At 44.8% G+C, this 57,671-nt stretch carries 59 protein-coding genes and 1 pseudogene (1 of these 60 running past the window's edge); 35 read left to right on the forward strand and 25 right to left on the reverse strand.

Translation table 11 applies throughout. The annotated features are described in order from the left end of the window. Positions 1–116 precede the first annotated feature (116 nt). From QT996_RS17725 to QT996_RS17740, 4 genes are all read left to right on the forward strand, one after another. On the forward strand, positions 117–278 hold the full coding sequence (locus QT996_RS17725) for a hypothetical protein (RefSeq protein ID WP_333048026.1): 162 nt from the start codon (positions 117–119) through the stop codon (positions 276–278). 147 nt (positions 279–425) lie between these two features. Continuing rightward, positions 426–1,715: an aminopeptidase P N-terminal domain-containing protein gene (locus QT996_RS17730; protein ID WP_333048027.1), complete on the forward strand. Its 1,290-nt coding sequence runs from the start codon at positions 426–428 to the stop codon at positions 1,713–1,715. Between the two features lie 111 nt (positions 1,716–1,826). Next, the gene (locus tag QT996_RS17735) at positions 1,827–4,754 is read left to right on the forward strand and encodes a PAS domain S-box protein (protein ID WP_333048028.1); all 2,928 of its coding nucleotides are present in this window, start codon (positions 1,827–1,829) and stop codon (positions 4,752–4,754) included. A gap of 6 nt (positions 4,755–4,760) precedes the next feature. Then, entirely contained in the window at positions 4,761–5,978 is a 1,218-nt protein-coding gene (locus QT996_RS17740) for an ATP-binding protein (protein WP_333048029.1), read from the forward strand. 148 nt (positions 5,979–6,126) lie between these two features. On the opposite strand, the gene QT996_RS17745 is transcribed toward QT996_RS17740, so the two are convergent. The 4 genes from QT996_RS17745 to QT996_RS17760 all read right to left on the reverse strand — a co-directional run bounded on the left by QT996_RS17745 (position 6,127) and on the right by QT996_RS17760 (position 11,487). Beyond that, entirely contained in the window at positions 6,127–6,711 is a 585-nt protein-coding gene (locus tag QT996_RS17745) for an HAD family hydrolase (protein WP_333048030.1), read from the reverse strand. A 96-nt stretch (positions 6,712–6,807) separates the two neighbouring features. Then, positions 6,808–7,932, reverse strand: coding sequence for an ATP-binding protein (locus QT996_RS17750; RefSeq protein ID WP_333048032.1), 1,125 nt, complete (start codon positions 7,930–7,932; stop codon positions 6,808–6,810). Next, entirely contained in the window at positions 7,929–10,208 is a 2,280-nt protein-coding gene (locus QT996_RS17755; RefSeq protein WP_333048033.1) for a WD40 repeat domain-containing protein, read from the reverse strand. Before QT996_RS17755 ends, QT996_RS17750 begins: the two co-directional genes overlap by 4 nt. Beyond that, positions 10,192–11,487: an NACHT domain-containing protein gene (locus tag QT996_RS17760; RefSeq protein ID WP_333048034.1), complete on the reverse strand. Its 1,296-nt coding sequence runs from the start codon at positions 11,485–11,487 to the stop codon at positions 10,192–10,194. The genes QT996_RS17755 and QT996_RS17760 overlap by 17 nt, the downstream gene beginning before the upstream one ends. Before the next feature lie 493 nt (positions 11,488–11,980). Between QT996_RS17760 and QT996_RS17765 the strand changes: the two genes are divergently transcribed. Then, positions 11,981–12,190 carry a hypothetical protein gene (locus QT996_RS17765; protein WP_333048035.1) on the forward strand — a complete coding sequence of 70 codons (210 nt, stop codon included), beginning with the start codon at positions 11,981–11,983 and terminating at the stop codon, positions 12,188–12,190. 175 nt (positions 12,191–12,365) lie between these two features. Here QT996_RS17765 and QT996_RS17770 read toward each other — a convergent pair whose 3' ends face one another. Then, positions 12,366–13,328 carry a glycosyltransferase family 9 protein gene (locus QT996_RS17770; RefSeq protein WP_333048090.1) on the reverse strand — a complete coding sequence of 321 codons (963 nt, stop codon included), beginning with the start codon at positions 13,326–13,328 and terminating at the stop codon, positions 12,366–12,368. Positions 13,329–13,500: 172 nt separating this feature from the next. On the opposite strand from QT996_RS17770, the gene ispD reads away from it, so the two are divergent. From ispD to QT996_RS17785, 3 genes are all read left to right on the forward strand, one after another. Beyond that, entirely contained in the window at positions 13,501–14,193 is a 693-nt protein-coding gene (gene ispD / locus QT996_RS17775) for a 2-C-methyl-D-erythritol 4-phosphate cytidylyltransferase (protein ID WP_333048036.1), read from the forward strand. Between the two features lie 165 nt (positions 14,194–14,358). Beyond that, the gene (locus QT996_RS17780; protein ID WP_333048037.1) at positions 14,359–15,021 is read left to right on the forward strand and encodes a Uma2 family endonuclease; all 663 of its coding nucleotides are present in this window, start codon (positions 14,359–14,361) and stop codon (positions 15,019–15,021) included. Further along, positions 15,018–15,356 (forward strand): hypothetical protein, encoded by a 339-nt coding sequence (locus tag QT996_RS17785; protein WP_333048038.1) that lies wholly within the window; start codon positions 15,018–15,020, stop codon positions 15,354–15,356. The genes QT996_RS17780 and QT996_RS17785 overlap by 4 nt, the downstream gene beginning before the upstream one ends. Positions 15,357–15,502: 146 nt before the next feature. Here the strand turns inward: QT996_RS17785 and QT996_RS17790 are convergent, their stop codons facing one another. Next, positions 15,503–16,435, reverse strand: a complete 933-nt coding sequence (locus tag QT996_RS17790; RefSeq protein WP_333048039.1) for a LysR family transcriptional regulator — start codon at positions 16,433–16,435, stop codon at positions 15,503–15,505. A gap of 66 nt (positions 16,436–16,501) precedes the next feature. Next, positions 16,502–16,681 carry a hypothetical protein gene (locus tag QT996_RS17795; RefSeq protein WP_333048040.1) on the reverse strand — a complete coding sequence of 60 codons (180 nt, stop codon included), beginning with the start codon at positions 16,679–16,681 and terminating at the stop codon, positions 16,502–16,504. A 51-nt stretch (positions 16,682–16,732) separates the two neighbouring features. Here QT996_RS17795 and QT996_RS17800 point away from each other — a divergent pair, with 51 nt between their 5' ends. From QT996_RS17800 to QT996_RS17825, 6 genes are all read left to right on the forward strand, one after another. After that, positions 16,733–16,990 (forward strand): hypothetical protein, encoded by a 258-nt coding sequence (locus QT996_RS17800; protein ID WP_333048041.1) that lies wholly within the window; start codon positions 16,733–16,735, stop codon positions 16,988–16,990. Positions 16,991–17,081: 91 nt separating this feature from the next. After that, positions 17,082–17,366 carry a hypothetical protein gene (locus QT996_RS17805; protein ID WP_333048042.1) on the forward strand — a complete coding sequence of 95 codons (285 nt, stop codon included), beginning with the start codon at positions 17,082–17,084 and terminating at the stop codon, positions 17,364–17,366. An 81-nt stretch (positions 17,367–17,447) separates the two neighbouring features. Continuing rightward, positions 17,448–18,512, forward strand: a complete 1,065-nt coding sequence (locus QT996_RS17810; protein ID WP_333048043.1) for a tetratricopeptide repeat protein — start codon at positions 17,448–17,450, stop codon at positions 18,510–18,512. A gap of 178 nt (positions 18,513–18,690) precedes the next feature. Continuing rightward, positions 18,691–18,966 carry a hypothetical protein gene (locus tag QT996_RS17815; RefSeq protein WP_333048044.1) on the forward strand — a complete coding sequence of 92 codons (276 nt, stop codon included), beginning with the start codon at positions 18,691–18,693 and terminating at the stop codon, positions 18,964–18,966. After that, on the forward strand, positions 18,963–19,328 hold the full coding sequence (locus QT996_RS17820; RefSeq protein ID WP_333048045.1) for a clan AA aspartic protease: 366 nt from the start codon (positions 18,963–18,965) through the stop codon (positions 19,326–19,328). Before QT996_RS17815 ends, QT996_RS17820 begins: the two co-directional genes overlap by 4 nt. 127 nt (positions 19,329–19,455) lie before the next feature. After that, a complete protein-coding gene (locus QT996_RS17825; protein WP_333048046.1) occupies positions 19,456–19,866 on the forward strand; it encodes an N-acetyltransferase in 411 nt (136 codons plus the stop codon). Between the two features lie 97 nt (positions 19,867–19,963). Here QT996_RS17825 and QT996_RS17830 read toward each other — a convergent pair whose 3' ends face one another. Continuing rightward, entirely contained in the window at positions 19,964–20,785 is an 822-nt protein-coding gene (locus QT996_RS17830) for an ATP-binding cassette domain-containing protein (protein ID WP_333048047.1), read from the reverse strand. 541 nt (positions 20,786–21,326) lie between these two features. On the opposite strand from QT996_RS17830, the gene ssuE reads away from it, so the two are divergent. From ssuE to QT996_RS17850, 4 genes are all read left to right on the forward strand, one after another. Beyond that, complete coding sequence (gene ssuE, locus QT996_RS17835) at positions 21,327–21,884, forward strand: NADPH-dependent FMN reductase (protein WP_333048048.1); 558 nt, start codon at positions 21,327–21,329, stop codon at positions 21,882–21,884. Positions 21,885–21,917: 33 nt separating this feature from the next. After that, the gene (locus tag QT996_RS17840) at positions 21,918–22,949 is read left to right on the forward strand and encodes a sulfonate ABC transporter substrate-binding protein (RefSeq protein WP_333048049.1); all 1,032 of its coding nucleotides are present in this window, start codon (positions 21,918–21,920) and stop codon (positions 22,947–22,949) included. Positions 22,950–23,076: 127 nt separating this feature from the next. After that, positions 23,077–23,235, forward strand: a complete 159-nt coding sequence (locus QT996_RS17845) for a tyrosine-type recombinase/integrase (protein WP_333048050.1) — start codon at positions 23,077–23,079, stop codon at positions 23,233–23,235. A 66-nt stretch (positions 23,236–23,301) separates the two neighbouring features. Next, positions 23,302–23,529 (forward strand): EF-hand domain-containing protein, encoded by a 228-nt coding sequence (locus QT996_RS17850; protein WP_172190219.1) that lies wholly within the window; start codon positions 23,302–23,304, stop codon positions 23,527–23,529. 280 nt (positions 23,530–23,809) lie between these two features. Here the strand turns inward: QT996_RS17850 and QT996_RS17855 are convergent, their stop codons facing one another. Both QT996_RS17855 and QT996_RS17860 read right to left on the reverse strand, forming a co-directional pair. After that, positions 23,810–24,814, reverse strand: coding sequence for a 2-oxoglutarate and iron-dependent oxygenase domain-containing protein (locus QT996_RS17855; protein WP_333048051.1), 1,005 nt, complete (start codon positions 24,812–24,814; stop codon positions 23,810–23,812). A gap of 36 nt (positions 24,815–24,850) precedes the next feature. Continuing rightward, complete coding sequence (locus QT996_RS17860; protein ID WP_333048052.1) at positions 24,851–25,243, reverse strand: carboxymuconolactone decarboxylase family protein; 393 nt, start codon at positions 25,241–25,243, stop codon at positions 24,851–24,853. 293 nt (positions 25,244–25,536) lie between these two features. Between QT996_RS17860 and QT996_RS17865 the strand changes: the two genes are divergently transcribed. The 5 genes from QT996_RS17865 to QT996_RS17885 all read left to right on the forward strand — a co-directional run bounded on the left by QT996_RS17865 (position 25,537) and on the right by QT996_RS17885 (position 30,838). Beyond that, a complete protein-coding gene (locus QT996_RS17865) occupies positions 25,537–26,583 on the forward strand; it encodes an aliphatic sulfonate ABC transporter substrate-binding protein (RefSeq protein WP_333048053.1) in 1,047 nt (348 codons plus the stop codon). Positions 26,584–26,846: 263 nt separating this feature from the next. Beyond that, on the forward strand, positions 26,847–27,674 hold the full coding sequence (locus tag QT996_RS17870) for an ABC transporter permease (RefSeq protein WP_333048054.1): 828 nt from the start codon (positions 26,847–26,849) through the stop codon (positions 27,672–27,674). Positions 27,675–27,725: 51 nt separating this feature from the next. Further along, positions 27,726–28,478, forward strand: coding sequence for an ABC transporter ATP-binding protein (locus QT996_RS17875; protein ID WP_333048055.1), 753 nt, complete (start codon positions 27,726–27,728; stop codon positions 28,476–28,478). A gap of 266 nt (positions 28,479–28,744) precedes the next feature. After that, positions 28,745–29,566, forward strand: coding sequence for a class I SAM-dependent methyltransferase (locus QT996_RS17880; RefSeq protein WP_333048056.1), 822 nt, complete (start codon positions 28,745–28,747; stop codon positions 29,564–29,566). 63 nt (positions 29,567–29,629) lie between these two features. Next, positions 29,630–30,838: an acyl-CoA dehydrogenase family protein gene (locus tag QT996_RS17885; RefSeq protein WP_333048057.1), complete on the forward strand. Its 1,209-nt coding sequence runs from the start codon at positions 29,630–29,632 to the stop codon at positions 30,836–30,838. An 87-nt stretch (positions 30,839–30,925) separates the two neighbouring features. Here QT996_RS17885 and QT996_RS17890 read toward each other — a convergent pair whose 3' ends face one another. Then, positions 30,926–31,594 carry a cadmium resistance transporter gene (locus QT996_RS17890; RefSeq protein ID WP_333048058.1) on the reverse strand — a complete coding sequence of 223 codons (669 nt, stop codon included), beginning with the start codon at positions 31,592–31,594 and terminating at the stop codon, positions 30,926–30,928. Between the two features lie 218 nt (positions 31,595–31,812). Here QT996_RS17890 and QT996_RS17895 point away from each other — a divergent pair, with 218 nt between their 5' ends. Next, positions 31,813–33,099, forward strand: a complete 1,287-nt coding sequence (locus QT996_RS17895) for an aliphatic sulfonate ABC transporter substrate-binding protein (protein ID WP_333048059.1) — start codon at positions 31,813–31,815, stop codon at positions 33,097–33,099. A 121-nt stretch (positions 33,100–33,220) separates the two neighbouring features. Here QT996_RS17895 and ssuC read toward each other — a convergent pair whose 3' ends face one another. From ssuC to QT996_RS17940, 9 genes are all read right to left on the reverse strand, one after another. After that, a complete protein-coding gene (gene ssuC, locus QT996_RS17900) occupies positions 33,221–34,006 on the reverse strand; it encodes an aliphatic sulfonate ABC transporter permease SsuC (RefSeq protein WP_333048060.1) in 786 nt (261 codons plus the stop codon). Beyond that, a complete protein-coding gene (gene ssuD / locus QT996_RS17905) occupies positions 34,003–35,184 on the reverse strand; it encodes an FMNH2-dependent alkanesulfonate monooxygenase (RefSeq protein WP_333048061.1) in 1,182 nt (393 codons plus the stop codon). The genes ssuC and ssuD overlap by 4 nt, the downstream gene beginning before the upstream one ends. A 22-nt stretch (positions 35,185–35,206) precedes the next feature. After that, positions 35,207–36,289, reverse strand: coding sequence for a sulfonate ABC transporter substrate-binding protein (locus QT996_RS17910; protein ID WP_333048062.1), 1,083 nt, complete (start codon positions 36,287–36,289; stop codon positions 35,207–35,209). A gap of 194 nt (positions 36,290–36,483) precedes the next feature. Next, complete coding sequence (locus QT996_RS17915) at positions 36,484–37,596, reverse strand: Mrp/NBP35 family ATP-binding protein (protein WP_333048064.1); 1,113 nt, start codon at positions 37,594–37,596, stop codon at positions 36,484–36,486. After that, a complete protein-coding gene (locus QT996_RS17920; RefSeq protein ID WP_333048065.1) occupies positions 37,589–38,563 on the reverse strand; it encodes a HEAT repeat domain-containing protein in 975 nt (324 codons plus the stop codon). Before QT996_RS17920 ends, QT996_RS17915 begins: the two co-directional genes overlap by 8 nt. Positions 38,564–38,595: 32 nt before the next feature. Continuing rightward, positions 38,596–38,823 (reverse strand): 4Fe-4S dicluster domain-containing protein, encoded by a 228-nt coding sequence (locus QT996_RS17925; RefSeq protein WP_332959817.1) that lies wholly within the window; start codon positions 38,821–38,823, stop codon positions 38,596–38,598. Positions 38,824–39,159: 336 nt separating this feature from the next. Then, entirely contained in the window at positions 39,160–40,863 is a 1,704-nt protein-coding gene (locus tag QT996_RS17930) for a fumarate reductase/succinate dehydrogenase flavoprotein subunit (RefSeq protein WP_333048066.1), read from the reverse strand. Positions 40,864–40,887: 24 nt separating this feature from the next. Beyond that, a complete protein-coding gene (locus QT996_RS17935; protein ID WP_333048067.1) occupies positions 40,888–41,952 on the reverse strand; it encodes a sulfonate ABC transporter substrate-binding protein in 1,065 nt (354 codons plus the stop codon). Positions 41,953–42,227: 275 nt separating this feature from the next. Further along, positions 42,228–43,805: an adenylate/guanylate cyclase domain-containing protein gene (locus QT996_RS17940; protein WP_333048068.1), complete on the reverse strand. Its 1,578-nt coding sequence runs from the start codon at positions 43,803–43,805 to the stop codon at positions 42,228–42,230. A gap of 88 nt (positions 43,806–43,893) precedes the next feature. On the opposite strand from QT996_RS17940, the gene QT996_RS17945 reads away from it, so the two are divergent. The 9 genes from QT996_RS17945 to QT996_RS17985 all read left to right on the forward strand — a co-directional run bounded on the left by QT996_RS17945 (position 43,894) and on the right by QT996_RS17985 (position 50,267). Next, positions 43,894–44,154, forward strand: a complete 261-nt coding sequence (locus QT996_RS17945) for a hypothetical protein (protein ID WP_333048069.1) — start codon at positions 43,894–43,896, stop codon at positions 44,152–44,154. Positions 44,155–44,374: 220 nt separating this feature from the next. After that, positions 44,375–45,205, forward strand: coding sequence for a prepilin peptidase (locus QT996_RS17950; protein WP_333048071.1), 831 nt, complete (start codon positions 44,375–44,377; stop codon positions 45,203–45,205). A 61-nt stretch (positions 45,206–45,266) separates the two neighbouring features. Beyond that, a complete protein-coding gene (locus QT996_RS17955) occupies positions 45,267–45,482 on the forward strand; it encodes a hypothetical protein (protein ID WP_333048073.1) in 216 nt (71 codons plus the stop codon). A 153-nt stretch (positions 45,483–45,635) separates the two neighbouring features. Beyond that, on the forward strand, positions 45,636–46,586 hold the full coding sequence (gene accD / locus QT996_RS17960; RefSeq protein ID WP_333048074.1) for an acetyl-CoA carboxylase, carboxyltransferase subunit beta: 951 nt from the start codon (positions 45,636–45,638) through the stop codon (positions 46,584–46,586). Positions 46,587–46,904: 318 nt separating this feature from the next. After that, positions 46,905–47,096 (forward strand): hypothetical protein, encoded by a 192-nt coding sequence (locus QT996_RS17965; protein ID WP_006633443.1) that lies wholly within the window; start codon positions 46,905–46,907, stop codon positions 47,094–47,096. A 145-nt stretch (positions 47,097–47,241) separates the two neighbouring features. Then, entirely contained in the window at positions 47,242–47,730 is a 489-nt protein-coding gene (gene psbV / locus QT996_RS17970) for a photosystem II cytochrome c-550 (protein ID WP_242719283.1), read from the forward strand. 154 nt (positions 47,731–47,884) lie between these two features. After that, positions 47,885–48,385, forward strand: coding sequence for a photosystem II cytochrome PsbV2 (gene psbV2 / locus QT996_RS17975; RefSeq protein ID WP_190733403.1), 501 nt, complete (start codon positions 47,885–47,887; stop codon positions 48,383–48,385). A 125-nt stretch (positions 48,386–48,510) separates the two neighbouring features. Continuing rightward, positions 48,511–48,849 (forward strand): cytochrome c6 PetJ, encoded by a 339-nt coding sequence (gene petJ / locus QT996_RS17980; protein ID WP_333048076.1) that lies wholly within the window; start codon positions 48,511–48,513, stop codon positions 48,847–48,849. Positions 48,850–49,262: 413 nt separating this feature from the next. Next, a complete protein-coding gene (locus tag QT996_RS17985; RefSeq protein WP_333048077.1) occupies positions 49,263–50,267 on the forward strand; it encodes a CHAD domain-containing protein in 1,005 nt (334 codons plus the stop codon). Positions 50,268–50,407: 140 nt separating this feature from the next. Here QT996_RS17985 and QT996_RS17990 read toward each other — a convergent pair whose 3' ends face one another. The 3 genes from QT996_RS17990 to QT996_RS18000 all read right to left on the reverse strand — a co-directional run bounded on the left by QT996_RS17990 (position 50,408) and on the right by QT996_RS18000 (position 53,754). After that, positions 50,408–50,905 carry a 2TM domain-containing protein gene (locus QT996_RS17990; RefSeq protein ID WP_333048078.1) on the reverse strand — a complete coding sequence of 166 codons (498 nt, stop codon included), beginning with the start codon at positions 50,903–50,905 and terminating at the stop codon, positions 50,408–50,410. Positions 50,906–51,163: 258 nt separating this feature from the next. Continuing rightward, positions 51,164–52,000, reverse strand: a complete 837-nt coding sequence (crtA, locus tag QT996_RS17995) for a cyanoexosortase A (RefSeq protein WP_333048079.1) — start codon at positions 51,998–52,000, stop codon at positions 51,164–51,166. A gap of 1,025 nt (positions 52,001–53,025) precedes the next feature. After that, positions 53,026–53,754, reverse strand: a complete 729-nt coding sequence (locus QT996_RS18000; RefSeq protein ID WP_333048080.1) for a PEP-CTERM sorting domain-containing protein — start codon at positions 53,752–53,754, stop codon at positions 53,026–53,028. Between the two features lie 1,463 nt (positions 53,755–55,217). Here QT996_RS18000 and QT996_RS28680 point away from each other — a divergent pair. Further along, positions 55,218–55,418: pseudogene (locus QT996_RS28680) on the forward strand (DUF255 domain-containing protein); the annotation flags it as partial. On the opposite strand, the gene QT996_RS18005 reads toward QT996_RS28680, so the two are convergent. Together QT996_RS18005 and QT996_RS18010 are read right to left on the reverse strand one after the other, a co-directional pair. Then, complete coding sequence (locus QT996_RS18005; protein WP_333048081.1) at positions 55,355–55,486, reverse strand: hypothetical protein; 132 nt, start codon at positions 55,484–55,486, stop codon at positions 55,355–55,357. The pseudogene QT996_RS28680 and the gene QT996_RS18005 sit on opposite strands and share 64 nt — an antisense overlap. Positions 55,487–55,677: 191 nt before the next feature. After that, entirely contained in the window at positions 55,678–57,252 is a 1,575-nt protein-coding gene (locus QT996_RS18010) for a PQQ-binding-like beta-propeller repeat protein (protein WP_333048083.1), read from the reverse strand. A 273-nt stretch (positions 57,253–57,525) separates the two neighbouring features. Here QT996_RS18010 and QT996_RS18015 point away from each other — a divergent pair, with 273 nt between their 5' ends. Continuing rightward, on the forward strand, positions 57,526–57,671 hold the 5' portion of the coding sequence (locus QT996_RS18015) for a thioredoxin domain-containing protein (protein WP_333048084.1). Its footprint extends 1,942 nt past the window's final position; 146 of the gene's 2,088 nt are visible here — the first part of the coding sequence; the start codon lies at positions 57,526–57,528; the stop codon falls past the right edge of the window.

A 57,671-nucleotide genomic window follows, 5' to 3' on the forward strand; every position in this document is an offset into this window, starting at 1 on the left:
GGTTTTTAGCTGGCATTTTTGTAGAGATTGACTAAACTCATTTTTTATTATACCCTATTTAAAGGCACAACAGCTTAGGAACTCAACAGTTTAGTAACGAGAAATTGTTGGCGCAAATGGAAGTTAACTGCCAGCAGCGACAGTTTAGAACTGTTAGAGTTAGCGAAGATGGCGAAAATTGGTCTAATTTCGATCCGAGATGGACTTTAGTCGATCGCAACTCATCTTTGTCTCGGCTGGTTGACTATACTTGTAAATTGGCGATCGCAGAACAATAGAATAAATAAGTATACCCAGAAAAAAAACTGATCGCCTATATCTTCAACCCTGGGCTTGCGGGTGCAAGCCGGACAAGCAGCGATTTCAACCGCCGAGTGTTAATATTACACTCACTCTAAAATCTAAAATCTAAAATCTAAAATCGGATGACAAACCCCACCGAATACCGGCAAAGACGCGAACAGTTAATGGCAAAAATTGGCAGCGGGACGGCGATATTTCACAGCGCGCCCGCAGCCGTAATGCACAACGATGTAGAATACGCATACCGACAAGATAGCGATTTTTTCTACTTGACCGGTTTCAACGAAGCTGCGGCGGTAGCAGTGCTCGCGCCGCACCACGAAGAACACAAATTTGTGTTGTTTGTGCAGCCAAAAGACTTGGAAAAAGAAACTTGGCACGGTTATCGCGCCGGAGTAGAAGGCGCTAAAGAACTTTACGGCGCGGATGAAGCTTTCCCCATCGCCGAACTTGCGGAAAAACTGCCGAAATATTTAGAAAAAGCCGATCGCATATACTACCACTTCGGGCGCGATCGTAGTTTCGACCAAACAGTCCTCAATCACTGGCAGCGCTTGATGGCAACCTACCCAAAACGCGGCACAGGCCCGACAGCAATCGAAGATTCCAACATCATTTTACACCCGATGCGGCTGGTGAAAAGCGAAACAGAATTAGCATTAATGCGAAAAGCGGCTAATATCTCAGTTGCAGCGCACAACCGCGCCCAAGAATTCGCCAAACCGGGCAGATACGAATATGAAATTCAAGCTGAAATAGAACATACTTTTGGCTTAAATGGCTGCACTCCCGCTTACCCTTCAATTGTTGCATCAGGTTACAATGCCTGCGTCCTCCACTACATCGAAAACAATCGGCAAATGCAGGAAAACGATTTGCTGCTAATAGATGCCGGTTGTGCTTGCGGGTACTACAACGCCGATATTACTCGCACCTTTCCTGTTAGCGGCAAATTTACAACTGAACAACAGATAATTTATGACTTAGTTTTGCAAGCACAATTGCAGGCAATTAGTCAAGTCTATACCGGAAATCCTTACAGCAAAATTCATGAAACGGCAGTGCGCGTTTTGGTGGAAGGCTTAATGGATTTAAAACTTTTGGTGGGGGACATTGAAGAGATTATTAAAGAAGAGAAATACAAGCCATTTTATATGCACCGCACTGGTCATTGGCTGGGACTGGACGTGCACGATGTCGGCGTTTATCAGTACGGAGAAAATCCGCAAGTTTTGCAGGCAGGACAAGTGCTGACTGTGGAACCGGGGATTTATATTTCTCCTTATATTAAGCCTGTTGAAGGACAGCCGGAGGTTCCTGAAAAATGGCGCGGTATTGGCGTGAGAATTGAAGATGATGTTTTGGTGACAATGGAGGGCCATGAAGTCTTGACGGCGGGAGTTCCTAAATGAAGGAAGAAGGAAGAAGTTAAGAAAAACTTTGGCTAATGCAGTGAAGGCTTGAGCTTTGTTAGTATGGGCTTGAAAAAGCTCAAGTCCGCAACTGCCAAACCTAGAGCAATTATGTGTATTGATCCTACCAAGATCGATCGACCTCTGGAAACCTGCGAAGCATTAGTAGCAGAGCAAAAAGCAAAAATTCGGCAACTTGAAGAGGATTTGCAGCAGCAGAGAGAATTGTGCCAGAAATTAGAAGCACAACTTAAAGCAGTCGAGAATGCAGACTCTTCGGGTTCCGTAACTGAATTTGATAGCACCGAGGACGATCGCATTCAGTTAATCGCATCTCTGGAAAAAAGCCAGGAAATGTACCGAACTCTCATCAAACATTATCCGAATGGTTCAGTGTTTTTGTTCGATCGCGATTTGCGCTATACCCTGGTTGACGGCCAAGGTTTGGCAGTAGTTGGTTTGTCCAAAGAACTGTTGGAAGGCAAAACGTTGTGGGAAGTATCGCCACCTGAAGATTTGCCCCTTTTTGAGACTACATATTGCGCTGCTTTGGCAGGAAAAGAGAATACTTTTGAATATAAATACGGCGGTCGCGTTTATTCAACAACAATTGCTCCCGTCAAAAACGACCGGGAAGAAATTTTTGCCGGCATGGTCGTTACCCAAGATATTACCGAAAAAAAACAGGCAGAAATAGCGCTGGAAGAAATCAAAAATCAGCTAGAAATTAAATATCACAAGCGCACTGAAGACTTGAAAACTGCAAACGATCAATTGCAGGAAGAAATTCTCTCTCGCTGGCGCGCCGAAAAAGCTCTGCGGGAAAGCCAGGAACAGCTAGAATTGTTTTTCTCTCAATCTTTAGATGGCTTTTTCTTTATGATGCTGGACCAACCCATACACTGGGACGATACAGTTAACAAAGAAAAAGTCTTGGATTACGTATTTGCTAACGGGCGGGTAACGAAGGCAAACGATGCTTTGATAGCTCAATACGGAGGTACTAGGGAAGAGTTTATTGGTCGGACGCTTTACTCTTTCTTATCGCACAACTTGACGGGCGGCAGAGAGATAATGAGGCAATTTTTCGATGCGGGCAGAATTCACATCGAAAATGACAATCGCAAGTTTGACGGGGTTTTATTTTGGCTAGAAGGCGACTATATTTGTATTTACGATTCCCACGGCAGAATCGTCGGGTATTTTGGCGCGCAGCGCGATATTAGCGATCGCAAAAAAGCAGAAGCCACCCTCAGAGATAGCGAAGAACGCTTTCGGGCAACCGTCGAACAAGCGGCAGTCGGCATTACCCACCCTGACCAAACAGGCCGCTATTTGCGAGTCAATCAAAAATTCTGCGAGATACTGGGATATAGTGCGAGCGAACTGCTGTCCCGAACTTGGATGGACGTTACTTACCCAGAAGATATAGATGCAGATTTAGAACAAAACAATAAATTATTTGCCGGGGAAATTGACAGTTTTAAAATGGAAAAACGCTTGCTGCACAAAGACGGCACGCTAGTTTGGGTAAATATTACAGTATCGCTAATCAAAGAACCGCTGAGCGGGGCAATTTACAATGTAGTAGTGACAGAAGATATTAGCGATCGCAAAGAAACCGAAGCAGCCCTGAAAGAAAGCGAAGAAAGATTCCGACAGCTAGCAGAAAACATTGAAAGGGTGTTTTGGATGGTAAACGTTCAACCCCAGGAAATTATTTATATCAGTCCGGGTTACGAAAAGATTTGGGGCAGAAGCTGCGCTGATTTGTATGCTTACGGGCGCTTTTTTGCAGATTCCCTCCATCCAGAGGATCGCGAGCGCGTTATTGCTAATTTAACTAGACAAATTGAGTCGGAAGACGAGATAGAATATCGAATTGTCAGGCCGGACGGCAAAACCCGCTGGATTCGCGATCGGGCTTTTCCGATTAGAAATCAATCTGGTAAAGTTTACCGCATCGTGGGCATTGCAGTAGATATTACCGCACGCAAACAGGCAGAAAAAACTATCCGTGAAAATGAAGAACGCTTCCGCCAGTTAGCAGAAAATATCCAAGATTCCGTCTGGCTAATGTCTGCTGAATTCACAGATTTATTGTATCTGAGTCCAGCTTACGAACAAATCTGGGGGCGCAGTCGCGAAGAACTGTATGCTGAGCCCTTAAAAATGATGGAGTGGGTGCATCCAGAAGATAAACGCCTGTTGGAAGAGGCAATGGGGCTAGTGTTGCAGGGCGAATCCACCAATACCGAATATCGGATTTTTCTGCCAGACGGCACAATTCGCTGGGTGTGCGATCGAGCTTTTCCCATTTACGACGAATCGGGCAAAATTTACCGCGTCGCGGGTATTGCCGAAGATATCAGCGATCGCAAATTTACCGAGGCCCGCATCCAAGCAGCACTCCGCGAAAAAGAAGTATTGATCAAAGAAATTCACCACCGAGTCAAAAATAATATGCAGGTAATTTCCAGCTTGCTGGAACTTCAAGCTCAATACATTGAAGACGAACCCACACTAGCTTTATTTGAAGACAGCCAGACCCGCATTCATTCAATGGCTCTGATTCACGAGCAACTGTATCAATCCGAACATCTTGATCGCATCGCTCTCCCCCCCTACGTCGAAAACTTGGTTGCTAATTTGTATCAATCTTTTGGGTGCGGCAACACTGCCATCCAATTCAAGCTCAACCTTGCTCCAATTTATTTAAACATAGAAACAGCAATTCCTTGCGGTTTAATTATTAACGAAGTAGTTTCTAATTCCTTAAAATATGCTTTTAGCCAAAGTTTGGCAGGTGAAATTAACATAAAATTTAATGAATTAAGTTGTCAGCAACTCCAATTAATTATTCAAGATAATGGTAGCGGATTCCCGGCGAATTTCGACGTAGAAAATGCGGAAACATTAGGATTGCGATTAGTGAGAATGTTGTCTTGCCAATTAGAGGCAAGTATTACCATTGACAGTCACTGTGGAACCTGCTACACTCTAATTTTTAAAGAGTTAAATTATCAGCGACGCATTTAAGGAAAAATGAACCCTATAAAAATTTTGGTTGTCGAAGACGAAGTTATTGTAGCGCAAGACATAGCAGGTCGATTAAAAAAACTGGGATATGCAGTAACCGCTACAGTTTCTTCAGGAGAAGAAGCTATTCAAAAATCTATAGAAAACCCGCCCGATTTGGTGTTGATGGACATCGTGCTTAAAGGTGACATGGACGGAGTAACAGCGGCAGAAAAAATCCGAATTAAGAGGAATGTGCCGACAGTATTTTTAACAGCTTATGCCGACGATAAAACGCTGCAAAGAGCGAAACTTACCGATCCATTCGGTTACATTATCAAACCATTTCAACAAAATGATTTACGGGTGGCGATCGAGATTGCCCTGCACAGACACGAAATGGAAACCCAGATGCGAGAAGCTCTCAAAGCTTCGGAAGCAGCCAGAGAGTCGATGGAAGAAAAATCGCACCGCCAAAACCATTATATTTCAATGGCGGCTCACGAATTGCGCAACCCGCTCAACGCGATTTTAATCTCTGCGGAACTCCTAAAGCTCGATCGAACTCGCAGCAGTGACGAATCCCAAGTCAGAACCCTGCGACTGGTGCACTCAGCTACCCAAAAGATGAACCAGCTAATCGACGATATGCTGTTCATGGGCCGAGCAGAAGCAGGAAAACTCAAATGCAATCCATTACCGATTAATTTAGTCGAATTTTGTCAAGACTTGCTCGCTCAATTGCAGTTAGGAAATGAAACCAAGCACAAACTAACATTAATCCCCTCAAATGTTACCAGCGCGATATTAGATCAACAATTGCTGCACGGCATTATTTCTAACTTAATCGTCAACGCCATCAAATATTCGCCAAACGGCGGACAAGTCACCTTGGAATTGGAATACTGTCAACCAGGCGAGGGAGACAAAGAAGCTATTTCCTGCTTATCTCCTCAGTGTTTGTTTAACAATCCCCAATTTACAAATATTAACTCTCCCTCACTAATTATGCGCATCCGAGACGAAGGTATCGGCATCCCAGAAACCGAAGTAGGGAAAATATTTGAAATGTTCTACCGCTGCAAGAATACTGGAAAGATTAAAGGTAACGGTTTGGGATTAACAATTGTTAAAAAAGCTGTGGAATTGCAAGGAGGCGCGATCGCCTGCGAAAGCAAAATGGGCGTTGGTACGATTTTCACAGTCGCGCTTCCTTACGTTGCCCTTTCCTGCAAAATTCAGTAAATCTTGAAGTTTTCTATCTTTATTCCTTAGTCCGGGAAGGACGTTCGGCAAAGCTCAGTCGAGCAGCAGACGAAAGTTTGTGTAGAATCGGTTTCACCCAGTTTTCTAAAGGATAAGGCGCGCAGTGCGCACCCTAAAAATAGGTTTTCTAATCATCAAAGTGTTGCAAAATCCACTCAACCGCCGCCGCTAAATTGGCTGCAATAAAATCTGGTTTAGTATGATGCTGATACTCTCCGCTCAACACGCTTTCTCCGTAACCAGTCTGCACCAAAATGCCAGTACAGCCAGCATTGTGAGCCATATCAACATCAGTCGCTTTGTCCCCCACCATAAAACTATTCGGCAAATCCAAATCGTGTTCCCAAGCTGCGGCTACCAACATCCCCGTATTCGGTTTTCGCCAAGTCGTATATCGCGTGAATTCGGGGTTTGTTCCGCCTTCTGCTTCGCTCAAATAAGGGCAGTAATAAAGAGCATCTAGCCTCGCTCCCCCTTCTTTTTCTAATAACTGACACAGGCGTTGATGCAAAGCTTCTACGTGGCTAACCGGATAATAGCCCCTCGCCGGACCAGATTGATTAGAAACCAAACAGCAAAATATTTGTTGGTCATTTAAACGGCGTACAGCTTCAGCTATTCCGGGGATTAAGTGCAAATCTTCTAGTTGGTGAATGTAACCAGCTTCGATATTGAGAACGCCATCTCGGTCAAGAAATACTGCTCGTTTCATTGTTGTATTGTTTTTAATATAACTCACTCGGCGATTGAAATCGCATCTAGACCAACAAAGTTCGCCTGCGCGGACTGAGGAGAAAAGGTGCGCTCGTCATTCTAAAATAGATTGTTGGCGCAGCCATTCGCGGAAGCTGGCATGATAGAAACTATAGCAAACTACTCCTCCGATTTCTTGCATATCTAAGAATTCAATCCAATTGTCTAACACTTTTTCAATTTCGTATTCATCCTCATCAATTATATTGGATATGGCACTTACAGATAAACCTGTTGTGGATTGTACCAAAACATTCAGCACAGATAACTCGATCGCCGATAAGCCATCACCTGTCATCCGCAGCCAGTGGTTTTGATAATACGCTGCTAAACCGGGAGGAAGTTCAGAGACAAGTGAGGACTCTCCCAGATTAGCATCGGGGTGTGAATTCTCGCCGCTCGCCCTTAACATCTGACTCAGATACATAAAATTGTTTTCGCTGACAGTGGCGAGTTGTTGGCAGAATTCGGGTTGAGTTAAATCCGGTGCGGTTGATAGGTATTGCTGAATGTAGTTAAGGACATCTTCCCGATTTTGGGCGGGATAATCTCTTAAATCGAGAGTTTGAGAGGGGGTTTCAATTAACAAACCGGATTTCTCTCTCAAGAACGGGCGGCGGGCGAGGATAAAATAAGTACGATCGCCCAAATATCTCGGAAGGTAAAACAGATTGGTACTGGGAGGCTGACTCGTGCGGGCGATCGCGTCTACAGAATCAATGACTATTATCAACTTTTGGCGATCGGCTAATTTATCGCTAATTTGCTGAAGCAACAAAGACAGAAACCAACTCCCATCATCAGATTCGAGATTTTGAAGTTGAGATCTGAGTTTGACAATTTCCGATGTTTCCCCATTGGCGGCAAGGTATTTGTCAATCAGTTGAGTGCAGACAGAAGCGAGAAAATCTTCAGCTCGATTTTTGCCTTCAACTGCAGCGTTGTAATAGATACTGCGAGGATGGGCGGTGACATATTGGGCGAGGATGGAACTTTTGCCGCAGCCGGGAGTGCCGACAATTGTGAAATAACCGCGGCTGTGGGAGTTCAGAAAGTCGGAAATGGCAGAAAAAACCAACTTGCGGCCGACAAAATTCTCGGTTTTTTCTCGCAGGAGTTGCTGAAATTCCCTTGGGTAAGCAGCGGTAGAGATGGGAGTTGAGAGAGGTGAGGAATTCATTTTAGTTCCTCCATCCCTTCTAGCCGCAGGAAATATACGCGGCCGGATTCGTCGCCTGCCACAATTGTGAGTCCATCGGGTGCAATAGCGCAACAGGCGATCGAACTTTCACCCGTGAAACTTGCAATGACACTTTTACTCGATAAGTCCCAGACTTTGAGGGTGTTGTCATTTGAAGCAGAAATCGCCCGCTTCCCATCAGCAGTGACAGCAACTGCATTTACCGAGTTGCTGTGACCTTTGAGAGTAAACTCTTCCTTTCCAGTTACTAAATCCCAAACTTTAAGGGTTTGGTCATCTGAACCAGAAACTGCCCGCTTCGCATCAGCAGTAACTGCTACTGCATTTACCGATTTGCTGTGACCTTCAAGTGTAAACAGTTCATCTCCAATTGTTAGATCCCAGATTTTGAGGGTTTTGTCGTATGAACCAGAAATCGCCCGCTTACCATCAGGAGTAATGGCAACTGCTTTTACCTTGCGGCTATGACCTGTTAAAATAAACAGTAAATCTCCAGTTGTTACATCCCATGGTTTTAAGATGTTGTCCCATGAATCAGAAATCGTCTGTTTGTCATCACCAATGACCGCTACTACATCAATTACTGCTACTGCACTTACCTTGTGGCTATGATCTTTGAGCGTAAACTGATCATTTTTAGTTATTAAATCCCAGACTTTGAGAAAGTTTTTTTTTGAGGCAGAACTCCTTGAAGCATGAATTGCCCGTTTGCCATCAGCAGTGACTGCTACTACTTTTATCACTTCTCTGGGACTTTTGAAGGTAAACAGTTCATCTCCAGTTGCTAAATCCCAGACTTTGATGGTTTTGTCCCCTGCACCAGAAATCGCCAACTTTCCATCAGCCGTGACAGCTACTGCATTTACCGAGTCGCTATGACCTTTGAGAGTAAACAGTTCATCTCCAGTAGTTAAATCCCAGACTTTGAGGGTTTTGTCCGATGAACCAGAAATCGCCCGCTTCCCATCAGCAGTGACGGCTACTGCATTTACCGAGTCGCTGTGACCTTCAAGAGTAAACTGTTCCTTTCCAGTGCTTAAATCCCAGACTTTGAGGGTGTTGTTATATGAACCAGAAATCGCCTGCTTCCCATCAGCAGTGACGGCTACTGCATTTACCGAGTCGCTGTGACCTTCAATAGTAAATTGTTCCTTTCCAGTGCTTAAATTCCAGACTTTGAGGGTGTTGTTATATGAACCAGAAATCGCCCGCTTCCCATCAGCAGTGACGGCTACTGCATTTACCGAGTCGCTATGACCTTTGAGAGTAAACAGTTCATCTCCAGTAGTTAAATCCCAGACTTTGAGGGTGTTGTTATATGAACCAGAAATCGCCCGTGAACCAGAAATCGCCCGCTTCCCATCAGCAGTGACGGCTACTGCATTTACCGAGTAGCGATGACCTTTGAGAGTAAACAGTTCATCTCCAGTAGTTAAATCCCAGACTTTGAGGGTTTTGTCCGATGAACCAGAAATCGCCCGCTTCCCATCAGCAGTGACGGCTACTACATTTACTGAGTCGCTATGACCTTTGAGAGTAAACAGTTCATCTCCAGTAGTTAAATTCCAGACTTTGAGGGTTTTGTCATATGAACCAGAAATCGCCCGCTTCCCATCAGCAGTGACGGCTACTGCATTTACCGAGTCGCTATGACCTTTGAGAGTAAACAGTTCATCTCCAGTAGTTAAATCCCAGACTTTGAGGGTTTTGTCCGATGAACCAGAAATCGTCCGCTTCCCATCAGCAGTGACGGCTACTGCATTTACCCCGTCGCTATGACCTTTGATGGTACGTAGTAATCCCCTGCGAGGGGGAGTTAAACAGGATGTCAAAGGACGCAACCAAGGTGTTGCTTTCCATTGCTTTGCTACATCCAGCATTGCCTGAATCTCTGGGATTTTAAAGTACAGTAAGCGCCCTAACAATTGCTCTGCCAGTTTTCTATTATCTCGCTCCAAAATATCGGCTGACATCCACAGTACCGATTGAATCAAATTCAGAGTTTTTACTTTTTCTGGATTGTACTCTGAGTGATTTAATGCTTCTGAATCGTCAACCAAATTGAAATCATCAATAAGTGCCTGTACCCCAAACTCAGGATGCTGAATCTTTGCCATCAGGAAGTTAAAATCAGTCAGGGCTTGATAATACTTTCCTAAATTTTCAGAATTTATCAAATTAGATGGCAAACCCAAAGATACTCGCAAGAAAGCGGGACTTTCTACCTTTAATTTGTTTTCACCGAATGTTTTCATTTTCTTCTTTCTTCCTTTTTACATAGTCAACTATTCGTTGATTTACTGCCTTAAAAATCTTTCGCTTTGAATCCATCTCCCGTTTGGTTTTCAGAAAATCAAGGAAACTAGCATGATAAATGGTATAGCAGATTTCTCCGTCTATCTTCTGCTTTTTCAAATACTCAACCCACTCCTCTTCTAAAACCTGTTTCACATCGCATTCATCCATCTGGGCAATTCCAGCAATCATTTCCCAGGGAATCGCCGTTTTAATCTCTAGTAAAATATACAAGACGAGCTCCATCAATTGCCCTGGCTTATCATCCATCCTCATCCGTACCCAATGGTTTTGATAATACTCTTCCAGTCCGTCTGGCAATTGCTTGAAATCCAAGTCAGGGTAATCGCCCTTAGCAATTGCTGGTAAAACATACCGCAAATACATAAAATTATTTTCGCTTTTGTCTGCCACTTTCTCAACAAAAGTTGTATCGCTAATGTTGCGGGTTTGAATCCAGTTTCTCAGTCCATTTTTATAATTAGAATGTGAATCTAAAACAAACTGAATATATTTTTTGATATCATCCTGATTGAAATTAACATACTTTTCGTCTCTTAAATCTAACTCTTTTTCGGGAACATCTACTAACAGCCGCTTTTTATCGAGGCTATAGGGTCGCCTAGTCAGCAGAAAATAGACGTTATTGGGAAGATTTTTCGGTAAATGTAAAAGATTTTCTCCCGGTTCTTGTTCGACTTCATCCAGTGCATCAATCGCAATTACCAAACGTTCGCCCCAAGTGAGTTTTCCCGCCACCTTTGCCAGTAAAGTTGGTAAATCGGCATCTTCTGAATTTGGCAATTGATAGCGGTCAATTAATTGCTGGCGAATGCTCTTCAAAAACAATTCTGGTCTGTTGCGGCGTTCGACGAGAATATTGAAATAGCAGGGAGATTTATGTTCGGAGGCGTATTTGGCTGCGATCGAACTTTTGCCCATTCCCGCATCCCCGATAATTGTAAAATAACCGTGAGGATTTTCCTTTATAAAGTCCTGAAAAGCCTTAAAAACAAATTGGCGGCCGCAAAAGGTTTTAATTTTTTCTGCTATAAGTGATTCAAACTCTGGCGGCAGCGAATTTCCGGGATTCCAATCTTTTGGATCAACAATATCTGTTGGTTCTATTCCTAATGCTTTAGCTATGTTGATAACTTGCCATCTTTGTACGCCATTAACACATCCTTTTGTACCGAGTAAGCGCTTAATTGTGTCCATGCCAACATTAGCTTGGTCCATTAGTCCTTCTCTCGTCAGTTTAGGTTTCCTATCCTTAAATAACTGTCTGAGCAGGATTTGTCCTTTGGCACTCGATTTAACTATATCGTGTGGGTGCATAGTAGGTTTTTAGGTATGGTTGTTAGTGTTTTAGTTAATTAGATAATCCGACAGTCCGACAGGGAATGAATTCCCCGTCTCATAGCGAAAGTCCTGTTAAGAGGACTGATAATTAGTATTCTAGTACGCACTCCCACCAAAGAAACCGGGTTTTTTACGAAAAATTTTCGTTTTAGCCCGCAGATTCGGTAAAAACCCGGTTTCTGGAACCCATGCGTAAATCCTAATTTAATTACTTGTTTCTGACTAGGGCAGATAGGTTTTAATCTCCTGCCCTATCTGCCCTAAAATTTAGGGCAGAACACAAATTAAAACTCGCCCTATCTGCCCTTTCGTCTCCCTTTTTGCTCCAGTATTCTAGTTATAGAAACACTATTTAGAAGAGCAAATCGTTATGAACCACAATATTAACCGTGCCGTCAGATCCTTGCCAGCCGTGATTCTCATGGTAGGTGTAGGACTTCTATATTCTCATAAAATCTCAGTGGATGAATTCACTGCTTCCGCCAAGGCCTTGATAGGTTTTAGCAGAATTGAGTATGCTCAATCTAAGGAAAAGAAGAAGGTATTGCAGCAGGAGAGCGATCGACGAAAAGAAAGCTAAATCTAGGCGACGGAGGACACGGCAATGCCGTTTCCCTACCCCCAAAATAGGAGGAGACGGCAGTGCCGTTTCCCTACACCAAAATGATCGATCGCCCTAGATGAAAGATACAACCATCGCCAAATTAATTGTAGGGACACGGCAGTGCCGTGTCCTGACTTAGATATCCTAGTTCTTAGCCGCCCCAAACCTTCTTCAAAACATCTTGAGGAGAGATGTCTGCCATTTTGCCAGTAGGAGATTTAATGCCCAAAAATCGATCGCTCTTTGGCAACAATTTCGCCGGTTCAGTCGGGCCAAACAAAGCTATTGTATAAGTTTGAACCGCCACAGCTAAGTGCATCGGCGCACTGTCAGTACATATCATCAAATTAGCAGCAGCAATCGTGGCAGCCAACTTGCCGACATCATCCGGCGAGATAACTTTTACATTCGGACATAACGCGACTAACTTTGTCACGAACTCTGCATCTTCTGGGCCTTTCACAACAACAACAGGCAAATTCGGCTGCCGCTGCTGACAATCTTCAATTATTTGCTTCCAGTTGTCTGTAGGGTAAATTTTGTCAATACCTTTAGACACAGCTAATTGACTCGAACCGCCGTGAATTAGAATGTAGCCGCTTTCTTTTACGCCCAACCGCTGTTGTTCGGCTTCCGCCCACTGAATGTCCTGTTTTGGTACATTAATTGCGATCGCCGGACAAGGATTTGTAATGTTAAATCCTTGCAGCAAATCATGGTACATTGAAGCGGCGTACTGTTCAGTTTTTAACGGTACAGCAGCAGTGAGAAATCGAGCGCCGTTGGTTCCCGAATAGCCAACTCTCTGCGGAATGCCGGTCAGCCACAGCAGCAGCCCTACAGTCCACCGCTGGCCGAGGGAAATTACTGCTTCGTATTCGCGATCGCGAATTACGCCCAGTAAATTGCCCAAATCTGCCATAGCGTTGCGGTCTTTGAAATTGTACGTCAAGACTTCTTTGACGGATTTGCAGACTCGATAAGCGCCCTTTGCCCTCGGTTCGACGATGACATCAATTTGCGCGTCGGGATAAGACTGCTTGAGGTCATCAAGAGTAGGGAAAAATAAAATTTGGTCGCCAATCCCGCCAGGGACAAGTGCTAGTATTCGCATCATAAACGATCGGGCTATTATTGATCGAGGTAGCTCTCAGAGATCGGCTCTCAACTATCAGCTTATAGTATTTCTAGACCTTAAAAGCTACTGGCTGACAGCTAAACAACTGACTCAAAAGTACAGGACGCTCTTATTATATATATCTAGTTGGGTTAAAAACGGTTAGTAAATGCACTTATTAATTCCTGCAGCGGGTTCAGGGCGACGGATGGGGAATCAGCGGAACAAACTGCTGCTGACTTTGCTGGGAAAACCATTGCTGAGTTGGACTTTGGCTGCGGCTGAAGCTTCGCAGCACATTAGCTGGATTGGCATCATGGGCCAGCCAGACGATTTTCCTGATTTTAAAGCAATTCTGAGCGATTTATCTTTGGTTAAGCCCGTGGAACTGATTAAAGGAGGCGCCACCAGGCAAGAGTCAGTTTACAACGGTTTGCAGGCTTTGCCGCCCAATGCCGATCGAGTGTTGATTCACGACGGCGCGAGGTGTTTGGCAACTGCTGAATTGTTCGATCGATCTGCCGAGGCCCTCTTGAGCTGCCCGGGCTTGATTGTCGCCGTCCCGCTCAAGGATACGATTAAGGTCGTAGATGAGCGTCGGATCGTGCGAGACACCCCAGACAGAAGCAATTTGTGGGCAGCCCAGACTCCCCAAGGATTTGAAGTGAAATTGTTAAAGCAGTGTCACGAAGAAGGACGACAGAAAGGTTGGGAAGTGACAGACGATGCGGCTTTGTTTGAAAAATGCGGTTTACCAGTGCAAATTGTGGAGGGAGAAGAGACGAATTTGAAAGTCACAACACCCGTTGATTTAGCACTAGCTGAATTTATTTTGCGGCAGAGAACAGATAAGAGTCAATAGAATTTGTTGACTATTTTTAAGAACGGGCAAGATGCCCGTTCCACAATCAATAATTGGTTAGTTGTGGAACAGGCATCTTGCCTGTTCAATAATTGGTTAGTTGTGGAACAGGCATCTTGCCTGTTTCTTTGTTATTCTAGAAATATCATAGCTGGAAGTAAACATATGATTTCTGTTGCGCCGATCGCACCACCGTTACTCATAGGCGAAAAGCGAGTAGTGTTGAGAAATATTACTTGGCAGGGTTATCAACAACTGCTACAGATTTTAGGCGATAACCGAGCGGCTACATTGATATTCGACCGGGGGATTTTAGAAATTACCATGCCTTTAGAAGAACACGAATTTTCAGCACGCTTAATCGAACGACTGATTATTATTTTGGCTGTAGAGCTAGGTTTAAAAATCAAAACAATGGGTTCGACAACCCTCGATCGATCAGACTTAGAGCGCGGTGCAGAACCAGATAATGCCTATTACATCCAAAATCAGCCCCTCGTAGCCGGTCGTACAGTAGATATAGCCACAGATCCAGCACCCGATTTAGTCGTAGAAGTAGATATCACCCATACTGATATTGATAAGCCAGCTCTCTATGCCAGTATGGGAGTACCGGAGTTTTGGCGGTACAATGGTAGAGAATGGCGAATTTATCAGCTAGAGAACGATGAGTATTTGGAAGTATCTGTCAGCCCCACTTTTCCGATCGTGCCCAAGGAAAAGTTCTACGAATTCTTGGCAGCAGCGCAGCTAGATGAAGTAGAAGCGGAGGTGAATTTCCGCAACTGGGTGAGAGAGATGACGAATATTAATACAAGTGGAGGATGAAAGAAATGCAATATAGCGGCAAATGGCGGATCACAGAGATGGCAATGTGGGATAGTGATTACTTGGACATGGAAGTTGAAGCCTATATCGAGATTGAACCCACAGGTTCAGGAGAATTTCAATTCGGTTTAGTATCAGGTGACATTGACGGCGAAGTCGTAAAAGATGGAAAGGATCAGCGATTTGAGTTTACATGGGACGGTAATGACGAGAACGATCCTGCATTTGGTAGCGGTTGGCTCAAATTACAGGATAAAAACTCGGTAGACGGTCGAATCAAATTCCACCAAGGGGACAGTTCTAGTCTTGTAGCTAAGCGCATTAGCAGTAAATAAGCGATCGTACTATTTTATGCGAGATTTTTTAACCGCAGGTGAACGCAGATATACGCAGATAAAATCCCATCTGTGTTCATCTGCTGATATCTGCGGTTAAAAAAACTCAATCTAACGAATAACCAATAACAACTGACTTAGGTTTCTCATGAAGGATTAATCGGAAAATCGCCCTCACTATCAACCTCTGCCGCACTTTTAACTAAATCCAAAAACGCAAACACGGCCGGAATCAACAACCCATCCCTCAAAACAGCCACCCCAATTACCCTTTCAAAAGCCACAGGAAAATTACAAACTTTCACCTCAGCAGGTATCGGTTCCGCCGCCAAACGGGGCAGAATTGCTGCACCCAAACCTTGCATCACCATGCTGACAATAGTTGAATCTTCGCTGAGTTCGTAAGCGATATTTAAGGGAAACCCCGAAGTTATCAAATATTTGCGAAGCGGTACAGAACAAGCAGTTTCCGCCGGCTGCAAAATCAACGGATAAGCGGCTAATTCTTTCCATGTAATCTGATCGCTTGACAATTTGGCAGTTGGTGGCAGCAACACAACATATTTATCCCGCAAAATTTCTCTAGTTTCAAATTCATCCGAGATGGGAAGAGAGACAAAGCCGATGTCTGCTTTGCCCGATCGCAAAGCCTCTTCCACAGCTTGGGTATAATAAACTTCGGTAATGCTAACCGCAATCTTGGGAAAGCAACTGCGAAATTTAGCAATAATACCCGGTAGGATATGAGTTGCGACACTCCGAAAAGTAACTATCCGTACCTGGCCTCCCTGCAAACCTTTTTCTAAATCCGCTTCTTTGACCATCATTTCTAAGGCGTCGGCTATTTGACGCCCGTGACTCACTACCCTTTCCCCCACTGGCGTCAGTTGAGCACCGTGTCGCCCCCGGTGGAACAATTGCACTCCCAATTCTGTTTCTAAAGAGGCGATGGCGTGGCTGACGGCGGATTGGGACAGTTCCAATTGCAAAGCCGCCTCGCTAAAGTTTTCACAGTCTGCTACAGCTATCAAAGCTTGAATCTGAGAGAGTTTCATCCGCCGCGTATTGATTTCGTTCATAGCGTTTGTGCCAGTAGTACCCAAATTGTCACAAGGGCTTCGATATATCGATTTTATTCATACAACCTATGCAAGCAATGCTTTGATTGTCAATTGCCCCAGAGTTAAGGTTAATTTATCAGGTAACAGATAGATTTTTACAGGACTTGCACGACAACAATATTGTGCTGTAATTGCGATGGAAATATTGCCGTTAAAAGCTATTTTTTGTAATTTTATAGGTGCAAATTTTGTAGAGTTTATCACTTTAAGGTGTTGGCTATGTCTACTTACAAAAATTGGATCAACCCCCGAATAATGAGTTTTTTTTCGATTGCAGTTCGACCTAAAACATCCGAAAAACAGAAAGGGCAATCTCTCTTTTCAGCTATAAATCAAATTGGGCAGTTTTTCCTCTACCTCATTTCTGGTGAGGAGGAACTGAGAATTTGGCAGACTTGCGATCGCTATGGTAACACTTGGTGGCACGGTTGCGATCGAGCTACAGGTCGTTCTACCTGCGTGGCAACGGAGGGTGAAATGCGCGCTTGGCTCGATCGGCGTTATTGCCAATAGTATTGTGTGGGTTGCCTGGAAATGAAGTGAAATACAGTCCTCGATTAGCAATTACCAATTAGCAATTACCAATTACCAAGTAGGAGATGCTATGCTTCAAATATCTTCCGAATGTGCAGCGCCCGTTAGCGGAGCCCTCGAAGAGGATCGCATTATTTTGATGGAAAACGAGGTATACAAATTGCCTCAAACTCATCGAGAAATTCAAGTTTTGTCAGGAACTGCTTGGATTACGCTTGACCAACAGGACATCATCTTGCAAAGTTCTGAAAAAGCATCGCTTCCACCCAGCAGAAACATTGCTCTCATATCCGCTCTCAACAATATGCCGCTGATTCTAGCAGTCTGGCAAGACAAAAACCCAGTCAGAACCTAGAGATTGAGAAAAAATTCGGCAGGAACACCCCAAAAAGCTCTATCTTAATAGTTATCACTTAGCTATTGGAGGACTCGATCGGTGCCCTGCCGCTCTTATCACTTCAGCTATCTCGCCGCTCTAAGTATTGTCTTATCGCCCGCACTCAGCCTGGTGGCAATTTCAGACGCTCGGGCTTATGCCCCAATTATAAATGCGAGGCGCACCCAAGCGAGCGATCGCGCTCAGGCAACTGACCCCAAAACCCAAGCAGACGAACTATTTGAAACAGGAGTAAAACAGCACCGCGAGGGTTTGTTTCGAGAAGCAATCGAGACTTTTGAGCAAGTTTTGGCAATTCGCAAGCAACTAGGTGACAAACCAGGAACCGGAGAAACCCTTAATAATATGGGGGAAGTTTACGCCGAAATGGGTTCGCAGCCCAAAGCTTTGGAAGTTTTGCGGGAAGCTTTAGTCATTCACCGAGAAATCGGCAAAGGGCCTCGTATCGCGCGCACTCTCAATCTCCTAGGTTTCGTCAATCGGATTGGGGACAATTTTTCCGAAGCTATGAAACTGCACCAAGAAGCTTTGGAACTTGCCAAAACTGCTAACGACCAAATTGAAATTGGAGAATCTCTCCACAACATCGCGGCGGTGTACGCAGAACAGGTCAATTACGCCAAGGCGATCGAATTTTACCAGCAAGCGCGGACGATTCGCACGGCATCGGGCGATCGGCGCGATTTAGGCCGTACCCTCAATAACATGGGTGGCGTCTACTACAACATCGGCGACTTTAATAGAGCAATGGAATTTTACCACCAAGCTTTAGCAATTCGCCGGGAAATCGGAGACAGGGCTGGCGTCGGCCGCCTCCTCAACAACATGGCACTTACCTCTCGCAAACTCGGCAAAGATACTCAAGCGCTGATCTATTTTCAGCAAGCAATACCGATGTTAGAAGCAATCGGCGACAAGACAAGTATCGGACGCTTGCTCAACAATATGGGCGCAATTCATGAAAGTCTCGGTCAAAATGCTCAAGCTCTCGAATCCTACGAGGGAGCTTTAAAAATTGCTCGTGAGGGCGGTGACAAAGCCGGAGAAACTACAGCGATGGAGGGCATTAAGCGATTGTCTTCCGGTCGGCTTGTACCGCAATAATGACAGTTAAGCGGTTCCGCATCGGCCCTAAAGATTGGAAGCGATCGACTTTGGCAGCGATTTGGCAGTAATCTGTCAGTGGTTGCATCATTGGTTGCCAAAAGTACATAGCTCAAAAAGAGGAAAAAGGCTTTAGGGGCGCTATAATTTGATTAATATCGCGATCGAAAGGTGGAATATGCAAAGCTCCATTCTGCTGGGCAGCGAAGAAGTTGCAAGGCGTGCCCAGAAGCTCTACGATGAGCAAATCCGTCAAGAAGTAGAGCGAGAAGAGAATATCGGCAAAATGGTCATCATTGATATCGAAACAGGGGATTACGCAGTAGACAAAATGGGTTTAGAATCAGCACGGCAGTTGCGGAAAAAGAATCCCAACTGTCGGTTATTTGGGATTCGGATTGGGTACAAGGTTGCCGCTGCAATCGGTGGAGTGATGGAGCGGGTTTCAGAGTGATTTCCGGAATCGTAATCGATAGGCACGCGACGGTTTCTGTACCATTTCGTCGGCCGGATCGACCCGACGTTACAATTGAATTTGTGATAGACACAGGATTTACCGACTTTCTCTGCTTACCTCTGGAAGTTGTATCCATCTTGGGGTTGCCTTTTGAGTACAATATGCGTGCGAATCTGGCTGACAATAGCAACGTAGTGCTTCCGGTACATACCGCTACGATTCTTTGGAATGCAGAGGAGCGAGATGTTCGCGTACTTGCAACAGGAGCAAGACCGCTACTTGGAACTGCTTTGCTGGATGGATATGAACTGGTTGTGCAGTTTACAGAAGGTGGACTGGTTACTATTGAAGAGTTGTAAGTTTTTACTCCCTTAATCAATCTAAGCTATGGAAATCCGTACCGAAAAGCCAGAAGATTTAGAAGCCGTTCGCAACGTCAATATTGTGGCCTTCGGGCGATAAAATGAGGCAAACTTAGTCGATCGATTGCGGGGAATTGCATCTACATTTTCATTCGTTGCCGTACAATCCGATCGCATTGTCGGACAAATTTTCTTCAGTCCAGTTGCGGTTGAAGGGAAAGGTTCTAAAAATTTGTCGATTCTGGGGTTGGCACCAGTCGCAGTTCTACCCAACTATCAGCGGCAAGGTATAGGAACGCTGCTGATTCGGGAAGGTTTAAAAGAGTGCGGGCGATCGGGATTTCAGGCAGTGGTTGTGCTTGGTCATCAAGATTTCTATTCGCGTTTTGGGTTTATTCCTGCTAGCCGAAAGAGCTTGAAATGTGAATATGATGTACCCGATGAAGCTTTTATGGTGTTGGAGTTAGAAAGTGGAGCTTTGGAGGATTGCAGCGGAACGGTAAAGTATCGATCGGAATTTAGGATCTGCGAGTGATATCAAATCCGGGTGCATCGGATTAGCTGACGAAGAGCTCGCGAGTCAGAAAAGTTCTTAAACGAGCGCCCATATCTGAGTTACCTTGATAGATCCGTTATCCGTATTTACTTATCTTTACATAGTTGTTGGGTTTTTTGTACCTACCTATGGCAACTTTCTCTGCATCTTTGCTACTTTCTTTTTGACCCATAACGCGCTGCAAAATCGCCTCTACTTTCGCCGCAAATAGAGCATTTCCTCTCTGCCTGGGTCGCGGCATATCAATAGAACAGTCCATTGCAATCTGACCATTTTCTATTAAAATAACTCGGTCAGCTAGCACCACTGCTTCTTCTACGTCATGAGTGATCAGTAGCGCGGTAAATCCTTTTTCTTGCCATAAATTTTCTAACAATTGCTGCATCTCAATGCGAGTCAAAGCATCCAACGCGCCGAGGGGTTCATCAAGCAGCAGTAAATCAGGTTGGCAGGCGAGGGCTCTTGCTAAAGAAACTCTTTGCTTTTGACCGCCGGAGAGTACCGCCGGCCAATCGTTGGCGCGATCGCCAAGCCCTACCGCCTGAAGGACTTCCATCGCTTTGTAGTGCGTGTTTTCTTTGGCCGTGAGTAGCCCTAATTTCACATTTGCCACCACTTTTTGCCAAGGTAGTAGCCGTGCATCCTGAAACATCATTGTCACTTTAGAGTTGAGTTTGCGGGACGGCTTTCCATCTAGAAAGACAGTGCCTTGAGTGGGAACTTCTAGTCCGGCTATTAAGCGCAGTAAGGTACTTTTACCACATCCGCTGCGACCTACAATTGCTACAAATTCTCCGGGATTTATTTCTATGTTGATATTCCGCAAAATTTTAATATTTCCAAATGATTTCTGGAGTTCTACTAATTCTAGACCTATTCCTGAGAGTCGTGATTCCATTCTAAAAAACCTCCATATCGCGATCTATGCCCCAGGCTCAAAACCTTTTTGGCTGTCTAAGGTGGCTGTTGAGCAAATGCCAATTCGTCTCCTACTCACCGGTGCTGGTCAATAGCAGATTAGCATTTCTAAATTTAATCTACTGTAAGTCAGTCAAATTACAGTAGATTTTGATTGAACACGATTATTGCATAGGTATCTACAAAAAGCAAGATAATTTTTCGCTCAACTTCTGCGGCGTTGATAAATAATTGTTAAGAACAAGCAAACCCGCTTCCTGTAAAGGTTCTGTTTTTGAGTTCGGTGGGATTATGCTGTATTTGGGAGAAAAAACCTGACAGTTGATTCCCGCCGAGATTGGCGATCTCGCAAAATTTAGATAAGAGTTATCAAACTTTACATCTCCACTTACTTGCTTTTTAAAAGTGACCGTGCTAGCTTACTAGCTGTAAACTACGGTAAATCTACGAATTTACCGTATTTACTAGCGAAACCGTAAATCGTTCATTTTTAAATGAGTCAAAAATAGGAGGACTATTAAATGCCTAATGTTGTTGCGATCGCAGGTAGCCCGTCTCATCCATCCCGCTCCTTTGCCCTGCTGGAATACGCCCGCCGCGCTGTCGAGAAAGAGGGACTAAGTACGGCATCTATCAACGTCCGCGATCTCCCGCCAGAGGTCTTAATTTACGGGCAATTTGCGAGTCCAGACTTAAAAGCAGTCAACGATTTAGTAGCAGAAGCCAAGGGCATCATCATCGCCACACCTGTTTACAAAGCAGCCTACACAGGCGTACTCAAGGCTTACTTAGATTTGCTCCCGCAAAAAAGTTTGGCTGGCAAAGTTATTCTCCCCATTGCCACAGGAGGTACGCTGGGTCACTTATTAGCAATTAACTACGCCCTTAAGCCAGTGTTATCCGAGCTGGGCGCTAGTCATATCTTGTCTGGTGTCTATGTTTTAGACACCCAAATCAAAAGTTATGACGAAACCAGCGTACAACTTGAAGAGGAAACAGAACAAGGATTGCGATCGCAGTTGCAAGAGTTTGTTGGTGTCCTGCAAACTGGCAAACCCGAATTAGTTGGAAGTCTCTGATCGGAAAGTTACCACCAAACAATACTATTGTGTATGCTCAAAAGACTGATTTCATTCCTTGCTCAATTATGGCGATCGCACCTTTCCCTAGCAGCGCTATTTCTATTGGGAATCAGCTTAAATTGGGCGATCGCCTCCTGCAATACTCCCACCCCTACGGGATCTGCAAGCCCCGCCGCTTCCCCCGCAGCAGCTCAAGCTCAGGTAGTCCGCATCGGCCATCAGAAATTAGATCCATTCACCCTAGTCAAAGCCAGAGGCGGGTTAGAGAAACGCTTGCAGCCTCTAGGCATATCCGTTGAGTGGAAAGAATTTCAGTCAGGCCCCCCGATGTTGGAAGCGCTAAACGCCGGCAGCATCGACATCGGCCGCACCGGGGACGCTCCTCCAGTCTTTGCCCAGGCTGCTAACGCACCCCTGCTTTACATTGGCGGTAGCGCCCCCAAAGACCGCAGTTCAGGTATTTTAGTTCCTGCTAATTCGGCAATTCAAACCCTTGCAGATTTGCGGGGTAAGAAAATAGCTTTTACAAAAGGTTCAAGCGCCAATTACCTGTTAGCAAAAGCACTGAAATCCGCAGGGATAAAATGGACTGAGATTAAGCCTGCTAACCTGACACCAGCCGATGCCAGAGCTGCCTTCCAACAAGGTAACGTAGATGCTTGGGTAATTTGGGACCCGTTTTATGCAGCAGCTCAAGCGCCAAGAGATGTTCGTGTTGTTAAAGATAGTAAAGGACTAGCAGCTAACCGAGATTTTTACTTAGCTAATAAGTCATTTGCTGGGTCGAATGCCAAAATCATTGAGGCAATTAGAGAAGAAACTCAAGCAGTAGCGACTTGGGCCGATGCGAATCCCGCAGAAGTAACTAAGATCCTCGCTCCCATTCTGAAAATTGATGCTTCTATCTTAGATGTAGTAACTCGACGGCGGAGTTATGGATTTGAACCGATCCAAGCTGATATGGTTGCCGAGCAACAGGAAATTGCGGATACTTTTTTTGAACTCGGCTTAATTCCCAAGCAGCTCAAAGTTGAAGAAGTAGTTTGGAAACCAGGTAATTAAAAATCCCCGCTTGTGGGTAAATGTTGGATAAAGCAAAACACCTGATATCTTCTACCTTCCAAATAGCGGGGGTGAAGACGATGCTGGGGAACCGCGCTGGGATTACAGGAAAGGTCAGCCCCATTGGTTGCGTCACGCCCACGCTTCGCATTCACTAGACAGGGACGCGCCGATTCAGTTGGTGCAGCAGACGTTAGGGCATGAATCGGTAGCGACTACTTCCAGGTATCCACACGCACACGCCCAAACGACAGCAACAGCTTGTATCTGCCAGGGTAAAAGGTAACTTTCCTTGCATCTTTTTCAACATTATGGGATATTGAATTGAAAAAACTAATTCAAATAGAAAATTATGGCAACTGAGCAAGAGCTTCAATCTCTTTTTAATGCCTTGGATGGCGATCAAGATGGCAAAATATCGAGTAATGAGCTTTTTTTAAGTCCTGGGTTAAATGCAGTCATTTTAGCAGAAACAGGTACTAGCCCCGCGGAACTGCTAGCGACGTATCGAGATGAAGAGGGTAATATTACCTTTGAAGACTTGAAACAAGCTGTTAAGAAAGCAGGGAATTTAGAATAAGCGCGATCGCCTAGCCAGCAGCGATTGAAATAAAATCATTTATCCAAGTGGATGAGTGTCTTCCCCTGGTAATAGTTGCAGTAGTTATAGGGGAAAAAGCGATCGCTGACTACCAAGGATAAGAACTTGCTTCTTATCCTTTCATCTGGCAGGGATTTAAGCCCCAGTTGACATTAGAGTTATAATGTCGGCAGTGGAGAACCTTTTTTCTTTGAGCTACCTCCGAAAATCCCCTTGACAACTGGCTTTGAGCCTTAACTTGTCACCAATGGGTGACTGTTTACAAAACTTGCTGGCGCAATTGGGGAAAAACCTTTGCAACTTTGTTGAGGACATAATCGCCGTAAGTGCCGCGAAACTCGTGAACGCTGGCTTTGTCCCAACGTTCGTTCTTGTTGTCATCGACGATCGCTCCCTTGATGTCAATCGGGTGGAGTTCAGCATTGAAATTGGGATCGAAGAAGAATGGAAATGAGAGGCGATCCTGTCCTGACACATTCTTGACTCGATGAGGAGTAGAGCGATAAAGTCCACCTGTGAGGCGATCGAGCATATCGCCAATGTTACAAACAAAGGAGTTGGCGATCGGCGGTGCATCAATCCAGCCCGAGCGTGTCTTCACTTGCAACCCACCTAAATCATCCTGCTTGAGAATCGTGAGCAAACCATAATCCGTATGCTCTCCCACTCCCCAGGATTGCCCTTGCGGATTGCTTTGTGGTGGATAGTTGAAGATGCGAAATAAAATCAGGGGATCTGTCGTATAGCGATCGCGGAAGTAAGATGCTTCTAAGTTCAAACTCAGGGCAATTCCAGCCATTACTGCGTGACCTAGTTGAGTCATCACCGCCAGATATTCTAGTATTGTTTCGCGAAAAAGAGGAATATCTGGAAACAGGTTTGCTCCGTGCATGGGAACACCTGCTTGAACAGCCGGATGGGTTTGATTTAATTCCGATCCGAAATAAATTCCTTCTTTCAAATCTGGTTTACCATTCGTCAGTTCACCTCCAACCGGAAAGTAGCCGCGCCATGCCCGACCTCCCAGCGCCATCCGAATTTGCATTTTGGTTTCTAAATCTAGAGCAAAAAACTGACGGCTCAGTTGCTCCAAACGGTTTTGCAAGCCTTGGTCTACACCATGCTCAACAATGTAAAAAAAACCTGTGTCGCAGCAAGCTTGTCGGATTTGGTTTGCAACAGTATCTAGGCGATTATCCGATACCAGCGAACTAATATCGATAACCGGAATCTGAGAAACATCTACTGTTAATTCAGTGGCCATAGAGATGGATTATAAGTGGTTAAGATGGAAAGCCTTTTATAATTTGAATTGTTCATCCACCGGAATTTGATAGCCATTTGCCAGTCGATTGGTAGCGTTTGCGGTTGCCACGATCGCCATCAGTTCCCCAAATATGGCATCATTCATTCCCTTGGCTCGCGCTCCGGCTGTATGAGATGAAATGCAGTATGGGCAATTATTTGTAACGCTGACAGCAATGTAGATTAACTCGCGGGTCAGGGGATCGAGTTCTCCCGGAGCCGTCATCACCTCCTTCACATTCTGCCAGGTACGTTGCAGGGTAGGCGGATGGTTGGCGATCGCTTTCCAAAAGTTGTTGATGTACTCGGTTTTGCGTGTCGCACGAATGTCGTCATACACTGCGCGTACTTCATCAGTGGCGTTTTCGTATTCAATTAAATGGCTCATAGTTGCAATAAGGGTGAGATCGTGAAAAGCACTAATTCATAGTAGCGACTCACCTGTTAAAAACAGCTAACCGCCCCTTGCTAATCAAGCTGATTGAGCGCGATCGCCATATTGTCCAGGGAGTTGCCCATAGCACCACCAACAGTCTAGTTGGTCTTTTAACCCTTGATCTTGAGCGTGCCTTGCTGTAAGATAAAATTCAGCTATACTACGGTAAACCAATCGACTTATAGTATAAACTGCGTAAGTCCTAATTAAACGAGACATTTAGCAAGGAATTGAGGAGACCAATCATGAGCAAGTGGTTTGCCATTGCCAGACGTAGATTACTGCTATTTTTTATTTCTGGGCTGTTTCTATCGCTATTAGTCAATGCCTGTAATTCTTCCTCTCCTGGAACTAACACTACAGCAGCATCCTCAGGCTCATCTCCTACGGCAGTTCCTACGGTAGTACGTTTAGATTATGCCTACTACAATCCTGTCAGTCTCGTACTCAAAGAGAAAGGCTGGCTAGAAGAAGACTTAGCCAAAGCCAATATCAAAGTCGAATGGGTTCTCAGTCAAGGTAGTAACAAGGCCTTAGAGTTTCTCAATGGCAGCAGCATTGACTTTGGCTCGACTTCTGGTGCTTCCGCACTGATTGCAAAAGCCAATGGCAATCCCATCAAATCTATTTACGTTTACTCGAAGCCGGAATGGACAGCATTAGTAACTACGGCTAATTCTTCCATTCAAAAAGTCGCCGATCTAAAAGGCAAGAAAGTTGCAGCAACGCGCGGAACAGATCCGTTTATTTTCTTGTTGCGTGCCTTGGATCAAGTTGGTTTGACTACCAAAGATGTGGAAATTGTGCCTTTGCCCCACGCTGACGGTAAAGCTGCCCTTGAGAAAGGCGATGTCGATGCCTGGGCTGGTCTCGATCCATTTATGGCACAGACAGAAGTAGAAAAAGGCTCGAAACTTTTCTTCCGCGATACTAAACTAATTAGCCAAGGCTTTTTGAATGTTCGCGAGGCATTTGCCAAACAATATCCTGAACAAGTTAGTCAAGTGCTAACCGCCTATGAGAAGGCACGGAAATGGGCGATCGCAAATCCTAGTGAACTCAAGCAAGTGGTGATTAAAGCATCGAAGCTGACAGAAGCGGTAGCAACTAAACAATTAGAGGAGCGAACCGATATATCAAACTCATCGATTGGTGACGAACAAAAAGCCGTTGTTAGTGCTGCTGGGGATGTCTTGAAAAAAAGCGGCGTGATCGAGGATTCCGTTGATGTCATTACAGTAGTTAACAATTTAATCGATCCGCAGTATGTGGCAAAGATTGCAAAATCCTAAGTAAAAAACATCTGCTTTGGATACATAGTGATTCTTAAACAAGTGAGGTACGCTGTTGAACATTTAAAACAGATTGTAGGGTGCCTCAGTCCGAAGTATTTCCCGTTTAAGCGTAAGTGTTCTATCTGACGTACCTACTTACTTCGCTAGTGATTTTTAAATGCGTAACAGCTTACGCTTCCAGCAGTTAGCAATTAGCAATTAGCAGGTAGCAATTAGCAATTAGCAATTAGCAATTAGCAATAAGCAATTAGCAATAAGTTATGGAACAAAGACTTGCGATCGCAATCTCAAGCGCACAAACAGGTAATATTTGGCAACTTCTCAGTCGTCTGGGCAGAGCAAAAGGCTTGCTCTTGCCAGTCTTTCTCTTAATATTGTGGGAAAGTCTGTCTAGGTTTGGCTTTGTTCCTCCTAACTTGTTACCTGCTCCCTCAAATATTGTCATAACAGTTTGGAAACTCGGTGCAGCAGGGGAACTATGGCAGCACATCAGCATTACACTCTATCGGGTTTTTGTTGGCTTCTTGATTGGTACATTTTTTGCCACTATTCTAGGAGGATTAACAGGCTATTCTTGCCTAATTCGCGATTTACTCGACCCACTTTTGCAGTCACTCCGCAACATTCCTTCCCTCGCATGGGTGCCGCTATTCATCCTCTGGATGGGAATTCATGAGCCTTCTAAAATTGCTCTGATCGCCGTTGGAGTCTTCTTCCCCGTTTACTTAAATCTCATGAGCGGCATTCAGAATGTCGATCGCAAATTGGTTGAGGTTGGCAAAATTTATAGACTTAATGATTGGCAGCTTATCAGTCGTGTGTTCTTGCCCGCAACATTGCCTGCCTACATTGTCGGTTTGCGAAGTGGCTTGGGTTTGGGCTGGATGTTTGTCGTGGCGGCTGAATTGATGGGAGCCAGTCAGGGCTTAGGCTTCTTATTGATCGATGGGCAAGCGACTGGAAGACCCGCCATCACCCTCGCCAGCATTCTTTTGTTTGCGATTTTCGGAAAAATGACTGACTCAATTATTGGTCTTGCATCGCATAGGCTACTCCATTGGCAGGATGTACACGCTTCCAACCCTTAGTTAAAGCATTAATTTCAAGCATTAATTCAAAACGCCAAGGAGGAAACATATATGCTACTCATCGAAGGACTGCATAAGCGATTTAAAAATGGTTTTGTAGGATTAGAGTCTCTTAATTTAACTGTTAATCGCAGCGAGATTGTTAGTTTAATCGGTACGAGCGGTTGCGGCAAAAGTACACTTTTACGGATAGTTGCCGGATTAGATCTGCCAACTTATGGAGAGGTGCAAATTGACGATATTCCCATTAACAAACCTCATCCAGAAATTGGTGTAATATTTCAAGAACCTCGGCTGATGCCTTGGTTAACCGTTTGGGAAAATGTGCAGTTTGGTTTGCATCATTTACCGAAGGATGAACGCAGGGCACGGGCAAGTGATGCTCTAGTTAAGGTTGGATTACAAGATTTTGCTCGTTTGCTGCCGCGCCAACTATCAGGAGGAATGGCTCAACGGGTGGCGATCGCGCGTGCCCTCGTCACTAATCCTTCTATTTTATTGCTAGATGAACCCTTTAGTGCTCTCGATTCCTTTACTAGAATGCAATTACAGGATCGTCTGTTAGAAATTTGGCAATCCGATCGCCAGACCATGATCCTTGTCACCCATGATGTTGAAGAAGCACTGATTTTAAGCGATCGCGCGATCGTTATGCGCGGCAACCCTGGACGCATCCATCTCGAGCTAGATATCGATCTTCCCCGTCCCCGCAGGCGTACCGATCGCGATTTGCAATATTGGAAAGAAAAATTATTGAGTACCTTGGATTTATCCAATACGCAAACTGTTCCCTTAGAGGTTTAAATCCCAGGCTGCGATCGCAATCAACATCTAAATATAGGCAAGGGAAACGCCGCTCCGATCTCTCGCCCTGAGCCAAACCCAAGGGCTGATATCTAATCCGTTGACATCAGAATTATTCTCTCACTCTTCTCTTTCTCTGTGTCCTCTGCGCCCTCTGCGGTTTAATCATTCCGAAATTGATATGACGCACCAGACAATCGTTTTTCAAATGTCCAACAGCTTATCTCAAAACCTAAATCCTAACTCAGCAAAAATTGCCTTCAATCATGACTACTAAAATACTCCCAAGCTACGATCCAACCCTCTTTCAAGGAGCCATTTCTTATTACCTGCAATATCGACCGCGCTACCCAAATGCTCTTTACGATTTAATCTCACAGGAATTTCAATTAGATGGGCAAGGCAAGCTTCTCGATCTCGGCTGTGGGATTGGCTTAGTAGCGATCGCCTTACACGATCGATTTCAATCTGTTTTGGGCATCGATCCCGATCCAGAAATGCTCGAAGTTGCCAAACAAGAAGCTAAACTGGCTCATGCTTCAAATATCACTTGGGTAAGGGATTTAGCAGAAAATATTTCCCCGGCAATTGGTACATTTTCCCTTGTCACCATTGGTCGTGCTTTTCATTGGATGGATCAAGAACTGGTGCTACAGCGTAGCTACGATCTGCTCGATCGCACGAGTAACGCTAATAAGGGGATAGCGATTATTCAAACTGAAAAAGATATTTGGTCAAATGACTCTGTTTGGGCACAAAATGTGCTAGCTACGATCAAACGGTGGCTAGGAGAAGAGCGGCGTGTGGGATCGAGTAGCGTTCCTTTGCTCTACAAGTCTGATTTAGAAGTTTTGGATCGATCGCCATTCGTTCGGATTAAACGCCATAAGATTGACTTTCAAAAACACTGGACGATAGATAATTTTATTGGTTATCTCTACTCCACCGCTTACTGCCGTCGCGATTACTTTAATGGCGATACTTCCGTATTTGAGGCGGAAATTAAAACAGCAATTCTCAGTGCCGAACCTTCAGGTCAGTTTGTTGAAGATGTACCGATTTCTGTTTATTTGGGTTTTAAGGACTGACCAACCTCTAGGAATCCTAAATCATTTGTACCTCATTACTTCCCTCGATTTTGTATCATCAATATGAAAATATCCCTTGCAGACTCGAAAAGCACAGCACAACAAGACAGCAAGCAAGATTATTTAGTGATCGCAAAATCACTTGCTCAAGAATTTGCTGCTACTGCCATCGAACGAGATCGTCTTGGCGGTACGCCAAAGTATGAACGCGATCGCATTCGCTCTAGCGGTTTGCTCAGTTTGATTATTCCTAAAGAATATGGCGGTATTGGCGAAACATGGATCGCTGCACTCCAAATTTCCCGCGAGTTGGCAAAGATTGATAGTTCTCTAGCCCATGTTTATTCCTATCACCATTTAGGGGTTGTTATCCCGCATCTTTTTGGCACGGAGGAACGCAAAGCGCAGTTCTACAAAGATACGGTGACAAACAATTGGTTTTGGTGCAATGCTCTCAATCCCCTCGATCGCCGTGCGACTTTAACTCCTGATGGTACAGGCTTTTTACTGAACGGTACAAAAAGCTTTTGTTCTGGCTCTAAAGATTCTGATATCTTACCCATCACTGCGGTTCGTCAAGATACCTCCGAACTCACGATTATTGTAATTCCGACTCAAAGAGAGGGAATACAAATTCATGACGATTGGGATAATATGGGGCAACGTCAAACCGATAGCGGTAGTATTAGTTTCGACCAAGTGCGCGTTTATGACTCGGAAGTGTTTGGCGATCGCACCCGTGCTGATATTCCTTTCCGTACATTACGAGCTTGCTTGACGCAAATAAATCTTGCCCATATTTATCTGGGTATTGCAGAAGGAGCATTTGCTGCGGCCAAAGACTATACTTGCACCCAAGGACGACCCTGGTTGACTTCCAATGCTCCTAGTGTGACGCAAGATCCCTACATTCTGAAACACTACGGAGAAATGTGGGTCGATCTGCAAGCCGTTAGCAGTTTGACTGATCGAGCCGCCGCCATTCTGCAAGTAGCTTGGGAAAAAGGCATAGATTTAACAACAGAAGAACGTGGAGAATGCGCGATCGCGATCGCAACTGCAAAAATTGCTGCCACAAAAATAGGTTTAGATGTGACAACTCGCATTTTTGAAGTAATGGGGGCGCGTGCTACCACCAGTAAATATGGTTTCGATCGCTACTGGCGCAATCTGAGAACGTTTACGCTACATGATTCTGTTGACTATAAAATTCACGATCTGGGTAACTGGGTACTCAACGATCAGCTCCCCAATCCCAGCTTTTATACGTAAAAAACATCTAATGATTGATACATTCTGTCATCTATAAACTTGCAATCTATGGTACTGTTGCCTAGATTTTTTAAGTGCCTTTGTCTATCAAGTATTAGGTAGAAAAAGACGATAGGATTCACTGTCTATCAGAATTCTGAAACCCAGCCACATCAGCACGAAGGGGAAAATCTTGCTCGCATAACGGCTGAGTATCAAAGCAATACCAGGTAGATGGGTTAGAGTATAGGACATAAACAGCCAGCAGGAAACAATGAGATAGCAAACGGGTATAATTACGGACAGATTTTGGATTGAGCTACTCGCAAACAAAGGGATATAAATCCCTAGATTGTTGCTGCCGTTAGCAATCGTGACCGAGGAGACGCGATAGGTCTGCGGATCGCGGATTACATCCCAGAGCGATGGTTTTCTAGAATCAAATCCTCGGAATTTAGAGTTTCTTTTCAGATTGGCTGACTTATCTTCGGCTGAATCATCCTTATTAAGATTGAGCAAATTGTTCAAGCCAATCAGTATCGGCAGAATCCCCAGTAGACCAGTCCAAGTGGACGGAATCACTAGCCCCAGTAAGAAACCAACCAAACTTAGTATCACCAATACCGTGAACCCTAAAAGCTCACCAACCACAACGTGCTGAGGGCGAAAAGTACGATTAACCTCACTGAAGAAGGCAGTCAGATAAATATTGTCGTCAAACGTTGTTGCCACAGCAGCAGCTAGCCCGATCTTAAGTGTTGCAATTAACCAATCCATTACCATTCCTCACTTAACACCTATCCGATCGCCGAAACGAGCGATCGCTCAACCATTGTACAAATTACCACAATGTCAGTAGGATAATGTGGGTATCCCCTATTTGGGTGTAACGAGCTAGCCAATCTGGTAGTTTATGTATCAAGCGGTGCTTTGACTCGATCCCCCATCTTCAATCGATCCAGCGTCCATCACCTGTGTTTATCAAAAGAGTCATTATGATTAGCCGTTTGATTCACCTTCTGCCTAGAGGCGCAGGTCAAAATATCTTACGATCGCTCAGATCGGTTATTCCCAGATCGCTTGCCTATCGGTTTGCAGTGCGATTTTGCCTCAGTCTTGCCACGATTTTGGTCTTGAGTCTGGCTTTTGAGAGTCATGCTGTTGCCACTTCTGCCTCTGGGAATGTACTCTCCCCTCTAGTCAGTCAGGTAAATCAGACCACACTACCTAAAGACTCAACAACTCGGGTACTGGAAACTGTGGGACTGTTTGTGGGAGGCATCATTTTCTGTATAGTTTTGGATCGCTGGTTTTCTAAACGTTCTGCTCAATCGGGCAACACACCCTTAGCTGAGCAAGCGCGGCGGCTCAAGCAACTTAAAATCGGTTATCCAGAGGGTATGACAAATCTGGAAGTCCTGCGTGCTAAAGGTTGGCTCGAAAGCCGTTTGCGACCATTTGGGCTGAGTGTTACTTGGACAAGCTTCTTATCAGCTTCTGCTCTGATAGAAGCATTAAGCAATGGGACGATCGATTTCTGCGGCGGCGGTGGTACGGCCAGCATCTTCTCGCAAGCAGCGGATCATGTGTTTGTGCGGGTGGCTAAAGAAAAATATACTGCTCCCAAAGGTCAAGCGATTCTGGTACCTGAAGATTCGCCGATTCAGACGCTTGCTGACCTGAAGGGTAAGAAGATTGTTTTTGACAAAGGCTCAAGCGCCCATTACATACTTGTGCGAGCATTGGCAAAAGTGGGGCTAGAGTTTAGTGACATTGAGCCAATTTATCTGACCCAGCCACAGGCGCTGCCCCTATTCCGCGCGGGTGAGGTCGATGCTTGGGTGATTTGGGTTCCCTACACAACAACTCAAGTCCGAAGTGCTTATCCAGGGCGATCGATTGCAGACTTAGAGAGCATCTTTGGTGACAAAGCCTCTTTAGAAGTTCCCACCTATTACTACGCGATTCCAGAGTTGGTACGCGACTATCCCGACTTGCTCAAGGTGATTTTAGAAGAGGTAAATGAAGCGGGAGCTTGGGCTAAGAAACAGGAATTAGAAGCTGCTGTGCGATTGGCAGAGCACCATGAAATAGATCCATCCATTGTAGAAATTTTACAGCAACGTAGTGCCGAACGCGCCATCATCCCGATTGACGACCAATCTCTCACGGCCCTACAGCATCAGGCAAATATATTTAAAGATTTAGATCTGATTCCTGAGCGGGTGAATGTGAAAGATGGAACCTATAGCTTGCAGACTAAGCAAAACTGGACTTATTAATCTGACACTCCAACCACTAAAAAGGGTGGGATTTCTGAGTTATTAGCTGTCATTTCTAGAGGAACTAAGAAAGAAAAATGCAACACTCTCATCTTTCTTTCTTATGGCTTCTTTTTTCAACCTAAGCTGGCTGATAATTGGGATGCCAAGCCAACCATTTCTCTTCTAACTTTCTGGCGATCGCATCTGCAAACTTACCCAACAAAGCATACATGATAATGCTCAGCACCACAACATCAGTTTGCAAGAACTCGCGAGCATTCATTGCCATGTAACCAATACCAGAATCCGCAGCAATTGTTTCTGCGACAATCAGCGTCAGCCACATAATCCCCAAAGAATATCGCACGCCTACCAAAATTGAAGGCAAAGCCCCAGGCAGAATAACTTGCCACAAAAGAGAGCTCGGACTCAAACCATAGACTTTTCCCATTTCAATCAACCCGGCATCGACGCTGCGGATGCCATGAAATGTATTGATATACATGGGGAAAAACACACCCAAAGCCACCAAAAATAACCGAGCTACATCGCCAATTCCAAACCACAAAATCACTAGAGGAATTAAGGCGAGGTGGGGAACATTACGAACCATTTGTATAGAAGTATCCAGAAGCTTTTCGGCGATTGGAGAAAGACCATTGAGGAAACCAAGAGTTAAACCAATTCCTCCGCCGATGATGAAACCAACGACGGCACGCCAAGCACTAATTCCGATATGGTGAAACAGTTCCCCGGTAATTGCCAATCTAATTCCTGCACTTAAAACACCTGTTGGTGCTGGTAAAACTCTTGTGGAAAGCCAACCCACCTGCACCAATAATTGCCAGCTAACAATCAGCAGCATTGGGACAATCCAGGGGATTACCTGCTGAAAATAGGGGTTGTTGAGCCATTTTTTATTCATGACGCACTCGTAGGAATAACTTGTTTTTGTGTGGGAAACTTATCGTTGGCAACAATTTCGCCAAAAGGACTAAACATTTGCGGTTGATGTACAGTCGGTTGGTTTTTCAGCGGCAAGCGGGGGAATAGCAATTCAGCCACTCGATATGCTTCTTCTAAGTGGGGATAACCGGAAAAAATGAAAGTTTCAATCCCCAATTCGGAATATTCCAATATTCGCTCTACAACGGTATCGGGATCTCCGACTAAAGCAGTACCAGCACCGCCTCTTACTAACCCAATTCCCGCCCACAAATTCGGGCTAATTTCTAGGGATTCGCGGTTGCCTGCGTGCAGTTGAGTCATCCGCTTTTGCCCTTCAGAGTCCATTCTGGCATAAGCTTTTTGGGCGGCAGCGATCGCATCTTCATCGACATATTTAATCAATCGATTTGCATCCTCCCAAGCCTCGCTTTCAGTTTCGCGTACAATGACGTGAAGGCGAATCCCAAACCGCACAGTCCTACCCTGTTCTGCTGCTAATTTTCTAACAGCATCAATTTTTTTTGCCACTTGTTGCGGCGGTTCTCCCCAAGTCAGATAAACATCAATATGTTTGGCTGCAATTTGTTGCGCGATCGGTGACGAACCGCCGAACCATAAGGGAGGATAAGGAGTTTGTACAGGTGGAAATAGAACTTTCCCGCCCTTAACTTGAAGATACTCACCGCTAAAATCTACTTCTTGCTCTCGCACATTAGTCGAGTTACTTCTTTCAAGCATTGCCCTCCAAACAGTCAAGAATTCATCAGTCAATTCATAACGTGCGTCGTGACTTAGATGCACTCCATCTCCAGCTAATTCAACCGGATCGCCACCCGTAACCACATTAATCAACAAGCGCCCGTTAGATAATCTGTCAAAGGTTGCTGCCATCCGTGCTCCTACCCCAGGAGACATTAATCCCGGACGAATTGCTACTAAAAAACGCATTTTTTCCGTTACAGACATGAGGGAAGAAGCCACTACCCATGCGTCTTCGCAAGAGCGTCCCGTCGGAAGTAGAGCGCCCGTAAATCCTAAATGCTCAATGGCTTGGGCGATTTGCTTTAAGTAGGACAAACTGCCAGATCGCCCTCCAATTCCGCTCGCTAAATACCGTCCGTCTCCGTGAGTTGGGATAAACCAAAATAATTCCATTTGCCTTAGTCTCCATCACTATTTATTGTTTAGTTACCTGAGCCAATTCACTAATTTTGATTTGTTTGGGAAGCAGCTTCAAATCCAAGAAAGTATCAGCCACTTTTTGTTGATAAGTGATGACTTCCTCTGTAATGGCCTGCACGCCGTAAGGCCGTCTCCGTGCCACTTCCTCTAAAGTTGGAACGTCAATACCAAGAGCGGGAGATAGCAGTTTTGCGACCTCAGTTGGTTGAGTCGCCGCCCATTCATCGATTTTTTGAAGTTCCTCTAAAATTGCCTTAGTCCGGTCAGAATATTGGTCGTTAAAAGGTTTAGCAGCTAGATAGAATTCCCGATTAGCTACAAGCCCTTCTCCATCCTTAAGAACGCGAGCATCAGTAGCTCGTTTCGCTACTGTAAAAAACGGATCCCAAATCGCCCAAGCATCAACGCTACCTTGTTCAAAAGCTGCCCGCGCCTCTGCTGGCGGCAAGTAAATAGGCTGAATGTCGCTATATTTTAATCCGGCTGCTCTTAATGCTTCTACTACTAGGTAGTGCACGTTTGAACCCTTATTAAATACAACTTTTTTGCCTTTCAAGCCAGCGACATCTTGAATGGGAGAATCTTTCGATACTAAGATAGCTTCGCCTTTAGGATTAGGAGGCTCGTTAGCAACATATACCAATGGTGCGCCAGCGGCTTGTGCGAAAATAGGCGGTGCTTCTCCTGTATGACCAAAGTCAATACTGCCTGCATTCAAAGCTTCTAGTAATTGAGGACCAGCGGGAAATTGAAGCCACTGTACAGAAGTGTTTTGAGAGGCCAAACGCTTCTCTAAACTGCCTCGTGATTTAAGGATGCTTAGAGTTCCATATTTTTGATAGCCAATCCGAATTACATTGCTCTGTTGTGAGTTAGAACTAGCCACCGATGTGGCAGCAGAAGTTGGGGCTGTAGTTGTATTTGTTTGCTGAGTAGGAGCACAGGCTGAGACTGTCAAACTCAAACTGAAGCCCAATGCAAAAAGTAAAGCAAAGGTCTTGAGAGAACTATGTTTGAGTTTGCTCCAAAGATGTCTCAATCTGCCTGAAAATCGGTTTTCTTTCAATGGGGTTAACATTGTCTATTCCTGAATTTAAGTGCGGAAAACCAAGATACGTAATAACCATGCAAAAGCTGAGCTAATCATTATTGATGAGCATACTACTACAAACTGATAGATATACCGTAGTTAAGTCTGACAAGCTCCTATTATTCCACAGATGGCTTCAAAAATGCAAGCACATTCTGTAGATTTTTGTTTGTATTACTTCTCTAGTTACTTACATGATTAATATTCGCGGGCAATATATCAGTTGCACGCGCCGGAGAAAAAGTAGCATCTAGCCCTGCTGCTATCTGCATAAAAACCTGAGATACCGCCGAGTTCGGATCGGCGAGGGTTAGAGGTTTTCCTGTATCACCGCCCGCACAGATGCGCGGATCTAGAGGAATCTGGGCAAGGAGGGGTGCTTGAAGTTCTTCTGCTAACTGTTTACCCCCACCACTACCAAAAATTTGTATCGGTTCTTGATTGCGATCGCAGATTAAATAACTCATATTTTCAATAATCCCCAGCACTGGAACTCCTACTTGGCGAAACATATAAATATTGCGACGGACATCGGAAATAGATATTTGTTGCGGCGTAGTAACGAGAATCACTCCACAAATAGGACTTTCTTGCACAATGGTAATTTGAGCATCTCCGGTACCTGGGGGTAAATCAATGAGTAAATAATCTAATTCGCCCCATTCTACATCTTGAATAAACTGCGTAATAATTTTGTGGAGAACTGGGCCTCGCCATGCTAAAGGACGTTCTGGCTCTGCTAATAAACCCACTGACATCACTTTAATTCCCTGTGCTTCCAGGGGTAAAAATTTCTCACCTTTAGCAGTATTAATTGTCTCTACATCGGCTTGTTTTAAGCCTAACATTTGAGGAATATTGGGGCCGTAAACATCAGCATCTAGCAAGCCTACCTTGGCTCCCTGTAATTTTAACGCTGTTGCTAAATTCACAGCCGTTGTAGATTTTCCCACCCCACCTTTGCCGCTAGAAATAGCCAAGGTAGTTCGCACGTTGGCTATCGTGCAAGTTTGAATATAAGTTTTTTTGCACCAGCTTACAGGCGATAAAACAGATTCAATTATTTTTGGCAAATCTTGCTGATGCGATCCAATATAAAGGCGCAAATAAATGTAATTTTCAACAATTCGCAAATTTCGCACCATTCCCAAACTGATGATATCATTTTTGAGTGTGGGTTCGATGACTTGTTTGAGATAGTTGACAACTTCTTCCTGTCGTAATTTTTCCACAGGATGGGAATTTTCTGAGGGGAGATGTGAGTGGGTTTGTGGTAAAGAGGAAGAATTAACCATTTTGGGAATTTTGCAGTAATGTTTGAATTTTCTGAATCGCTTTTTGAGAGAAAATAGTAACTTCTTTATCGGGATCGTCCAGAGATTGTTGCAGCGCAGGCATCGCGGCAGGATTGCTGAGATTGCCGAGGGCGATCGCAGCTTCTTTCCGCACATCTGAATATTCATCAGCTAAGGCTTTAATCAAAGCAGGCATGACTCGTTCATCGGGAATTTTTTGCAACGCTTGTAGCGCGAATTTGCGAACTTGCCAGTGTTCGTCACTTACCGCTGTTTCCAGTGCCAAAATTGCCGCACTATCGGCATGAATTGCCAAAGATTTAGCTGCATTTCGTCGCACTTGCCAGTCAGTATCGCTTTTGAGTGCTTGACACAAAACTGAGATGACTTCTGGATCTGTTAAATGTCCTAAACTTAAAGCCGTAGCACGGCGAACATTTAAATCTGCATCAGATATTAAGGCCAAAGCTTGGGGACATTTTTCCACCTGATTGAGATAGCTGAGAGTGGTTACTGCTGTTGCTCTCAATTCAGGAACATCGGATTTAAAAAATGGTAAAATATCAGGTAAAGACTGAGCATCGTGAATCTTCCGCAACAATGTTAAGATATTGAGTTGAATATTAACATTGTCGCGGTGGAGTGCATCTAGTAGTTGCCGTAAGTCAGTTGGTGAAACTAATTCATTTAATGCAGATAATGCTTCTTGGCGAATATCGGCATCGGCGGAACCCAGGCACTCAATAAAAGCAGGAATAGCCACAGGATTGCCAATTTCCCAAATGGCAGATATGGCAATTTTTTGAACGGCACTACTCTCATCTGACAGGGCGAGAAGTAGGGCGTTTGTAGCTTCTTCATCACCCAAATACTGTAAATTTTTAACGGCAACAAGGCGATCGCTTAGTTCGGGCGATCGCAGCATTTCTAGCCATTGATTTAATTCACTATCGTTCTCAGCAATCATGAATTTTTACACTTTATACAAAATAGAAAAACTTAGCGCAACAAGAAGGGAATTTTAACCGTTATGGCATTAGTTGGACATTCTTTTTCACAAGGCAAACAAAACCAACATTCATCGTATTTCATGTAAGCTTTACCTGTTTCTGGATTTTTTGCCAGTACATCCAAAGGACAAACATCAATGCATACCTGGCACTTCTCCAAACACTTAGACTCATCTACGGTGACTGGAACATCAACTCGTTGTGTAATTAAAGCCATAGTTAGGTGCGATGGTTAATGGTGAATAGAGTTCTCCGATTGTCAAGTGGGATGGAGTGAGTTTATGGATATGATAGTGAGAAATCAAAGATAGTGACGAGAACTCACCTCTACAATAAGCTGTCTAGCATTTAAACAACTTATTATAGGAGCCTGGTGCGTTAGATCCAAAGTTTTGTAGAACTCACAAATTATTTATAACTGACGCACTCTACAATATCTTCTCTATCTACAAATAAATCAACTCGACAATATCTTACATCCCACTTGAATGTATAGTAATCTTAGTGTTATTGATCCAAATGACGGGAACAAATAACCTAATCTTACTATAACTCAACGCGCTACAACATTATAATCCTCTTTATGTAAATCAACCTCCACAATATAAGGTTCAACTGGACGCTTAAACAAGCTCATTTCTCCTGATTCCCCTTTTTTCAAATTAACATGGCAAAACCACTCTTCATTATTTTTATCAGGGTAATCTAGCCGATAATGATAAAGCCCCCAACGAGTCTCACAGCGATACAAAGAAGCCCTCGCCGCCATCTCCGCACAGTCTCGAATAAAGTGAACCTCCATGCAGCGCATTAACTCATGAGGATCGCGAGCGCCCATTTCCTGTAGAGTTTCTTGATAACGGACAAAATTTTTCAGCCCAATCTCCATTTTGTTTCCTACTTTCGGTGGTTGTAAATAATCATTAACTAAGCGCCGTAACTTATATTCTACTTGCGTGTGAGGGATTCCATTGGGCAGCTTTAAAGGTGCATAAACCCGCGCTTTTTCTGCTTCCAGAAAATCAGCGTCAGGCTCGACATAATCTAAACTTTGGATGTAGTCAATGGCATTAGTTCCTGCTATTCTACCGAACACAAAAGCCCCGATCATGTAATTATGAGGAACGCTTGCCATATCTCCCGCTGCGTAGAGTCCGGGCACAGTTGTTTCTGCCTTTTCATTCACCCAAACACCAGAGGCGCTGTGGCCGCTGCATAGCCCAATTTCAGAAATGTGCATTTCAACGCCGTGATCGCGATAATTTTCCCCTCTACCCTCGTGAAATCGACCTCGGCTCGGCCTTTCATTTGACCAAAGAATTGACTCTATTTCAGCGATAGTATCTTCATCGAGATGAGTCATTTTTAATTGAATTGGGCCTTTACCAGAGTGTAATTCATGCCAGATTTCCAGCATCATTTGACCGCTCCAATAATCGCAACTAATGAAGCGATGACCTTCGGCATTAGCAGTATGAGCACCGAAGGGGCCGGCGACATAAGCGCAAGCAGGGCCGTTATAATCTTTAATTAGCGGGTTGACTTGAAAACACTCAATGTTAGTGAGTTCTGCTCCAGCGTGGTAAGCCATTGAATAGCCATCTCCGGCATTAGTCGGATTTTCATAGGTGCCATAAAGATAGCCGGAATCGGGTAGTCCTAAACGACCACAAGCACCTGTAGAAAGAATGACAGCTTTCGCTTGAATTACTACAAAATCTCCACTTCGCACGTCAAAGCCAACGGCTCCTGTAGCGCGTCCTGCTTGCACTAAAACGCGGGTTGCCATCACTCGATTGGTAACTTTAACTTTGTGGCGTTTTACCTGTCTGGTTAAAATTTGTTTGAGGTCTTTGCCTTCGGGCATTGGCAACACATATTTGCCGACGCGATGAACTTGTTTTAAGTCGTAGTTACCTTGGGCATCTTTCTGAAATTTTACTCCCCAAGTTTCTAACTCTTGGATGACTTCATAGCCTAATTTTCCAGTTTGATAAACGGCTTTTTGGTTGAGGATGCCGTCATTAGCAAGGGTAATTTCGCGGACGTACTGTTCTGGTGTAGAATGGCCGGGAATGACGGCAGTGTTTACACCGTCCATTCCCATTGCGATCGCACCACTTCTGCGAATATTTGCCTTTTCTAAAATCAGCACTTCGCTGTCAGGATTTGCCTGTTTAGCTTTGATACCAGCCATGGTGCCAGCCGTACCGCCACCAATTACAAGCACATCAGTTTTTATCCATTGAGTATTCACGTTAATTTCTCCTGGCTAATGACGCTACTTACCATCTTTCAAAACGATTTCTTTAATTTGGACGGGCTTAGGAATAAGTTGCAGTTTTTGGAAGGTATCAGCAATTTGCTGCTGTCCGGCAATCTCTTCATCGCTGAGGGGAAAAAGGCCATAGTTGCGTCGCTTTTCAGACACTTCTAACACGGAGGCTTCTATCCCTAATTGCGTCTCCAGAAATTTAGCAACTTCTACGGGATTGCCCGCCGCCCATCGATCGACCTTTTTGACTTCATCTAAAATGAGTTTCAAAATCTCAGGATGTTCGTCCACAAAACCCTTGCGGGCAAGATAATAACCTCGATTGGCAGCGATTCCTGTTGCATCTGTTATAAGTCTGGCCCCGGCGGATTTTTCTGCTGCGGCTAAGTACGGGTCCCAAATTGCCCAAGCATCCACATTTCCCCCTTCAAAAGCGGCGCGGGCTTCTGCTGGTTTGAGGAAAGCTGGGTTGATGTCGCTATATTGAAGTCCACCCGCTTCTAAGGCTTTAACTAGGAAGTAGTTTGTGTTAGAACCTTTGGCAAAAGCTATTTTTTTGCCTTTAAGATCGGCAACAGTTTTTATAGGTGAATCCTTGGGAACTAGGATACCTTCAGACTTAGGATTTGCAGTTTCGTAAGCAACATAAACTAATGGTGTTCCGGCAGCTTGAGCAAAAACTGGCGGTCCTTCTCCTGTGTAGCCAAAGTCAATACTGCCTGCGTTGATTCCTTCTAATAGAGGAGTCCCAGCAGGAAATTCTACAAATTTTACAGAAGATTTGGAGGTTGCTAAGGCTTTTTCTAAGTCGCCTTTGGTTTTGAGAGCGTTGAGAACGGTAGCTGATTTTTGATAGCCGATGCTAACTGTAACGCTTTTGGTAGGTGCGGAAGTGCTCGCAGTGGCTGTGTTCTGTGTGGTAGCGGTAGGAGAACAAGCTGCCACTACCAAACTCAAGCCGAGTCCGGTTGCAAATAGCAGGGAAAGACTGCGAACTCTCCGAAAAAGGAAAATTTGGCGGCAGTAGCTCAAAATGCCTAAGAGGTGGGTTTCTGCGAGCTTAATCAACATAAATGCCAACAAGAAAGGGATTGAGAGTAACTTTACTGGCAGTATACCACTGTATATCGATAAATTTACCGGAGTTAATAGTTAAGCAGAGGGCGGGTAAATTTATTTTTATAGATATTATTGGAAATTGTCCTATTACAGGCAATATACGCTAATTTTATCGATTTACCGTATTTTAAGATTTTGGGGTACGATCGCGCATAATAATGATGCGGTAATGGTTGGTCATGCTCTCAATTGACCAGTAGTATGCCCTTATTGCCCAGCAAAGTTATTTAAACGCCCCCTTTTCCCTTCTCCCCTTTTGCACCTTGCAAAGCAAAAATCGGAGTTCGAGCAGATTTCCCCTTCAGAGCAACAGATCCCAAAGCCTCGCAAATGAAGAGCGGCCCGATCGACTCAAACACCCTTTCACCAATCAAAATTTGGTTTTCCCCCGCCTTGCTCATCAACCGAGCCGCCGTATTCACCGTATCGCCGAGGATATTAAACTCCCTGCGCCCTCGCGGTTCCCCAACCTCAGCAGCAAACACTGGCCCACGGGAAAGCCCAATTTGACACCTTACTTTTACTTCTTCACCCGCGATAATTACCAGAGGCAAACGTGCAATGATATCTCGGATCGCAATTGCCGCACTAGCCGCGCGGCTGGCGTCATCCGTGTGAGCGTCGGGCACGCCAAAATAAATCAGCATATCCGAACCGTCCAAGTGCGCCGTTACTTTTTGCAACACGCCACCTTTAGCTGAGACTACAGCATCGATCGACGCAAACACCCGAGAAAAACCCGCTACCAAATTGACTTCTTCCTCCAGCGAAGCTTTGTCCACAGACTCCGGTAAACCAATCAAGTTGACAAACATCACCGTCGGTTCAGGAAAATCCGGCGGAATTTTTCGCTGATCAGCATTTTCAACCAGCAGTCTCAGGATAGCTTTGGGAATATAACTAGCAAGGGGTTCAAGCCGCTTCACAGATTCCCCGATTTCGCTTACCAAGCCCGAAACGCTGCGATCGAGCAATACCGAACTCGGCATCCGCCGCCCAGTCAAAGTGATATCATACTCTCCGAGTCGATCGTCCGTTAAATCGTCCGCCACCAAAAAATAACCCGGTGTCCCGGGTTCAAAACGAAATTGCTCTCCCAAAGACTCTCTAGCAGCTTCAGTCAAACACACTCGGCCCACAGTCCCAGAACCCTCAGCTTGCTTGGCTTGCTGGACTGAATGCCCCAGCAGTACGTGAGCCATTCGCAGTGGCGTACCGATGTCAGCACTAATATAGCGCCCGCAGTGGATGCCCACCCGCATCCTCAAAGACAAAATACCCCGGGCCGTTTCAATATTGGCAAATTCAGCCATCGCCCGCTGCATCCGCAAACCCGCCCGCACCGCCCTCGCTGTATCCTCTTTGTAAACCCCTGACAGAAACTGCACCAGCATCGCATCTCCGGTAAACTCCAGCAAATCCCCGCCCGATTTGCTGACAATTTCAATCATCGAGGCAAAATAGTCGTTAATCACGCCCAGAAGGCTTTCAGCTCCCTTGCGCCCCTGGGTTGCATTCGCTTCCAACAGCGAGGTAAACCCTGCCAAATCCGTGAACAGCAAGGTGCCTGTTTGCCACTGGTAGCGCACCTCCCCTGGGTTTGGCGGAGATTCGGACACGGGCCGGGGCACGTAGTCGTGCAGGATGTAGCGCAGAGTTCGCAGGTGATCGAAAACTCCCATTAGCGTTGCGGGGGAGGGATCTACCCACGCAGCGGCGTACAGCTCAGCCGAAAGGAGCGATCGCAGCCGCAGTTCGATCCCAGCCAAGGGAGGATTGTAGGTTAATCTATTAATAATTTCCACCTAAGTTTATTCTTAAAAAATAGGGTAAGTTCTATCGATCGAGAGGCAATACCAATAGCTCGACCTATACCATTATGATAAGTTTCCAGTGACCCCATACCAGCCAAACCCTGAACCCCCGATAGAAACTTCCAAAAGTCACAGCTTGCTAGCTCCCGATTTGATCCGAGCTGCCCGATCGGCCTATGGTATGTATCTAAAAGTGCATTCCGAGCAGATGCAGCGTCCGGCCGGTGTAGTTGTCAGTCAAGGAAGCGATCGAGGCCAGCTAATTTTTGCTTCGCAGCCGATTTTGTTGCCAGGTGAGCGTTTTGTTACTTTTGACGAAATAGAATCTCAAATGTATTAATTGGTAATTGGTCATTAATCATTGGTAACTAATATTATGTCCGCTCCTACGATCGCAATAAAATAGGTTTCTAGTGCATACCTAAGTTTTCAGGATTTTATGAAAACTTGCATTCTTGACTATTAACACCTTTTATGAGGGGTAACTGACCGGACACGATCTAAAAACTAACAAGTGACACATAACCACAGTCAACAATGAATCGTCAACAGACAACTTAATGGAAATAATCTTTAATTGCCTTGTCACGGCGATCATCTTTATTCTCGGATCGGCTATTGGCAGTTTTCTAAATGTGGTAGTCTATCGGTTGCCTGCGGGTTTGTCGGTGATCCACCCTCCTTCTCGCTGTCCCAAATGTTTAAATCAACTTAGAAATTACGAAAATATACCCGTGTTCGGTTGGCTATGGCTGCGGGGACGCTGCAATCACTGCCGCAGTCGGATTTCGGCCCGCTATCCGCTGGTGGAAGCAGCTACGGGTTTGCTGTTTTTGTTAATCTTCTGGCGTTTTGGCGTAACAGTGCAAACTCTTGGTTTTTGGGCTTTGTTTAGCTGGCTGTTGGCTTTGTCTTTGATTGATTGCGATACAATGACTTTGCCTAATTCTTTAACTCGATCGGGTTTGGTGGTCGGATTGGTTTTCCAGGTGGCGAAAGGTTGGTGGCCGACTTTTAGTCCGATCGACTCGATACACTATCTGGTACTCGATGGGATCGCGGGAGCAGTTGTCGGGTTGTGGCTGTTTGACGCGATCGGACTCGCCGGGACGATCGGACTGGGGCAGAATGCTATGGGCGCCGGAGATACCAAATTAGCCGCCTTGATGGGAGCTTGGCTGGGGTGGAAATACTTGCTGCTAGCGGGATTCATCGCCTGTTTAGCCGGGGCTTTTGCCGGTGGCGGGGCGATCGCCCTCGGCTTGCTCGATCGGCGTCAACCCATGCCTTTCGGCCCGTTTCTGGCTCTCGGTGCAGCAATTACTGCTCTGTGGGGCGAAGCCATCTTATCTAGTTACTTGCAGTTGTTTTTCCCGAATTTTAGTTTCTGATGTGCCCGTAGTCAGGCGCGATCGAACATAATATTGTCTCAAAAATTGGTAAAATTGTTCCGTGTCTTGGATTACACTTACAACTACTAGCTTTCGTTGGGAAGCGGAATTAATGCAGCAGCTCCTGGCTGCTCATCAAATCCCGGCCCGCATTGTAGACTTGGGAATAGCATCTTATTTGGGGGCTGGAAGTGCTACAGCCCTGCAAGTTCTTCCAGAACACCAGCGAACTGCATCGCTCCTCATCAGTCCCATTGAAGAGGACAATAGTCAGTAGTCAAGTCTGTTGTTTATTGTCAGTTGTTATGGGTTATGGGTTATTAGTTATTAGTTATTAGTTATTGGTAGCAGCTAACAACTCACAAATAACAACAGCCAACAGTCAACAGTCAACAGTCAACAGTTAACAGTTAACAATTAGCAAGTTTTAATGTCTCTATTTGATTGGTTTGCAAATCGACGAAAATCAGTACCGAACTCCCAAGAACGGCCGGAACGAGAAATTGCGGACGGACTTTGGAATAAATGCGAAGCTTGCGGTGCCCTAAGTTATACCAAAGACCTGCGAGCAAATCAAATGGTTTGCTTGGAATGCGGGCATCATATCAGAGTTTACAGTGACGATCGCATCGAGCAGTTGATCGATCCCAATACCTGGGTACCCATTAACGAAGGACTGCACGCCACCGATCCCCTGAAATTTCGCGATCGAAAAAAATATAGCGATCGACTTCGAGAATTTCAAGAAAAAACAGGCCACCTAGACGCCGTAGAAACAGGCATCGGCAAACTCGAAAATTTGCCCGTCGCCCTCGGAGTCATGGAGTTTCAGTTCATCGGCGGCAGCATGGGATCAGTAGTCGGAGAAAAGCTGACTCGCCTCATCGAACAGGCCACGCGGGAACGGTTGTCCGTGATTATTGTCTGCGCTTCCGGTGGTGCGAGAATGCAAGAAGGAATGCTCAGCTTGATGCAAATGGCTAAAATTTCCGGGGCTCTGGAACGCCACCGGGAAGCGAGGCTGCTTTACATCCCGATTTTGACCCACCCGACCACCGGCGGCGTCACCGCCAGTTTTGCCATGCTGGGAGACATTATAATTGCAGAGCCAAAAGCTACTGTGGCCTTTACGGGCGGCCGGGTAATCGAGCAAACTCTGCGGGAAAAGCTGCCGGAAAATTATCAAACTTCCGAATACTCCTTCGCCCACGGTTTTGTAGACTTGATCGTACCCCGGACTCAATTAAAGAAAACTCTCGCTCAGCTCATCAGCCTCCACCAGCCCCAGCCTTTCTTGGCCGACTCGGAATTCCCCGCCCTCGAAGCCAGCGATAACCACGCTTTGCCCCCGCAGACTCACGCTTTCAAACTTTCTCCCTAAGCTGCAGCGCCGGATGATTGTCTGTTGGTGAGTCCGGGGTACAGAGGGAAATTTCTGAGGAATTGCGAAAAGCCCGGGTTCTACCAAAAATAGTAAAAACGACGCAGCAGTGGGATGATATTGATCGGAAGTTGATTGGCCCTGGAGTTTGGCTGGGCAAAAATGCCTAGTAGCAGTTAGCGGTTAGTTAGCTTGCGATAGATCAAACAAAATCTCAGAACAAACTAACAGAACAAGCTAACAGCGCTTTCTAAAATTGTCCGGCTTTCAGTTAATAGCCGTCAACTCAATTTTGACCTGTCAGCGACCTAAAAATTTATGGGTTTTGCAGACCTGTCCATCGCAGAAATAGCAGAGGACTTTAACGTCCCTGTTGAAGACGTGATCCGCTTGTGCGATGAGTTGGAAATTGCCTACAAGCACCCTCAAACCCGTTTGGCTTTGGAGGATGTTAAGGCAATTATGTCCACTCTCGAAAAAAGGCGCGACTCAAAACTTCTTGCAGATTAGCTCGCCAAATTCCTCTACCTTTAAAGGTATAGCTGCACAAACTTTCGCCAGTTGTTGCAGAATCAGGGAATTTTGAACACACATCTGTTTGCCAGGTACGATCTCTTAGCGTTCAATAATTTGCCGGATTTTTTTAAGGAGAACCATGCTTAAAAGATATTTCATTGCTCTGACCGCTGTATTCTTGAGCTTTCAGTTATTTGTCAGCAGTGCGATGGCTGTCGAACTGAGTCCTGAACTTCGCACTGTGACTTTGAATGACAAGGGTGCTCCGGTAGTGCTGAGCCTCAAACAAGTTCAGCAAGGCAAACGCCTGTTCAATTCGGCTTGCGCTCAATGTCACGCTGCGGGCATGACGAAAACTGACCCGAACGTGAATTTGAGCCCGGAAACTCTGGCTTTGGCGAGCCCGCCCCGGAATAATATTGAGTCGCTGGTGGACTTTATGAAAAATCCCACCACTTATGACGGGTTTGAGGAAATTTCGGAACTGCATCCGAGCATGAAGAGTGCGGATATTTTCGCTGAGATGAGAAATCTCTCGGATGACGATTTGTACGCGATTGCCGGTCACATTCTGTTGCAGCCAAAAATTGTCTCTAAGCAGTGGGCTGGTGGCAAAGGCGCTCGCTAATCGATTTTAGATTTTAGATTTTAGATTTTGGATTTTGGATTGGGAGAGGGCTGAAGTTCGGCAAGAATTGCTGGCTGGTCGTTTTTCGCTCTAAAATCTGAAATCTAAAATTTACCTCCTGCTCATTGATTATCGCAAAAGGTTGGAGTCCCTCATGCTGCGTCGTGGTGCTTTTGTCTGCTTTCTGTTGGGGATGTTAATTATTTTGCCACTCGTGCTGTTGGCTCCTCAACCTGTTTTGGCTGCTGCCGATTCTTACGTGAATAGGTATTTACAAGCCAGCGAACCTGTGGCTCTGGAGTTGGACTCTGAGGGACATACTCGCTTGTTTTCGGCTCAGGATTTGTCTGCAGGCAAGGTATTGTTCGAGCAAAGTTGCCTCAATTGTCACGTCGGAGGAGCTAATTTGCCCGATCCGACGATATCTCTGTCTTTGGCTGACCTTAAAGGGGCAACGCCTCCCCGCAACAACATCAATAGTTTGGTGGCGTATCTGAGAGAACCGATGACTTATGACGGTACTGAGGAGACTTTTTGGTGCCGCCAAGTGCCGGAAAGCTGGATGCCACAGGCTGAGATTGAAAATTTAGCGGCTTTTGTGATCCGAGCGGCTCAGAAAGCTCCGGGCTGGGGCGTGGAGAATTTTGAGAGTTGAATTGCCACTACCAAAAAGTGGTAAATTACTCGGAAGAAGGCGATACGAGTGTGCGATCGCGCCTGTTTTAACAGGTAAAATATCTAAAGAATCACCCTTTGCGTGTCCATTAGAGGAGAACTGCGTTGAAAAGACTCTTATCGATCGCCCTATTAGCGTTCGCAATTTTTACCGTCGGCTTTGGCCGCCCTGCTTTGGCAGGAGATGCCGCTAACGGAGCTAAAATCTTTAGCGCCAATTGTGCTGCTTGTCACATCGGTGGCGGCAACGTGGTTATGGCCATGAAAACCTTGAAAAAGAGTGCTCTTGAGAAGTACGGCATGAATTCTCTCGAAGCTATTACCACTCAGGTAACTAAGGGCAAAAATGCTATGCCTGCTTTCGCCGGCCGCTTGAAGCCCGAACAAATTGAGGATGTAGCAACCTACGTGCTCCAACAATCTGAGAAAGACTGGAAAGGCTAAACTGCTTCATTGAAGTCAGGCAAGCTGGGCGGGCTTGATTTAATTTAAAACTTGTCCTCCCTCACGCACCCTCTCTCACCCTTTGGCGAATAAATATCGGTTTGCAGCGATCTTAACCAGTTGGGGAAAGCGCGCCAGAAATCTGATTTTTATGAGCTCAAGGGTGAGGGAGGGTAATTTTATTTTAGATTGAGGATTGAGGATTGAGGATTGAGGATTGAGGATTGAGGATTGAGGATTGAAGATTTTAGCTTGTTAAATGCTGATTTTGTATAAATTGTCAAGCACCTTATATGAAGATTTATTCTGGCTGGGGTTCATAAATAAAAGTATGTGCTAGGATATAACCCCTTATTAGTAAAGCTTTGAAATCCAAATTAAAGTTGATCGGGGTTCTGGAACCTACAACTGTTATGAACATAAAAACATCAACAAAAGTTAAAACTCAAGTTAAAACTCTCGGAGACGCTGCATCTGGGGCGATTGAGAAATATTTCCGTAAAAGTGTAGCGCACGAGGCTGAAGTTATCAAGGACAAAGACGCGGAAGAACTTCATCAAATGCGCGTGGGATTGAGACGTTTGCGATCGGCTGTGACTGGTTTTGCTCCGGTTTTAGACTTGCCAAAAGAGGCTTCGGAAAGCAAAATTGGTAAGGTGGGGCGGATTCTGGGAACGCTCAGGGATTTGGATGTGATGCTCGAAAGTCTCCAAAACCGCTATTACCCAAATTTGCCGACTGACGAACAGGAAGTTTTGGATAAGGCTTTGTTGAATTTGCTCAAACAGCGCCACCGGGCTTTGAAAGGGGTGAGGGCGATTTTAGAGCACAAAACCTACGAATCGCTGAAGGAGTCGATCGAGGATTGGTTAGAAAAACCGCAGTATCGGGCGATCGAACATTTGCCAATTGCTGAGGTTTTGCCGGATTTACTGTTACCTCAAGTCAGTGAGTTTTTCCTCCATCCGGCTTGGCTGTTGGGCACGGAATATGAGGATGGCAAAGTTAAAGTTGCTGATGATTTGAATGCTGAGGCTGTCGAAGAGAAGTTAGCAGCAGAGGGAAGTATTCTGCACGATTTGCGGAAGCAAGCGAAGCGAGTTCGCTATTTGATGAATCTGTTTGGCGATTTTTACAGCGAGACTTACGAAGTTTATGTCGAAGATGTGAAGGCTGTTCAGGAATGTTTGGGCGATATTCAAGACTGTGAAGTTTTAGGGGAGTTTCTGACTGATTTTGTCGATCGCGATCTGAAAAAAGAGTTGCCGAAATTGGCTGGTTTGTTGGCCGAAAATCGCTATGCAGCTTGGCAAAAATGGCAGGTTTTACAGCGCAGGTATTTGACTCCGGAAATTCGGCAAGGTTTTCGATCGGTATTAATTCATCCTGTGGTTGATGATGCTGCTAAGCTCGATTAACCGTAACTATAACGCGCCGAACCCCGATTTATAAAAGAAGTGAGGGATTTAAAGTGCGATCGCGCCTTGGGAAGGAAAAGGGCGATCGCTGTTGAGTATGACGTATAATAAAGGGCGATCGCGTTTTTTACCATAGCAAATCACGACTGCAACCACTTCATAAACTTATTCGTCGCAGTACCAATAGACTCTCCGACTTGTTTCTTCAACCGCCACCGCCCAAACGCTTTTTCGTAATCTTCCCCTTCAGTTTGATACACATTCCAAGCATTCAGCGACAACCCCAATCCCCACGTTAGTAAAATGAACAGCGACCAAGAAAGCTCGTGGGCTGCTGCTAGATTAAACAAAACTAAGAAACTATTTATTATGCCGTACTTTGTTACATTTTTCTGCAATTTAGCGCGACGGTAAGAGTTAAAAACCTGTTTTTCTTGAAATTCTCCTCTAGTTGCTAACCATTGCTGTTCCGCCGCCACAATATCCTGTTCGGAAATGCCCAATTCCGCTGCAATCTCGAAAAGCTGCACTCTGGATAATTCCCCTTCATCCTGTCGGCGTGCGATCGCAAGCTGTAAAATACCCTGAGCATCCTCTGAATCGTAAATGTGATTTATTTGACTTTCATTTGTCCCCATAGCAAGTTTCCTATAATTCCTGACATCCTTTCTATGATAGATATAGGCGCACTTAAACAGCAGGTAGTGACATTGGCGGATTTCAACACCCGGACATTTGAGTGAGCGAGACTCCTCACTAGGGTAATGGAAATCGAAAAACCGATATAAGCTGTTCACCATTTAAATTTTCGATACTATCTAAGCCAGTAAAGGGTTTCAGCCTCTGCAACACCCAGTTTAAATGCTAAACAGCTTATTACCTCAAATTGCAACTAATTAATTTCCCGAACTTTGACTAAGTTTGCTATCTCGTTTCAACATAAATTGATAAAATATCCCAAACAAAATCACCGCAATCATTCCCACGACTAAAGAACCTTCACCCTCATGCCAATATTTAAACAAATCTAGGCGATGAGATGCAACTAACAAAGCCATTCCCGCCACCCGAAAAGCATTAATAATAAAACCACACATAACAGCGACACCTATTACCAAAGCCTTATTTTGTTTAGTAGGAAACATCAACAAACAAACTACAGCTAAACCTAATAAGTAATTCATTGCCTCTATACCCGAACAACCCCCATTTACCACCACCCTTCCTGTCGGTAAAGCAACATAATTACCGTCTCGTGTTACATTAAAACCGATATACCACAAAGAATAATAAGCAAATTTAGCCGTAAGCGAGGTAATAAAATCCATTAAAGGTAACGTAAGGACACTGGGGGTTCCATGAAAAAATAATATTACCAATTCACGCCAATAGAGTTTTAAGTGCTGAAAACCTACCGCAAGTAGGCTCAAACCTAAACCCGACAAAAAAGGTGCAAGTCTTAAAAAAGGATCGTATTTAGTGGAAACCCCAGCACTTTTAAATAAAATAAAAACTATTAATAGCGTCCCTGCTACTCTAGACAATAGGTCACTTTTTATCTCACTCTCTTTGAGAATATCCTGTTTGTCCCAAAGCAGGGAACCCACAGCGGACCAAAAAACTATACTCATCCAAAAATGAGCAATATCCCCCAGTTTCCACAGGAGTGTCATATTCAGAGTTACTAAAGCTGTGGCGATAATGATGAGCCCAAAAAGTTTTCTCTTGAACATTTTAGATATTAGTTATTAGTTGATTGATGAGAGCCATACTTCGGACTGTTTTTGATTGCCAACCGTAGAATAAGGGTTTCCCGGATCTGCGGCAATCGAAGTACTAACGGAAAATCGCGGGTTTCAGACTACGAACTAAAAACAGTCCAGACTATTGTTAGATCATATCATCAAAATAGTAGGGGATGTGGACAACTCAGTAGCTTGAACCCCTCCTACGGAAAGGAGTCGGAGGATTTTAAGGGCAGTAAATCTTTGAGATGAGGTTAGTAGACGCTTTGGAATTTGACGAATGGTGAGACTCACAGGCAACGCATAGCTCAGCATTAGGATACCTAGTGGAAAGACGGCTACTCGAAATGATTGGTTGGATGCCTAGCACTTGCTTACTTGACCCCTGTAAGCAAATACGAAAAAGAGAGTGAATCAACAAAAATTAAAAATAAGTAGCCTTAATGAGGCTTGGGTTTCTTGAAAGTAGACAAAATTGGCACCGCGCACGGTGTGACACTGAGGTTTGAGTAAATACGGCTGAGCGAGTTGGAGTTCGAGCCATGCTCAATGGTGATTATCTGCTTTTCAAGAATCGAGCGGTCTTTATAGCAATCCTCGCATCATTTGGGAATTTCTTACGGACTCCCAGCGGGTTCGGGGAGGGTTTGGGTGGGGTAAAAAATTTACGACTCCTGCAAGGATTGCTATATATCGGAAATGCTTCAGAAACAGCCTTACGGGAGTTCTTAAATGCGCTGTCTAGGGGCGATTTTACGGGAAGCATCTCAAAGCAGTCAACATAGAAATTGGAGGGAGGAGCCAGGAGGAAAGAGGAAGAAAGAAGGAGCCAGAAGAAGTGTTTTTACAAATATGAGATGCTGTGAGTTCGGCTTCAAAGTCCGGGGTTTTCACGGTGGCGCGCTATCAGATACTAAGAAACCTGGTTTCACCAAGAAACCAGGTTTTTAGCTCGAACATAAAATAATCAGTTTGGCATCAAGCCAGAATCGAAAACGAGTTCAAATGATAGCCTATTGAGCTTTGTGAGCCTGAGCGCGTTGCTTTTTGAACATAGTACCAAAACCAACAGCGGCTCCAGCAGCAAGCATTGTTAAAGGTTCAGGAGTAGCTTCAGTGTTGCTAGTGCTGATACTGCTGACAAAAGTATCGCTACCGCCATTAATACCCTGGACGTGCAACCCTAGTCTCAAAGTACCAGCATTCAACGCGGAAACTACGTTAGTATAATTTCCACCAAAACTCAATCCCAAAGCCTCACCAGTTTGGACACCGTTCGACCCAGCACCATTTTTCGTAGCTGAAAAATCCGTAGACCAAGGAGTAGTAAGGTTTGAACTTTGTGGCATATTAGCAGTACCATTATCTTTAAAATCAACCGTGCCGGTATTACCAGTATTAATGCCAAAGGCGCTCAATAAATTGGTGTTATAACCTGTGTCAAAGTAAACTGAACCAATAAAGATACCGGGGACGGATGTGTTATTATTGGCAATTTTGAAGAAAACGTTATCTGAGCCACCATCTGTGACATCAAAGCTAAAGTCATTAACATAAGCATCTCCAACGGTATCGCCACCAGCGATATTACCAAAGCTGAAGGCAGAGGCAGGTGCTGCGGATACTGCACTAAGAGTGGCGACACTGGCAACAGCTAAAAGAGATTTGACTAAGTTTAATTGCAATTTCATTGTTAACACCTTTATTTTTATGTTTGCTGGAAGCAGGTTTTTTTCCTTCACATATTCAATGTAAACGGAACCACAAGTTAATGCAAGTAGTTTTGATAAAGATTCGATGAAGATTCAGAATACGCTGATGGGATTTAGGCAAAATGCCTAAATAGATGACTTCTAGCTAGCTATTTCCTATGGCGTGCATAAAAAAATAGGGTGCTGCCACCCGGATTTTAGTCCTAACTTTTCTTTATTTCAAAAAGCTCTAACCCACCTTCCTAACCTGGGTTTTTACACAGCATAATTACTGATAAAACTGTTTTAAAGCTCTAAATTATGCCCTTAAAAAGTTTTTTATCCGTTAATGTACGGTAGAAAAGTTTAAGTGAGAGCTGGATGGCTGGGTAAAAATAGGTAAAAACCGATGGTGACAGTTGAAGCGGCAGAATGTGGGCTATAACTCAGGACAAAATCTGGGTTCATATTCGGTGCGTCGATTCTCCCTTTCGGATTCAGCAACAAGCGCCATTTAGACTTATATGTTGCACCATTACCAAGAACCGGCTCTGGGGCCCGTTCCACAAAGAATGAGTTTTCTTGTGGGGAGTAGGGGTTGGGCCCCAGAGGCCGCCCACAACAGGCTTATTGATCATGGTGCAACATCTCAGTTTAAAGACCAATGGTTTCGGTGCTGGTTATTATCTGTGACGCCGGAACTTTGGCCGAGTAAAGGGACGACTCGACTTTCTAGGACATAGTTTGCGGAACACCTCTACCGTCAGGGCTGTTTCATTCTCAGGAAAACCAGCTTTTTGTACGGGTCGTGCCAAGAATGCCGACCCGACCCATCCAGAATTTCTTAGGCATTTGGTGGGATTGGGGCAGCCACGGGAGGCAGCCCCTACAAGAGAATGAAACAGGCTTGCGTCTACCGTAGAAGGCGCGGTGGTCGTTATCTAAAAATGTTGGGATTAATAATTCTATTTCTGGGTCTGCTTTCCCTAAAAATTTGTTAATATTATTTTTTTCTGAAAAAGCTCGATTCTAAGATTTAAAGGCGTGAGCAGCAAGTAGAAATACTTGACGCAGTAAGGGTTTGAGTAGCTTGTCATCAAAAAAATGTGTGCGTGCGATCGCTAATTTTTAGACTTTCTGCAGGGTCGAATCAGGATTGTTCGTGTTCGCTACCCTCCCAATGGTCAATAAACTTGTGATAATTACTACTCTCTTGAGGGAGGTTCAATATCCTAAACCCTCTAAATATCAAGGTTTCAGGGGGTTTCTCACTCCGTCACTTCCCAGATTGAGTGTGGCACTGTTTGAGGACAGCAGGAGGAACCGCCGCAGTCAGCAAAAATTTTCCCAGCCGTTGATTGAAGGTTCTCCGAGATGATCGACTCATTTGACATATAAATGATCAGTGATCGTATGAAAACAGGATTATCAGCAACAACTCAGCTAAAACATCTAGCGCTAAACTGCTATAGAACTGACAAGCTTACCCAGCAAAAGTTCAAGGGGATTTGACTATGGTCAACCGTCTTACTCAATCCCAAAGCCTTTATCTGCGAAAACAGGCCGAAAATTTGATCGACTGGTGGCCCTGGTGCGACGAAGGCTGAGAAAGGGCCCGGAGGGAAAATAAACCGATTTTCCTGTCAATTGGCTACTCTAGCGGCCACTGGTGTAGGGTGATGGAAGGGGAAGCATTTTGCGATCGCGCGATCGCAAGCTGTAAAATACCTTGAGCATCCTCTGAACCGTAAACTTGACTTATTTGAGTTTCATGAGTTGTCATAACGAGTTTCCGATAATTTCCGAAATTATTTCTCTCATACATATAACCGCAGTTAAACCACAGGTAGGAATAGGTGGGAGATTTCCACACCCTTTAGTCGAACAGGCTTTCGGGCCTGTTCGACTAAAGAGTTTACTTATTGTGGAATAGGCAAGAAAGCCTGTTCCCGATAGAGGAAAAAATACCAATAACTAACCCAACGTATACATCCAGCCATCCCTCGCGCAAATCCTCACAATTCCGTCCCAAACTACAGGCGTCGCCTCAAAGGATAAGCCCGGCTTAAATCTCCCGGATTCTTTTACTTTCAAACGGTAAAACTCGCCTTTAGCATTTCTCAAAGCATTTTTCTCGCCTGACTTCGCTCGTTCCCAATTCAACTCGAACAAATAAACGCCGTTGTAACCGGCACTGATCAGTTTATTGCCATCGGTAAAAATGGGAGTTGAAATAGAAGAACCTATTTCTTTTTGAAAAACTATTACCGGAGTATCGTAAGACTGGTTTCGCCAAGGTACAGCCGTTTTTTTGCCTGTAATCATATCTTGGGAACCGATGTATAAGTTGCCGTCGATCGCATTTGTGGCAAACAGCGCCGGAAACTCCCCTGAATTGTACTCGTCATTCAACGCCACCGAGCCAATTATCCCCCCTTCCCAGCTAGAAAGTCGGCGATTTCCGGTAGGTAAAAACCATTCGACGCTGGCATTCGGTTCTTTGTTTGGATTCAGCTTCAGCACTCCGCCGTTGCCCTGAATGTATTGTTTTTCAATGGCACAAAACAGTTTACCTGATTGAGAAATTACAGCAGTTCCATCCAAATCTGAACCCGTATAAAAATCCCAAACTATCTTTTTGGTTTCAATGCTAATACCGTAAATATGACCGGAACCAGCAGCTAGAAATATTCTATCTTTGAGCCGTGATGGCGATGACTCCGCTACCAAGTTTCCGCCGTGTTTGCTGATATCTCCGGCTGCATAAAGCTGTACTTCCGACAAGATATTTGGCTGCTTGATGCCTTGTTTGATTTTTGCTTGGCTGGCCGAACTATCGATAAAATAGCCGATCGCATTTTCCCCCGCATTGAACAAAACGCCACCGCCGATGTCCAAAGCGCTGCTGTCATTATCCCGGCTGTAGCTGGGCGTTCTCCTGATGTCCAATTTCCAAAGTTCCTTGCCAGTTCTAAAAGATATTGCCCTAAAACTCGGCACAACATTTTTGCCACCACCGCCGCTGCGGCTTCCCTGCAAAATCACAATTCTATTTTCGGCGCTGGCTTTTTCATCGATATAAATTGTTGATGAGCCTTTGATTATATCATCAAATTTATAGCGCCACACTTCTTTATTTGTAGCAATATCTATTTTTCGCAAATTGTGGTCGAAAGAACCTATAATTAAATAAGTTTTCCCCCGGTCTCTGGTAATTGTGGGCTGTCCAGTCCAACCCGCGCCACTCCAAATTTGCGATCGCCTTCCCAGAAAAGTCCGTCCGCTTCCTAGCTCAAATTTGTCGATTAACTTCAAGCTTTTGGGGACACCTCTGCCGTAGAACCGACGCTTGTCGTTACCTAAAAAGGTCGGGACTAATAATTCTATTTCTGGGTCTGCTTTAGCCAGAAAATTGTTAAGATTAGTTTCTAATAAAGCTTGATCCGACGATGCAGTTTGGCTCAGTTTGATAACAGCAGGAGGAACAGCAGCACTCACCAAAAATTGTCCGAGCTGTTGATTGAAGGTTCTCCGAGATGATAAGCTCATATTAGATCGAGATACTCAGCGTTATACCAATTTTTTATGAGGCTGCATAGAATCTGATCCCCCCTAACCCCCCTTAATAAGGGGGGGACAAGATTCTTCTCAAAGTCCCCCTTCTTAAGGGGGATTTAGGGGGATCGAGATATGTGCAACTTCACCTTAAATTGGTATTAATATTAAAACATAATGATCTGCAACAACTCAACTAAAACATCTCGCGCTAAACTGCTAGAGAACTGACAAGCTTACTCAGCACGAGTTAAAGTGGATTTGATTATGGTCAACCGTCTTGCTCAATCCCAAAGCCTTTACCTCCGGAAACACGCCGAAAATCCGATCGACTGGTGGCCTTGGTGCGACGAAGCCTTAGAAGCGGCCCGGAGCGAAAACAAACCGATTTTCCTCTCAATTGGCTACTCTAG

The organism is Microcoleus sp. S13C4 (assembly GCF_036700865.1).
GTDB lineage: Bacteria > Cyanobacteriota > Cyanobacteriia > Cyanobacteriales > Microcoleaceae > Microcoleus.

Bases quoted from the DNA above. Each gene is read 5' to 3' on its own strand.
- QT996_RS17725 (WP_333048026.1), top strand. From the start codon at position 117: ATGGAAGTTAACTGCCAGCAGCGACAGTTTAGAACTGTTAGAGTTAGC.
- QT996_RS17730 (WP_333048027.1), top strand. From the start codon at position 426: ATGACAAACCCCACCGAATACCGGCAAAGACGCGAACAGTTAATGGCA.
- QT996_RS17735 (WP_333048028.1), top strand. From the start codon at position 1,827: ATGTGTATTGATCCTACCAAGATCGATCGACCTCTGGAAACCTGCGAA.
- QT996_RS17740 (WP_333048029.1), top strand. From the start codon at position 4,761: ATGAACCCTATAAAAATTTTGGTTGTCGAAGACGAAGTTATTGTAGCG.
- QT996_RS17745 (WP_333048030.1), bottom strand. From the start codon at position 6,711: ATGAAACGAGCAGTATTTCTTGACCGAGATGGCGTTCTCAATATCGAA.
- QT996_RS17750 (WP_333048032.1), bottom strand. From the start codon at position 7,932: ATGAATTCCTCACCTCTCTCAACTCCCATCTCTACCGCTGCTTACCCA.
- QT996_RS17755 (WP_333048033.1), bottom strand. From the start codon at position 10,208: ATGAAAACATTCGGTGAAAACAAATTAAAGGTAGAAAGTCCCGCTTTC.
- QT996_RS17760 (WP_333048034.1), bottom strand. From the start codon at position 11,487: ATGGACCAAGCTAATGTTGGCATGGACACAATTAAGCGCTTACTCGGT.
- QT996_RS17765 (WP_333048035.1), top strand. From the start codon at position 11,981: ATGAACCACAATATTAACCGTGCCGTCAGATCCTTGCCAGCCGTGATT.
- QT996_RS17770 (WP_333048090.1), bottom strand. From the start codon at position 13,328: ATGCGAATACTAGCACTTGTCCCTGGCGGGATTGGCGACCAAATTTTA.
- ispD (WP_333048036.1), top strand. From the start codon at position 13,501: ATGCACTTATTAATTCCTGCAGCGGGTTCAGGGCGACGGATGGGGAAT.
- QT996_RS17780 (WP_333048037.1), top strand. From the start codon at position 14,359: ATGATTTCTGTTGCGCCGATCGCACCACCGTTACTCATAGGCGAAAAG.
- QT996_RS17785 (WP_333048038.1), top strand. From the start codon at position 15,018: ATGAAAGAAATGCAATATAGCGGCAAATGGCGGATCACAGAGATGGCA.
- QT996_RS17790 (WP_333048039.1), bottom strand. From the start codon at position 16,435: ATGAACGAAATCAATACGCGGCGGATGAAACTCTCTCAGATTCAAGCT.
- QT996_RS17800 (WP_333048041.1), top strand. From the start codon at position 16,733: ATGAGTTTTTTTTCGATTGCAGTTCGACCTAAAACATCCGAAAAACAG.
- QT996_RS17805 (WP_333048042.1), top strand. From the start codon at position 17,082: ATGCTTCAAATATCTTCCGAATGTGCAGCGCCCGTTAGCGGAGCCCTC.
- QT996_RS17815 (WP_333048044.1), top strand. From the start codon at position 18,691: ATGCAAAGCTCCATTCTGCTGGGCAGCGAAGAAGTTGCAAGGCGTGCC.
- QT996_RS17830 (WP_333048047.1), bottom strand. From the start codon at position 20,785: ATGGAATCACGACTCTCAGGAATAGGTCTAGAATTAGTAGAACTCCAG.
- ssuE (WP_333048048.1), top strand. From the start codon at position 21,327: ATGCCTAATGTTGTTGCGATCGCAGGTAGCCCGTCTCATCCATCCCGC.
- QT996_RS17840 (WP_333048049.1), top strand. From the start codon at position 21,918: ATGCTCAAAAGACTGATTTCATTCCTTGCTCAATTATGGCGATCGCAC.
- QT996_RS17850 (WP_172190219.1), top strand. From the start codon at position 23,302: ATGGCAACTGAGCAAGAGCTTCAATCTCTTTTTAATGCCTTGGATGGC.
- QT996_RS17855 (WP_333048051.1), bottom strand. From the start codon at position 24,814: ATGGCCACTGAATTAACAGTAGATGTTTCTCAGATTCCGGTTATCGAT.
- QT996_RS17860 (WP_333048052.1), bottom strand. From the start codon at position 25,243: ATGAGCCATTTAATTGAATACGAAAACGCCACTGATGAAGTACGCGCA.
- QT996_RS17865 (WP_333048053.1), top strand. From the start codon at position 25,537: ATGAGCAAGTGGTTTGCCATTGCCAGACGTAGATTACTGCTATTTTTT.
- QT996_RS17870 (WP_333048054.1), top strand. From the start codon at position 26,847: ATGGAACAAAGACTTGCGATCGCAATCTCAAGCGCACAAACAGGTAAT.
- QT996_RS17875 (WP_333048055.1), top strand. From the start codon at position 27,726: ATGCTACTCATCGAAGGACTGCATAAGCGATTTAAAAATGGTTTTGTA.
- QT996_RS17880 (WP_333048056.1), top strand. From the start codon at position 28,745: ATGACTACTAAAATACTCCCAAGCTACGATCCAACCCTCTTTCAAGGA.
- QT996_RS17885 (WP_333048057.1), top strand. From the start codon at position 29,630: ATGAAAATATCCCTTGCAGACTCGAAAAGCACAGCACAACAAGACAGC.
- QT996_RS17890 (WP_333048058.1), bottom strand. From the start codon at position 31,594: ATGGATTGGTTAATTGCAACACTTAAGATCGGGCTAGCTGCTGCTGTG.
- QT996_RS17895 (WP_333048059.1), top strand. From the start codon at position 31,813: ATGATTAGCCGTTTGATTCACCTTCTGCCTAGAGGCGCAGGTCAAAAT.
- ssuC (WP_333048060.1), bottom strand. From the start codon at position 34,006: ATGAATAAAAAATGGCTCAACAACCCCTATTTTCAGCAGGTAATCCCC.
- ssuD (WP_333048061.1), bottom strand. From the start codon at position 35,184: ATGGAATTATTTTGGTTTATCCCAACTCACGGAGACGGACGGTATTTA.
- QT996_RS17910 (WP_333048062.1), bottom strand. From the start codon at position 36,289: ATGTTAACCCCATTGAAAGAAAACCGATTTTCAGGCAGATTGAGACAT.
- QT996_RS17915 (WP_333048064.1), bottom strand. From the start codon at position 37,596: ATGGTTAATTCTTCCTCTTTACCACAAACCCACTCACATCTCCCCTCA.
- QT996_RS17920 (WP_333048065.1), bottom strand. From the start codon at position 38,563: ATGATTGCTGAGAACGATAGTGAATTAAATCAATGGCTAGAAATGCTG.
- QT996_RS17925 (WP_332959817.1), bottom strand. From the start codon at position 38,823: ATGGCTTTAATTACACAACGAGTTGATGTTCCAGTCACCGTAGATGAG.
- QT996_RS17935 (WP_333048067.1), bottom strand. From the start codon at position 41,952: ATGTTGATTAAGCTCGCAGAAACCCACCTCTTAGGCATTTTGAGCTAC.
- QT996_RS17950 (WP_333048071.1), top strand. From the start codon at position 44,375: ATGGAAATAATCTTTAATTGCCTTGTCACGGCGATCATCTTTATTCTC.
- accD (WP_333048074.1), top strand. From the start codon at position 45,636: ATGTCTCTATTTGATTGGTTTGCAAATCGACGAAAATCAGTACCGAAC.
- QT996_RS17965 (WP_006633443.1), top strand. From the start codon at position 46,905: ATGGGTTTTGCAGACCTGTCCATCGCAGAAATAGCAGAGGACTTTAAC.
- psbV (WP_242719283.1), top strand. From the start codon at position 47,242: ATGCTTAAAAGATATTTCATTGCTCTGACCGCTGTATTCTTGAGCTTT.
- psbV2 (WP_190733403.1), top strand. From the start codon at position 47,885: ATGCTGCGTCGTGGTGCTTTTGTCTGCTTTCTGTTGGGGATGTTAATT.
- QT996_RS17985 (WP_333048077.1), top strand. From the start codon at position 49,263: ATGAACATAAAAACATCAACAAAAGTTAAAACTCAAGTTAAAACTCTC.
- QT996_RS17990 (WP_333048078.1), bottom strand. From the start codon at position 50,905: ATGGGGACAAATGAAAGTCAAATAAATCACATTTACGATTCAGAGGAT.
- crtA (WP_333048079.1), bottom strand. From the start codon at position 52,000: ATGTTCAAGAGAAAACTTTTTGGGCTCATCATTATCGCCACAGCTTTA.
- QT996_RS18005 (WP_333048081.1), bottom strand. From the start codon at position 55,486: ATGACAACTCATGAAACTCAAATAAGTCAAGTTTACGGTTCAGAGGAT.
- QT996_RS18010 (WP_333048083.1), bottom strand. From the start codon at position 57,252: ATGAGCTTATCATCTCGGAGAACCTTCAATCAACAGCTCGGACAATTT.